Annotated in this window: 60 protein-coding genes and 4 tRNA genes (2 of these 64 cut by a window edge); 55 read left to right on the top strand and 9 right to left on the bottom strand. The window is 42.2% G+C overall.

Translation table 11 applies throughout. The annotated features are described in order from the left end of the window. From AS141_RS20030 to AS141_RS20005, 6 genes are all read right to left on the bottom strand, one after another. Positions 1–1001: the start of a VCBS repeat-containing protein gene (locus AS141_RS20030; protein ID WP_057939561.1), read on the bottom strand. It extends 2260 nt beyond the left edge of the window; the window shows 1001 of its 3261 coding nt (coding positions 1–1001); the start codon lies at positions 999–1001; its stop codon lies off the left edge, out of view. Position 1002: 1 nt separating this feature from the next. Further along, positions 1003–4314, bottom strand: coding sequence for a VCBS repeat-containing protein (locus AS141_RS20025; RefSeq protein ID WP_057939479.1), 3312 nt, complete (start codon positions 4312–4314; stop codon positions 1003–1005). Beyond that, the gene (locus tag AS141_RS20020) at positions 4311–4916 is read right to left on the bottom strand and encodes a hypothetical protein (RefSeq protein ID WP_232424971.1); all 606 of its coding nucleotides are present in this window, start codon (positions 4914–4916) and stop codon (positions 4311–4313) included. The genes AS141_RS20025 and AS141_RS20020 overlap by 4 nt, the downstream gene beginning before the upstream one ends. A gap of 216 nt (positions 4917–5132) precedes the next feature. Beyond that, positions 5133–8417, bottom strand: coding sequence for a VCBS repeat-containing protein (locus AS141_RS20015; RefSeq protein WP_057939478.1), 3285 nt, complete (start codon positions 8415–8417; stop codon positions 5133–5135). Between the two features lie 69 nt (positions 8418–8486). Continuing rightward, entirely contained in the window at positions 8487–9974 is a 1488-nt protein-coding gene (locus tag AS141_RS20010) for a RagB/SusD family nutrient uptake outer membrane protein (RefSeq protein WP_057939477.1), read from the bottom strand. A 16-nt stretch (positions 9975–9990) separates the two neighbouring features. Continuing rightward, a complete protein-coding gene (locus AS141_RS20005) occupies positions 9991–12981 on the bottom strand; it encodes a SusC/RagA family TonB-linked outer membrane protein (RefSeq protein ID WP_057939476.1) in 2991 nt (996 codons plus the stop codon). A 621-nt stretch (positions 12982–13602) separates the two neighbouring features. On the opposite strand from AS141_RS20005, the gene AS141_RS20000 reads away from it, so the two are divergent. Beyond that, a complete protein-coding gene (locus AS141_RS20000) occupies positions 13603–16260 on the top strand; it encodes a DUF5686 and carboxypeptidase regulatory-like domain-containing protein (RefSeq protein ID WP_057939475.1) in 2658 nt (885 codons plus the stop codon). A gap of 48 nt (positions 16261–16308) precedes the next feature. Here AS141_RS20000 and frr read toward each other — a convergent pair whose 3' ends face one another. The 3 genes from frr to AS141_RS19985 form a co-directional block, all read right to left on the bottom strand. Beyond that, a complete protein-coding gene (frr, locus tag AS141_RS19995; RefSeq protein WP_057939474.1) occupies positions 16309–16869 on the bottom strand; it encodes a ribosome recycling factor in 561 nt (186 codons plus the stop codon). 11 nt (positions 16870–16880) lie between these two features. Further along, positions 16881–17591: a UMP kinase gene (pyrH, locus tag AS141_RS19990; RefSeq protein ID WP_057939473.1), complete on the bottom strand. Its 711-nt coding sequence runs from the start codon at positions 17589–17591 to the stop codon at positions 16881–16883. Between the two features lie 277 nt (positions 17592–17868). Next, entirely contained in the window at positions 17869–18363 is a 495-nt protein-coding gene (locus AS141_RS19985) for an acetyl-CoA carboxylase biotin carboxyl carrier protein subunit (RefSeq protein ID WP_057939472.1), read from the bottom strand. A 135-nt stretch (positions 18364–18498) separates the two neighbouring features. Between AS141_RS19985 and AS141_RS19980 the strand changes: the two genes are divergently transcribed. From AS141_RS19980 to cysM, 54 genes are all read left to right on the top strand, one after another. Continuing rightward, positions 18499–21072, top strand: coding sequence for a M1 family aminopeptidase (locus AS141_RS19980; protein WP_087149449.1), 2574 nt, complete (start codon positions 18499–18501; stop codon positions 21070–21072). A gap of 149 nt (positions 21073–21221) precedes the next feature. Further along, positions 21222–21304, top strand: a tRNA-Tyr gene (locus tag AS141_RS19975). A 159-nt stretch (positions 21305–21463) separates the two neighbouring features. Further along, positions 21464–21536, top strand: a tRNA-Gly gene (locus AS141_RS19970). A 45-nt stretch (positions 21537–21581) separates the two neighbouring features. Then, positions 21582–21653, top strand: a tRNA-Thr gene (locus AS141_RS19965). Between the two features lie 63 nt (positions 21654–21716). Continuing rightward, complete coding sequence (gene tuf, locus AS141_RS19960) at positions 21717–22904, top strand: elongation factor Tu (RefSeq protein ID WP_057939470.1); 1188 nt, start codon at positions 21717–21719, stop codon at positions 22902–22904. Between the two features lie 118 nt (positions 22905–23022). Continuing rightward, positions 23023–23096 (top strand) — tRNA-Trp (locus AS141_RS19955). 16 nt (positions 23097–23112) lie between these two features. Continuing rightward, positions 23113–23301, top strand: a complete 189-nt coding sequence (secE, locus tag AS141_RS19950; protein WP_008203051.1) for a preprotein translocase subunit SecE — start codon at positions 23113–23115, stop codon at positions 23299–23301. 18 nt (positions 23302–23319) lie between these two features. Further along, complete coding sequence (nusG, locus tag AS141_RS19945; protein WP_057939469.1) at positions 23320–23877, top strand: transcription termination/antitermination protein NusG; 558 nt, start codon at positions 23320–23322, stop codon at positions 23875–23877. Positions 23878–23880: 3 nt separating this feature from the next. After that, on the top strand, positions 23881–24324 hold the full coding sequence (rplK, locus tag AS141_RS19940) for a 50S ribosomal protein L11 (protein WP_057939468.1): 444 nt from the start codon (positions 23881–23883) through the stop codon (positions 24322–24324). Positions 24325–24334: 10 nt separating this feature from the next. Then, positions 24335–25033 carry a 50S ribosomal protein L1 gene (gene rplA / locus AS141_RS19935; RefSeq protein WP_057939467.1) on the top strand — a complete coding sequence of 233 codons (699 nt, stop codon included), beginning with the start codon at positions 24335–24337 and terminating at the stop codon, positions 25031–25033. Positions 25034–25035: 2 nt separating this feature from the next. Beyond that, a complete protein-coding gene (gene rplJ, locus AS141_RS19930) occupies positions 25036–25578 on the top strand; it encodes a 50S ribosomal protein L10 (RefSeq protein WP_057939466.1) in 543 nt (180 codons plus the stop codon). 42 nt (positions 25579–25620) lie between these two features. After that, positions 25621–26001: a 50S ribosomal protein L7/L12 gene (gene rplL / locus AS141_RS19925; RefSeq protein WP_057939465.1), complete on the top strand. Its 381-nt coding sequence runs from the start codon at positions 25621–25623 to the stop codon at positions 25999–26001. Between the two features lie 156 nt (positions 26002–26157). Next, positions 26158–30033: a DNA-directed RNA polymerase subunit beta gene (gene rpoB, locus AS141_RS19920; protein ID WP_057939464.1), complete on the top strand. Its 3876-nt coding sequence runs from the start codon at positions 26158–26160 to the stop codon at positions 30031–30033. 48 nt (positions 30034–30081) lie between these two features. After that, positions 30082–34395 carry a DNA-directed RNA polymerase subunit beta' gene (gene rpoC / locus AS141_RS19915; RefSeq protein WP_057939463.1) on the top strand — a complete coding sequence of 1438 codons (4314 nt, stop codon included), beginning with the start codon at positions 30082–30084 and terminating at the stop codon, positions 34393–34395. A 63-nt stretch (positions 34396–34458) separates the two neighbouring features. Further along, positions 34459–34776, top strand: coding sequence for a DUF3467 domain-containing protein (locus tag AS141_RS19910; protein ID WP_057939462.1), 318 nt, complete (start codon positions 34459–34461; stop codon positions 34774–34776). 98 nt (positions 34777–34874) lie between these two features. After that, positions 34875–35273 carry a 30S ribosomal protein S12 gene (gene rpsL / locus AS141_RS19905; protein WP_057939461.1) on the top strand — a complete coding sequence of 133 codons (399 nt, stop codon included), beginning with the start codon at positions 34875–34877 and terminating at the stop codon, positions 35271–35273. Between the two features lie 22 nt (positions 35274–35295). Continuing rightward, a complete protein-coding gene (gene rpsG, locus AS141_RS19900) occupies positions 35296–35763 on the top strand; it encodes a 30S ribosomal protein S7 (RefSeq protein WP_057939460.1) in 468 nt (155 codons plus the stop codon). Between the two features lie 5 nt (positions 35764–35768). After that, positions 35769–37892, top strand: coding sequence for an elongation factor G (gene fusA / locus AS141_RS19895; RefSeq protein ID WP_057939459.1), 2124 nt, complete (start codon positions 35769–35771; stop codon positions 37890–37892). A 12-nt stretch (positions 37893–37904) separates the two neighbouring features. Then, the gene (gene rpsJ / locus AS141_RS19890) at positions 37905–38210 is read left to right on the top strand and encodes a 30S ribosomal protein S10 (protein ID WP_008203035.1); all 306 of its coding nucleotides are present in this window, start codon (positions 37905–37907) and stop codon (positions 38208–38210) included. 238 nt (positions 38211–38448) lie between these two features. Further along, positions 38449–39081, top strand: a complete 633-nt coding sequence (rplC, locus tag AS141_RS19885; protein WP_057939559.1) for a 50S ribosomal protein L3 — start codon at positions 38449–38451, stop codon at positions 39079–39081. Positions 39082–39084: 3 nt separating this feature from the next. Then, positions 39085–39714, top strand: a complete 630-nt coding sequence (rplD, locus tag AS141_RS19880) for a 50S ribosomal protein L4 (protein ID WP_057939458.1) — start codon at positions 39085–39087, stop codon at positions 39712–39714. Between the two features lie 4 nt (positions 39715–39718). Next, a complete protein-coding gene (rplW, locus tag AS141_RS19875) occupies positions 39719–40006 on the top strand; it encodes a 50S ribosomal protein L23 (protein ID WP_057939457.1) in 288 nt (95 codons plus the stop codon). Positions 40007–40019: 13 nt separating this feature from the next. Next, positions 40020–40844 carry a 50S ribosomal protein L2 gene (gene rplB, locus AS141_RS19870; protein WP_057939456.1) on the top strand — a complete coding sequence of 275 codons (825 nt, stop codon included), beginning with the start codon at positions 40020–40022 and terminating at the stop codon, positions 40842–40844. A 2-nt stretch (positions 40845–40846) separates the two neighbouring features. Beyond that, positions 40847–41125 (top strand): 30S ribosomal protein S19, encoded by a 279-nt coding sequence (gene rpsS, locus AS141_RS19865; RefSeq protein WP_057939455.1) that lies wholly within the window; start codon positions 40847–40849, stop codon positions 41123–41125. Between the two features lie 2 nt (positions 41126–41127). Further along, positions 41128–41520: a 50S ribosomal protein L22 gene (gene rplV, locus AS141_RS19860; protein WP_057939454.1), complete on the top strand. Its 393-nt coding sequence runs from the start codon at positions 41128–41130 to the stop codon at positions 41518–41520. A 9-nt stretch (positions 41521–41529) separates the two neighbouring features. After that, positions 41530–42261, top strand: coding sequence for a 30S ribosomal protein S3 (gene rpsC, locus AS141_RS19855; RefSeq protein WP_057939453.1), 732 nt, complete (start codon positions 41530–41532; stop codon positions 42259–42261). A gap of 23 nt (positions 42262–42284) precedes the next feature. After that, complete coding sequence (rplP, locus tag AS141_RS19850) at positions 42285–42704, top strand: 50S ribosomal protein L16 (protein ID WP_057939452.1); 420 nt, start codon at positions 42285–42287, stop codon at positions 42702–42704. Between the two features lie 8 nt (positions 42705–42712). Then, complete coding sequence (rpmC, locus tag AS141_RS19845; RefSeq protein WP_057939451.1) at positions 42713–42895, top strand: 50S ribosomal protein L29; 183 nt, start codon at positions 42713–42715, stop codon at positions 42893–42895. 18 nt (positions 42896–42913) lie between these two features. Further along, on the top strand, positions 42914–43177 hold the full coding sequence (gene rpsQ / locus AS141_RS19840) for a 30S ribosomal protein S17 (protein ID WP_057939450.1): 264 nt from the start codon (positions 42914–42916) through the stop codon (positions 43175–43177). A gap of 2 nt (positions 43178–43179) precedes the next feature. After that, the gene (rplN, locus tag AS141_RS19835; RefSeq protein ID WP_057939449.1) at positions 43180–43548 is read left to right on the top strand and encodes a 50S ribosomal protein L14; all 369 of its coding nucleotides are present in this window, start codon (positions 43180–43182) and stop codon (positions 43546–43548) included. Positions 43549–43550: 2 nt separating this feature from the next. Further along, the gene (gene rplX / locus AS141_RS19830; RefSeq protein ID WP_057939448.1) at positions 43551–43895 is read left to right on the top strand and encodes a 50S ribosomal protein L24; all 345 of its coding nucleotides are present in this window, start codon (positions 43551–43553) and stop codon (positions 43893–43895) included. Then, the gene (gene rplE / locus AS141_RS19825; protein ID WP_057939447.1) at positions 43888–44448 is read left to right on the top strand and encodes a 50S ribosomal protein L5; all 561 of its coding nucleotides are present in this window, start codon (positions 43888–43890) and stop codon (positions 44446–44448) included. The genes rplX and rplE overlap by 8 nt, the downstream gene beginning before the upstream one ends. A gap of 2 nt (positions 44449–44450) precedes the next feature. Beyond that, positions 44451–44720, top strand: a complete 270-nt coding sequence (rpsN, locus tag AS141_RS19820) for a 30S ribosomal protein S14 (RefSeq protein ID WP_057939446.1) — start codon at positions 44451–44453, stop codon at positions 44718–44720. An 82-nt stretch (positions 44721–44802) separates the two neighbouring features. After that, on the top strand, positions 44803–45198 hold the full coding sequence (gene rpsH, locus AS141_RS19815) for a 30S ribosomal protein S8 (protein WP_057939445.1): 396 nt from the start codon (positions 44803–44805) through the stop codon (positions 45196–45198). A 9-nt stretch (positions 45199–45207) separates the two neighbouring features. Then, the gene (rplF, locus tag AS141_RS19810; RefSeq protein WP_057939444.1) at positions 45208–45765 is read left to right on the top strand and encodes a 50S ribosomal protein L6; all 558 of its coding nucleotides are present in this window, start codon (positions 45208–45210) and stop codon (positions 45763–45765) included. 6 nt (positions 45766–45771) lie between these two features. Next, the gene (rplR, locus tag AS141_RS19805; RefSeq protein ID WP_057939443.1) at positions 45772–46122 is read left to right on the top strand and encodes a 50S ribosomal protein L18; all 351 of its coding nucleotides are present in this window, start codon (positions 45772–45774) and stop codon (positions 46120–46122) included. A gap of 6 nt (positions 46123–46128) precedes the next feature. Further along, positions 46129–46647, top strand: a complete 519-nt coding sequence (gene rpsE, locus AS141_RS19800) for a 30S ribosomal protein S5 (RefSeq protein WP_057939442.1) — start codon at positions 46129–46131, stop codon at positions 46645–46647. 5 nt (positions 46648–46652) lie between these two features. Then, a complete protein-coding gene (rpmD, locus tag AS141_RS19795) occupies positions 46653–46832 on the top strand; it encodes a 50S ribosomal protein L30 (protein WP_057939441.1) in 180 nt (59 codons plus the stop codon). 2 nt (positions 46833–46834) lie between these two features. Beyond that, complete coding sequence (gene rplO, locus AS141_RS19790) at positions 46835–47281, top strand: 50S ribosomal protein L15 (protein WP_057939440.1); 447 nt, start codon at positions 46835–46837, stop codon at positions 47279–47281. A gap of 4 nt (positions 47282–47285) precedes the next feature. Beyond that, complete coding sequence (secY, locus tag AS141_RS19785; protein ID WP_057939439.1) at positions 47286–48605, top strand: preprotein translocase subunit SecY; 1320 nt, start codon at positions 47286–47288, stop codon at positions 48603–48605. A gap of 1 nt (position 48606) precedes the next feature. Continuing rightward, on the top strand, positions 48607–49380 hold the full coding sequence (gene map / locus AS141_RS19780; protein WP_057939438.1) for a type I methionyl aminopeptidase: 774 nt from the start codon (positions 48607–48609) through the stop codon (positions 49378–49380). Position 49381: 1 nt separating this feature from the next. Continuing rightward, a complete protein-coding gene (gene infA / locus AS141_RS19775) occupies positions 49382–49600 on the top strand; it encodes a translation initiation factor IF-1 (RefSeq protein WP_057939437.1) in 219 nt (72 codons plus the stop codon). 7 nt (positions 49601–49607) lie between these two features. Continuing rightward, positions 49608–49724: a 50S ribosomal protein L36 gene (rpmJ, locus tag AS141_RS26095; RefSeq protein WP_082632371.1), complete on the top strand. Its 117-nt coding sequence runs from the start codon at positions 49608–49610 to the stop codon at positions 49722–49724. A gap of 3 nt (positions 49725–49727) precedes the next feature. Continuing rightward, entirely contained in the window at positions 49728–50105 is a 378-nt protein-coding gene (rpsM, locus tag AS141_RS19770) for a 30S ribosomal protein S13 (protein WP_057939436.1), read from the top strand. 15 nt (positions 50106–50120) lie between these two features. Continuing rightward, positions 50121–50519 (top strand): 30S ribosomal protein S11, encoded by a 399-nt coding sequence (gene rpsK / locus AS141_RS19765; protein ID WP_057939435.1) that lies wholly within the window; start codon positions 50121–50123, stop codon positions 50517–50519. A gap of 18 nt (positions 50520–50537) precedes the next feature. Next, positions 50538–51143, top strand: coding sequence for a 30S ribosomal protein S4 (gene rpsD, locus AS141_RS19760; protein WP_057939434.1), 606 nt, complete (start codon positions 50538–50540; stop codon positions 51141–51143). Between the two features lie 39 nt (positions 51144–51182). Further along, positions 51183–52172 carry a DNA-directed RNA polymerase subunit alpha gene (locus AS141_RS19755; protein ID WP_057939433.1) on the top strand — a complete coding sequence of 330 codons (990 nt, stop codon included), beginning with the start codon at positions 51183–51185 and terminating at the stop codon, positions 52170–52172. A 6-nt stretch (positions 52173–52178) separates the two neighbouring features. Continuing rightward, positions 52179–52754 (top strand): 50S ribosomal protein L17, encoded by a 576-nt coding sequence (rplQ, locus tag AS141_RS19750; RefSeq protein ID WP_057939432.1) that lies wholly within the window; start codon positions 52179–52181, stop codon positions 52752–52754. A 119-nt stretch (positions 52755–52873) separates the two neighbouring features. Beyond that, on the top strand, positions 52874–53971 hold the full coding sequence (gene carA, locus AS141_RS19745) for a glutamine-hydrolyzing carbamoyl-phosphate synthase small subunit (protein ID WP_057939431.1): 1098 nt from the start codon (positions 52874–52876) through the stop codon (positions 53969–53971). A gap of 23 nt (positions 53972–53994) precedes the next feature. Beyond that, positions 53995–55275 carry a phosphopyruvate hydratase gene (gene eno, locus AS141_RS19740; RefSeq protein WP_057939430.1) on the top strand — a complete coding sequence of 427 codons (1281 nt, stop codon included), beginning with the start codon at positions 53995–53997 and terminating at the stop codon, positions 55273–55275. A 101-nt stretch (positions 55276–55376) separates the two neighbouring features. Then, complete coding sequence (locus tag AS141_RS19735; protein ID WP_057939429.1) at positions 55377–55661, top strand: FtsB family cell division protein; 285 nt, start codon at positions 55377–55379, stop codon at positions 55659–55661. Further along, positions 55642–56193 carry a hypothetical protein gene (locus AS141_RS19730; RefSeq protein WP_057939428.1) on the top strand — a complete coding sequence of 184 codons (552 nt, stop codon included), beginning with the start codon at positions 55642–55644 and terminating at the stop codon, positions 56191–56193. Before AS141_RS19735 ends, AS141_RS19730 begins: the two co-directional genes overlap by 20 nt. A gap of 20 nt (positions 56194–56213) precedes the next feature. After that, positions 56214–57059: a serine O-acetyltransferase gene (locus tag AS141_RS19725; RefSeq protein WP_057939427.1), complete on the top strand. Its 846-nt coding sequence runs from the start codon at positions 56214–56216 to the stop codon at positions 57057–57059. Continuing rightward, positions 57046–57671, top strand: partial view of a cysteine synthase CysM gene (cysM, locus tag AS141_RS19720; RefSeq protein WP_057939558.1) — the 5' portion only. The gene runs 250 nt beyond the window's last position; the window shows 626 of its 876 coding nt (coding positions 1–626); its start codon is at positions 57046–57048; the stop codon falls past the right edge of the window. The genes AS141_RS19725 and cysM overlap by 14 nt, the downstream gene beginning before the upstream one ends.

Below are 57671 nucleotides of genomic sequence, written 5' to 3'. Positions count from 1 at the left end.
TCCGCCTTGTCCTCACCAACGGATTTCATCCATATCTCAGGCGCAAGAGGAAGCATGTCTGTCGTGATTATTTCCGGTAATCCATCGCCGGTGATGTCCGCTAGGTCATTTCCCATGCTGTATCGACTTGTACTGGCGATTGATTTTTCCAGCGATTCACTGAAAGTCCCGTCCTGTTGGTTGAGGTAGAGGTAATCGTTCTCGGTGAAGTCATTGGAAATGTAAATGTCCGGCCAGCCATCTGCATTGATGTCTGCTACTGCTATTCCAAGTCCGAAACCCAAAATACTTGAGTAAATACCTGATTCCTCGGTCACATCCTCAAAGCCAATATTTCCTTCCGAAAGCAGATTTTTAAACAATTTATCGCCCAAAGCATCCGGATTTTGTCGTTGGTCGGCAGAGGTAAATACTTCGGGCGATTTTACGGAATGATTCAATAGATATAGGTCCAAGTCGCCATCCCTATCGTAATCGAGAAAAGCTGCTTGGGTGCTAAATCCTACGAAATCAACGCCATATTCTTCTGCCTGATCAATAAATTCATTGTTTCCCTGATTGATGAAAAGCCGGTTCTTCCCTGATAAACCCTTATAGTTCCCGATCTGAGAGATATAAATATCGAGCATTCCATCTCCGTTTATGTCAGCCATCGTCACACCGGTAGACCAGCTTCCGTCTGTAGCTACGCCTGCGGATTCTGTGATGTCTTCAAACTGGAAGTTGCCCTTGTTGAGGTAAAGGCGGTTGGTCGTTTGGTTAGCTGCGAAATATAGATCAACCAGCCCATCGTTATTTATATCTCCCGCTGCTACTCCTCCACCATTATAAAAGTATAGGTATTCAAGGATATTGAGGGAATCTGAAGAGCTAAGGCTGTTTTCGAAATCAATACCAGTGGATTCTGAAGGCATCAATTCAAAGAGTTTATTCTCTTCTTTGGTATCGCAGGATAAAAGAAGCGCAAGCCCAAGTGAAATTGCAGCAGAGAATTTTTTCATTTCAATAGTTCCAGATTTCTGCTGATGCACTGTTTTTAACTACCAAAAGCTTACCCTCACCAAGCTCTGCAAATGCCCTGATGTCTCCTTCTAGCTGAAGTCCGTTTTCAGCATTTGGCCAATAGCGGAAAGTACCGTCTCCTTTTCCAAGTAGTACATCGCCATAACTGGCGTCATATTTACCTACCTCAGGTTTGGCATTGAATAGATTCCCCCCTAAGATAAGGTCCATTTTACCGTCTTTATCGAGGTCAGTAACCTGGATTGCAAAAACATAAGAACGTTGAGCCATCCGCGGAAATGGCTTCCATGAAAATTTGCCATTGCCTTCATTCATCAGCACACCTGATTCTAGGCTGTTGAGTTCACTTATTATTGACTTTTCAAGTATCTCCTGAGAAAAAATGTCGGCCAGTTTCTCGTTATTATAGTTGCTGTAGCGCATGTACTTTTTCTTCACGGAAGGAATTTGTCTTTCCAATTCGTGTTTTAAAGTATAGGGAATCTGAGCTTCTCCTTCTTGTCGGGTGAAAATATGTTCAATGGACCCGTTCTGGTCAAAGTCGTTTAAGTACATTTTCACGGGCGTAGTTTTCGAGGCCTTAAATCGTGAGTTCAAACCATTGTTCCCTAAAATCAAATCGGGAAATCCATTGCCATCTAAATCTGCCACTTCAAGTACCCTGTACCAACCTTTTAAATTGTCTAATTCCGGCATTTCGATTTTTTGAAGTTTGCTTCCTGTATTTCTAAAGAAAACCGGGGCAGTCCATTCACCTGCCAGCACAAGGTCCTGCATTCCATCGCCGTCCCAGTCGACTACTTTGGCATCTGTAATCATCCCTATTTCTTTCATCTCGGGGGCGAAAGTAGAAGTTTGGTCTGTGAAGTTGCCTTTGCCATCATTGATCCAAATGCTGCTGCTCGCCGGAGCGCCATACACAAAAGGGACCAGTCTTCCTCCGATGAACAAATCCGGTGCTCCGTCCTCGTTGAGGTCAAGAACTTGGGCAACCGAGCTGCTGCCCCGTTTTGCATTGAACCCTGCTTGGGAACTTTTGGTGAAATTGCCCTTGGCGTCGTTGAGATATAGTCTGTCTGCCAGCTCCGGCGTGTTAAGTCCCGATTCATTTCCCCCGGACAATACAAGTAAATCAATAAAGCCATCCAGATTGCCATCAAGGAAAACGGCATCAACATCCTCAGAAATAGCATCCACAGAAAATGCGGTTTGATCAGATAAAGTGAATTTCCCAGTGCTTGACCCGAGGTACAACTTTCCCGAAAATCCTTTGGCTCCCCCAAAATACAAATCATCAAATCCGTCGCCGTTTACATCAGCTTTTGCAAAAGCAGGACCTTCTGTGGAATACATGTGAAAAGTCAGCCTGTCGCGGTCGAAGTCTACTGCGGGATTTTCTTCATGCGAAAAATCGATGGAAGTGTTTATTTCCTTCCTGAAAAATTTAGTAGGGCTTTTCCCGAAAAAGTCTTCGCTCTCGGCCAACCGGTTAGAGTCCTCCCATTTCAGGGTAAGTAAATTGTCCGCCTGAATATTTTTGGCAACGGAAATACGGCCGTCCGGCCAGAGAACTTCAACTTTATCTACCGTCTTGGCTTCCCCAAGGCCAATTGTCAGTTTAGGGTCTACAGAGGATTCAAATCCTCTATTCGGCATTTGTTCAGTGTAGATGAGATGGTCTCCGATTAGTAGTTTCACTTGTGCTCCAATAGCCTGGGTGTTTTTGCCCTTTCCCACGAGTTTAATCTGCAGCGAATGATAGTCAGGGTTGGACTTTCGTCCGGTGTTCTTAAATACAGAAGCCTGTTTGTTCACATTGTTGACGACCAAATCCAGCGTGCCATCATTGTCCAAATCACCGTAAGCAGCCCCGTTGGAATGTATTGGCTCACCAAATCCCCAAGCGGAAGAAGCGTTTTCAAAAGTTAAATCCCCCAAATTCCTAAACGCGTAGTTCGGGACAGGATTGATAGGTATAGGGTCAATCAATGCCTTATAATCCACACCATCCTCAGAGATTATTTTGATTTTTGTCTCTTCATTATCTATGAAATTCAGGTAGTCCAAATCGGTGATATCCTGATAGATTCCATTGGCGACGAACAGGTCACGCCTGCCGTCATTGTCCATATCAAAAATCAAGGCGCCCCAGCTCCAATCTGTAGCCTCTACATTTGCCATCCTGCCCATTTCACTGAATGTTCCATCTCCATTATTGATATGGAGCATGTTTCTGGAGAATTGATAATGGTAGCCGTGATTTTTGTTGAATTTGAATTTATCCCAATTTTCAAATGTCGTTACCTGCTTGAGCCTTGCCTGTGGCTCAGGAAGCATATCGGTCACAAAAATATCAAGCAAACCGTCCCCATTGATATCTGCTATATCTGCCCCCATGGATGCAGCCGAAATAGAGCGCATTGATTTTTCCAATGATTCAGTGAAAGTGCCGTCTTGATTATTGATGTATAGATAGTCTTTTTCGAAAAAATCATTGGAGATAAAGATGTCCGGCCATGTATCCTGATTGACATCTCCGATGGTGATTCCTAGTCCAAAGCCTATAATTGACCCATAAATGCCTGCTTCTTCACTGACATCGACGAATTTCCCATCGTCATTTCTAAACAATTTGTCGCCACCCACTGGGTCACGATTAGGACGCTCATTTTGCATCTTATTAAAGCTGCCAATAGCTTGGTAACTGTTATTTAGAAGATAGACATCAAGATCTCCATCCTTATCGTAATCGAAGAAAACTGCATGGGTGGAAAACCCTTTATCTGCAAGCCCATATTCTTCAGCTTGCTCGGTAAAAGTGCCGTCACCCTGATTGATATAAAGTTCATTTTGCTTATTGTCACCGGCAATATCCCCGGAATTACAGACGTAGATATCCAGAAATCCATCGCCATTGATGTCTGCCATAGCGACTCCTGTGCTCCACGCCTGGGTACCTGCCAGGCCAGCGGATTCTGTAATGTCTTCAAACTTAAATTCTCCTTTATTCAGGTATAATTTGTTGTCCCCCAGATTTGCAGTAAGAAAGATGTCCAGTAATCCGTCGTTATTTATGTCACCTAAAGCTACCCCCCCTCCATTATAATAGTTTCTGTAGGTGAAGATGTTGAATTCCTCATCGTAAGTAAGATCGTTACTGAAATCCACTCCGGTATAGTCAGCGCGTAGTGATTCAAATAGGGTTGGTACCTCTTTTTTCTTTTTCTCTGTACAAGCCAAAAGAAGAGAAAATAGGATTAGGCAAATTATACTTTTCAATAGTGATCTCATTCCATCTTTTTTTGAACCGGCAGATCTACAATTTCAGCTCTGACCCGCGACAAGTGTTTTTTAAATACCCGTATTCTCCTATTTCCATCCATTTTCACAAAAGCAACCTGGGTCCGATCTTCATTGGACACTTCAATGAATCCTTCTCCGTACCATTCTTCTAGCAGTACTATTGTATCTTCTAAAAGTTTATCTGCGGATAATTCTTCATTCCAAGGCGCCCATCCTTCATAAGAAAATTCCATAGGCATAAGGTATATGTTATCTTCAAAGAAGTCAGGATAAAATTGCATTTTGGCAGCATTACCCGAAGGCATGTCAAGGCTGTAGACTACTGAAAGTTCCGATGCACCATTGACCAAAACGCCCTGTTTATTTAGTTCCCAACATGTTTCAAAGAATTTTTTTTTGCTCATTTTGAGTTCCAGACCCAAAAACAATCCATTCTCTACTTTTCCTGAGGCAAGCTCAGTTTCTTCTAGTTTTTGGTACTCGGTTTTACAGGATAAGAGGAGAAAAAGAACCGTCAAATTAAGGGCTTGTTTAATTATCGTTCTACCTGTGCCTTTTTTACGGAATCTTAAAAATCTTTGGTATAGCATTGTTCTTAAATTCAATTAGATTGTTATTGTAGTTTAGTTGTAATTCTATACTCCAGAATTTAATATCAGACTTTTCACCTATAGGATCTATGAATTTCTGCTTGGTGAACGCCTTTGTGATACCTGGCAAGCTCAGGGGTGTCGAAAATCCCTTCATTCAGCTATACAGTATTCTATTTATCCATTGCCTGGAGTTGTCAATTTGTATTTGTCCGACTAAGGAATTGCTAAAATCATAGGAGCCTCATTGTTTCTGAAAACCAGTAAATGTGGTTTGTCCTTAATTGCTATTTGCAGCATGCTGCGAATTTCCCCATTTACTTTCAAACCACTTTCCTGCGGCTTTGCTATTTCCCAGCTGCCATTTTTATTTTGTTGCATCACCCATCCGTAGCTTCCCAATTGGCTTCCCAATTCTGGTTTTATCTTACTTTGGTTTCCCCCTACAATAAGGAGGTTCCTGCTATCTTTCGTAGTGCTTTTTACAATTGAGTAGATTGATGAAGATTGGACTTCCTGTGGAAGCAATGCTTCTTTGAACGTACCATCGCCTTGATTTACCCAAAGAGTTGAGGCGAGCTTGTCCACGGTTAAAGTTATGGATTTCGAGAGAATGGTAGTTGGAAGAAGTTCTTCCAGGCTTTTGTTTTTGTAGGAGTCATACGTTGAAAGTTGCTTTCTCAAACCCGGTAGCTGCTTAAGAAGGGAATTTCTCATAACCCAGGGAATGGATCTCCCATCTTGCTTTGAGACTAAAATATGCTCAATTGCCCCATTTTGATCAAAATCATTGATGACTAATTGAAGCTGGTTTGATGGAGAGCTGTGAAGTCTTGTGTTAAGACCGGTATTTCCGGCAAAGATATCCGGCAATCCATCACCAGTGAGGTCATCTACCAACAGCGTGTTCCATAACCCTCTCGTATTTTCTAAACCAGCTTGGGAAGTTATTTCAATGAAATCTCCGTTTATAAAACTAAAAATCCGCACAGGCATCCATTCACCGGACAGTACCAGTTCCATGGTGCCATCTTGATCCAAATCCACCCACTTTCCATCTGTCAGCATCCCTAGTGAATTCAGTGATTCCGAATAGGAGGAAGTGGTATTAGTGAAGTTTCCATTGCCGTCATTATGCCAGATTTCCAGACCAGTAGGTATCCCATAGGCGAAAGGCACAGAACGATAGCCTACGATCAAATCTTCATCCTTGTCTCCATCCAAGTCAGTGGACACAATAAATGAAGTGGGCTTTGGAGAGAATACTACATTGGATTTGGAGTAATTTCCCTTTCCATCATTGAGGTAAAGCCGGTCCCGGAAATAAGGGGAGTGGTCAGAAAACTCAATTCCACCTGCCCCTACTATAAGGTCAGGGTGCCCATCTCCGTTGGCATCAAAGAAATGACCTAGAATGTCTTCGGCAAGGGAATCATTTTCAAAAAGCATTGTATTTACCGGGACAAATTGGCCTGAAGTCGATTGGGTAAACAAACCGGAGGCCTGTCCTTTGGCTCCGGGGATAAAGATATCTTCCAATTCATCATTATTGATATCTGCTTTGGCTGCCTTCGGGCCTTCATTGGATATCATCCAGAAACGAAGCCTGTCTCTATCAAAATCAATAAAATTACTTTCAATGTGCTTAAATGGGATCTCGCTTTTGGTTTCGGTGAAAAGCGTCTTACTTAAAAGATCCTCTTCATTAGGTTTCCCGCTGTCGTCAGCTGTTGGGACCAGGAGCTGGTTTACGGTAATGTCTTTCAGTAGACTTCGCTGCCTCCCTGGCCAGAGAATCTGAATTGAATCTATTCGGCTTGCCTGGCCCAATCCAAAATGAAGTCTAGGATCCACGGAAGACATATATCCTTTAACAGGCTGATATTCCTGGTAATAAGAATTTTTCCCCACGAAACATGTCACTTGGGCACCGAAATTTTGGCCTAAATCTACTTGAAGATAATTGCCTAAACCAAGTTCATTGGTATTGTTCCTATAAATAAATGCCTCATCATTTAGATTATTAATGACAAGATCTAAGTCTCCGTCATTGTCCAGATCAGCATATGCCGATCCTGTACTGAATGTCAGCGATGAAAGACCAGCTGAATCTGCGATGCTTGAAAACTGCCAGTTTCCATGGTTTTTAAACAAATAATTTCTTTGAGGACTGGAAGGGAATTGATCTATCATATTGATCAATAATGTGGAGTCACGTTTATTGGAGGCTATTTTATCCTGGTTGTGCGAATAATAATCCACAAAGTCAAAATCCGTCAAATCTTTCACAATTCCATTTGCCACGAAAATATCTTTGAATCCATCATTGTCCGCATCGAAGATCAAAGCTCCCCAACTCCAATCAGTAGCTTCTACCCCAACTTGTCTTGCAACTTCTATAAACGCCGGCAGTCCAGTAACAGGATCTTTTCCAAGATTTCTTTGAAGCGTATTTCTAGTGAATTGACTGTGATAGCCCGCGTTTATATTTGCCTGGTATTTATCCCAGTCTTCAAGTGGTGTATTGGTTTTTATTCTTTCCAAAGTAGCAGGAAGCATTTCTGTCACAAAGATGTCGGGAAGAAGGTCGTTATCCAGATCTGCGATATCAGCCCCCATGGAACCTAAACTCGTCTCAGGGATAAGCGCTGGAAGCATCTCAGTAAAAGTACCATCTTGATTATTGAGATACAGATAATCCCGTTCGAAGAAATCGTTAGACACATATAAATCAGGCCATGAATCCTGATTGAGATCTGCGACCGTTACTCCAAGTCCGTAGCCTATGCTGCTTCCGTAGATATTTGCCCCTTCACTGATATCGGTAAATCTTCCGCCGTCATTCCTGAAAAGCTTATTGCCTCCATCAGGATCGCGGGTTTCCCGCTGCCCGATCCTGAGATCATAGATGCCTACTGACCTAGGGGAATTGCTGAGCAGGTACATATCTAAGTCCCCATCTTTATCAAAATCAAAAAATACGGCGTGTTGTGACAAGCCTATTTCATCAAGTCCGTAAGATTTGGCTTGTTCGGAAAAAGTCAGATCACCGTTGTTTATGAATAATTCATTGTGTCTTTTTTCTGCTCCCAGCGGGCCCGATTTACAAACATAAATATCAGGGAGAGTATCCCCGTTCACATCGGCGATACTTACGCCTGTGGACCAGATACCTAAGCTTTCCAGGCCGGCTGAGCTGGTAATGTCCTTGAATTTCAGGCCTCCAAGATTGAGGTATAGTTTGTTGGAAGTCTGGTTACCTGCAAAGAAAATGTCGATCAAACCATCCTGATTTATATCTGCGAGTGCAACTCCGGCTCCATTAAAGAAATTTCTAAAAGTATAAGGGTTAACATGTTCGGTATAGGCTAGGTCATTTCGAAATTCTATTCCTGTATGATCACTTTCCAAAAGCTCAAAAAGCATTTTATCCTTGATTTTTTCTTGCGTGCAAGACGCCAATGCAAGGAGTATCAATGAAAGGATTAGTCTGGAAGCCATGTGATATTATGAAAAAAGGAAAGGTACTGTTAACAGCACCCTTCCTTTCCAAAATAATTCAAAATTTAATTAATAGCCAGGGTTTTGAACCAGGTTAGGGTTAGTGCTAATTTGTATCTGAGGGATAGGGAAAATATTTCTATAAGGCTCAGAGGCCGCTTTTTCCCACCATGGCTGATTGAATTTTCCGAAGCGGATCTGATCTGTTCTTCTAGTAGCTTCAGCAAACATTTCCCGGCCTCTTTCATCGTAGATATCTTCCAGCGTCATATTGGTAAATGGTTCTACTTCTGCTCTCGCACGGATTTGATTCACGATGTCTGTTGCCTCGGCCACTTTGCCTTGTCTGAATTTTGCCTCTGCACTTACCAGCATGATATCCGCATATCGGAAAAGCGGGTAATCGTTGCTAAGGTTACTGTTTGATCCGGGAGCAAATTCGAATTTGCCGATTCTGGCCCCATCTTGTCTCAAAGCTTTTGGGGTTAGTTCCCGGATGGTTGGTGAGAATGTAAGTGGGGCCCCATCAGGATCCTCTGGCTCAAATGAAGCATCATTCAACCTGGCTCCAGAGGAGGAAAACTGAGGGCCAACTATGAAGTTGTCTTTTCTCACATCCTCATCTTCGTACGTATTGTAAAACTCTTCCAGTGAAGCATAGCCATTCCATGGCTGCTCTTGCAAATCATAAGTTTGCTGGTTCAATGCATGTAGGGTCATCATAGAAAGATTGAATCCTGTAGCATTATTCGCATCATAAGGAAGGGTCAGAATGTTTTCTGAAGATCCTCCATTTATGGTTGCAAAATTGGCAAAGTAGTTAGGGGAAAGTGAATACACGCCGCTCGCAATGATCTCGTCCGCTACTTCTTCTGCATCTGCCCATCTCGGGGTGCCGGTGTAAACTTCGGCATTTAAGTAAAGCTTAGCCAATATCGCTTTAGCGGAATAGTAATTCAAGACGGTTTTTTTATCCTCTTTGGTTAACAGGTCAATGTTGTCTAAAATTGAATTTTCAATAAAATCGAAGACTTCTTGTCTTGAACTGTTAGTTGGATTTGACCCGAGATCATCTTCGGTTGAAATAGGGACATTTCCATAGACATCTATAAGCCATGAATACACCAATGCTCTTAGGATTGATAATTCTGCTTTCAATTCAGGAAAATTAGGATACTGTACTATAAGATTATTGATCTCTCCAATAGCTGTATAGCAATAATCCCAGGTCCCGCTAATCGAAGGCTCGGATGGCTCCCAGGTATGGCGGTGAAGTCTCACCCAGGCATTACCATCCTGCCAGTCAGGGCCCCTAGTAGGCACTACCACTTCATCGGAAGAAACTTCATGCAATGACCAGATTCCGCCACTTGCACCCCAGCTACCTATGATTCTTGAATAAGCAGAGGCTTTTAATACTGGGATCAAATTTGGGTCCGTACTGTTATTGATCTGCTCTTGGGTGACTCCGTCAAGCACTTCTTGATCCAGTTCCCAACAGGCGCCCATAAGCACAATTAAGCTCAAAAGGCAGATGTTTTTTATATAGTTTGACATAGCTATGTATTTTTAACTATTTGAAATTAAGTGATAGCCCTAAAGTGAATGACCTGATCTGAAAATAGGTATTCATCCGTTCGATTCCAGGTGATAGTGCTGTGGTGAAACCATTCGTGTTATTGGCATCAGTCAGTCTGGCCTCAGGATCCACACCGGTATATCCTGTGATCGTAAATAGGTTCTGAGCGGCAAAGTAGAGTCGTAATGAACTGATGTTTTTAGAATTAGTCTTGAAATTGTGACCCAGTTCTAAATTGTCCAATCTCACGAATGACGCGTCTTCTACATAGGAGCTGTTATAAGTAGGTGCAGCTGTTACTAATGGATTGGTAGGGGTTTTATCAGTAATTACTGAGTTATAGGCGTTTGATCCGCCGTCAGCATTTTCATAGAATCCTCTATAGGAGTTGTATAATGTGTGCCCCCAAACACCTCTAAGGAAGAAACTGAAATCCCACTGATTGTAGGAGAATCTGTTGGCAAAACCAAATTCTCCTTTTGGAAGCCCGTTTCCAACTTTTTCAAATTCATCCGGGTTTGTTGTTGAGAGTATGTAATCGCCGTCTTCGGTGTATCCTTCTAATATTGGCCCATAAGTATCTCCCAGAGTTTGACCTACCCTATTGTAGATAATTGGATTGCTATTCTGTCCCGGAGAACCTGGGGTGGCGTAGCGAAGCTCATCGAAGCCCAGGTCTCCAGAAGAGAAGCTCTCAATGGTCGTTTTGTCATAAATTGTGAAATTTACATTTGGAGTCCAATTCACGCGTCCAAGATTAATGGAGTTTACACCTACAGCAAATTCAAATCCGGCAGCCCGAAGATCTGCCAAATTCACCCAGGTGGAAGCGACAGTATTGAATCTGCCCGGGTCAAACTGGTTTGGAGTACCAGGTGATACAGGAACATTGAAAAGCAAATCAGATATATTGCGGATGTAATAATCTACACTACCCGCCACTTTGTCATTCCAAATGCCGAAATCAATACCGAAGTTTAACTCCTGTTTACTTTCCCACTTCAGATCACGATTTGGATTAGAACTCTGAACAAGGCTTACATAGAGATCATTGGTTGTTTGAGGGTCTCCGTCAAGATCAACTCTGTTTCCATTCGTGAACGCACCAATTGCAAGGGTGGGAGATGGGGGTAAGTTTCCTGTTACCCCAAAGGATACCCTTGGTTTAAACTGACTGATTACTCCCATATCAAATAATTGATTGAAGTCCGAACCTAAACTAAAAGCTGGGAAAACCCCCGTTTGGTTATTTGCCCCAAAACCTGAATAGGTTTCTGCTCTCACTGAAGCTGAGAAGAAGAAGGTGTTTCTGTAATTGAAGTTAGCTCTACCGAACAAAGAGTTTAACTGATCTTCGTTAGCGTAAGAAGACATTTCTGTGTTGTTTCCTACACGGATAGAGCCCCCTCCCAGGTTGTCCCACCCCGTATCAAAGAGATATTGTCTGGACCTGGCATTGAAGCCCTGGTTTTTGGTGGATTGCATTCCCACCCCTCCGAGGAGTGTCATATTCAGGTTGTTATTAAAATCGTGCTCGTAGCGTAGCGTTGATTCAAATATTTGGCGGAGCCTGTCATTTGTAATTCGCTGTGCAGATCCTCCTGCGCCAAATCCTACCGCAAAATCCTGTTTTGCCCAAAAGTTACCATTAAGTTCATTCCGGGTATCCTGAGAATATTGCGCAGAAAGCGTAAGCCTATCCAGGATATCATATTCTACTAAAGCTGAGAAAAGTGAGGACTTAATCTCACTGACGAACTTTTGCTGATTGACTAGGGCAATAGGATTAAAATAATCAGTGATTGAGCGCTGGAAATAGCCTCCATACTTGGCAGCATCTTCAGAATCCTCAAATATAGGAGCAGTAGGGTTGTAAATGGTGGCATATCTGAATGCGTCATTATTGACCCTTTCTTGGTCCTCGTTTGTGACAGAAAGGTTGATGTTGAAGCGTAATCTATTGTCCAAGGCTCCCTGACGTAAGTTAAGTCTTGCGTTAAGTCGTTTATTTTCAACTCCATTGATTACCCCCTTGTTGTCTCGGTAATTGACCGAAGCAAGGTAGTTGGTGTTATTGAATCCACCTGAAATACTGGCGCTGTTGGAAGAAGAGAAAGAGTTGCTGAGCATTTCTCCTCTCCAGTCCGTACGGCTTCCAAAATCCGTTCCCCCTCTTTCGATAAATTCTTCCACAGAAAGTGTGGGGATAAGATTGGTAGCTTGATTTATAGTTCCATAGGAATTGATGTTAACATTAGTAGTTCCTTCCCGGTTATTCGGCCTGTTTGTGGTGACCAATATAACCCCAGAAGAGCCCCTTGCTCCATAGATAGCCGCTGCGGAACCGTCTTTCAGCACGTCGATAGATTGAATATCATTGGGATCCACATTTTCTAATGATGCTCCGATCACTCCATCCAGTACCACCAGCGGGGAGGAGTTTGCTCCAAAAGTCGATAAGCCTCTAAGTCTGACTTCAAAACCACCATTTGGATTTCCCCCTGGTTTGGTGATGGACAGACCGGCTACTTTTCCTTGTAGAAGCTGTGCAGGATTGGCAATATTACCCCGGTTGAATTCCTCTGGCTTCACCCCAACCACTGCAGAGGTAATTTCTTTCTTATCCTGTGATCCATAGCCAATCACCACGGCTTCTTCCAGGCTCTGAATATCCTCTTCAAGATTTATAGTCAGGTTAGTCTGATTGCCTACTTCCACTTCCTTAGGAATATAGCCCACAAAGGAAACCACGAGTATATTATCCCCTGGTTGCAGTTCGATAGTAAAGGTGCCGTCAATGTCGGTAGGTACTCCCCGGGTGGTGCCCTTTATCAGGACGGTAGCTCCTGGGATGGGTTCTCCGAAAGCTGGATCCATCACCGTCCCGGTAACAGTCCTATTTTGGGCGTTAGCTACAAGAGCAGCGCAGAAGATTAGCGCCAGGGTCAGGAGAAACGCTTTTGGCTTTTGTAAATAGTTTATCATAAGGTTTATTGGTTGATAAGATTGAAATAGGTCTGGATAGCATATTATTTCGGGATCTAAAGTCTGCTAATAATTTAAATTTTGCAATTATTAACATTTTTTCGAAGTAAAGGATGAAGAAAATAGTTTAACAGAATAATGTAAATTTTAGGAATTGTATAATAAAAGCGATAGTTGTCTGTCATAATGTTAATGGAAATCGATTTCTGTTTTCGAAATATCATGGAACAGAGTTTTTTTTAAAAATTGGAAAAAATAATCCTCCCGTTCAAAATGGATTTTTACCAGTTAAAAACATTTTTAAAAATTTCAATAAAGAGCGGTCTGAAAATGAAAAACTCATGATAAGTTTTTGTCCCCTATTAGGCTACTTCTCCAGCAGCTGCCATGACTAAAGAACAAGCCTCCCAACTTGTGCTGTGTATAATGCGATCCTCTGACAAGGCCCCACCATGGCCAAGTCACAAGGGTGACATATCTGCGGGTAGGCAAAGCATAAACGAGCAGGCGCCAGACACCCGGCATCCAACATCGGATTCTGTTGCTAAATCATCTTAAAACCACGGACAGATAAAGTCCGTTTTTGAAAAGCTGTTTATCTTGAGATACAAACCAACTTTTATGAAAAAACAAGTACACTTAATTCTTTTCTTAAGCATTTCTTTTACATCATTATTGTTTGTCAATCATACAAGCGCCCAAGGTATAAGGGGAAAAGTGAAATCTGCTTCAGGAGAGCCATTGGCTTTTGCCTCAGTCTATATCCGAAATCTGGGTGATGGCGTGCCTACCAATGAGGAAGGCAATTATGAGTACAAACTTCCGAAGGGTGTTTATGATGTGTTGGTTCAATACCTAGGCTACAAATCCCAGCTTGAGACGATTATAGTAGCAGATGAATGGATCGTTAAAGACTTCGTGCTGGAACAGCAGGACTATACCTTGGCTGAGGTGGAAGTGAGGGCTGGGGCAGAAGATCCTGCGCTGACCATCATGCGTAAAGCCATAGCAAAAGCAAAATATCACAGGCTTCAGATCCAGAAGTACAGTATGACTGTATACCTGAAAGGAACAGGAAAACTAACGGATGCGCCCTTTTTTCTAAGGAAAACCATAGAAAAAGAAGGTCTAAAGCTAAATGAGGCTTATACCTCTGAGTCGGTGTCGAGAATCACCTTCACCCAACCGAATAAAGTGGAAGAAAAAGTGATCTCAATCCGGACAAATGGAGATAATCAATCCACTTCTCCGGCACCTTATATTCAGACCACTTTTTATCAGGAGAAAATCAATGGGATCATCTCGCCTCTCTCCAGGTCTGCTTTCCAGTATTATAAATTCCGGTATGAAGGAAGTTTTCTCGATCAGAATGTGGTAGTTAATAAAATCAGAGTGACACCAAGATCCCGAGGTGAGCAGGTGTTCGAGGGGTTTATCTATATTATAGAGGATCTGTGGGCTATTCATAGTCTGAACCTGCAGACTTCATTGCTTGGATTTCAGATTCAGGCCAAGCAGCAGTACGCGCCTGTCGCTGAAAATGTCTGGATGCCACTGACGCATACCTATGATTTTGGAGGAAAGATGTTGGGATTTGAAGGGAATTTTAAGTACCTGGCCTCTACGCGTGAGTATGAAATAGAACTGAATCCTGACCTTGAAATTGTACCTGAAATTATTGACGAGAAGGTTCAGGAGATACCTGAGAATGCAGTGGAATTTAATAAGTCGGTCTCTGCCTTGGAACAGCTCGCTACGGAAGAACCCAAGACACGCAAGGAATACCGCAAGCTGCTGAATGAATATGAGAAGGAGTCCATAAAGGAGCTGGAAGAACCGGATGTGGTGCAGGAAAGCTATTATGAGGTGGATTCGATGGCTAAAAAATACGATCAGGCTTACTGGGATAGTATTCGTCCCGTGCCGTTGACTGAGAGTGAGATTCAGGGGTATCAGCGTGACGATAGCTTGGCCACAGTGGAAGCTGCGAAGCTGAGTGATGTAGACTCCATAGCCAAAAAAGCAAGGAGGAAATATAAACCGCTTGACTTCATGAACGGTGCTTCCTACAGCTTGGGCAATGGAGCTTCCCTGGGTTTTAAACAAAATTGGACCAAGATATCCTTTAATACGGTGGAGGGTTTCAAGCTTGGAATGGGACTCTTTTATAGAAAACAATCAGAGACGAAACTTGCAGATAGTGTGAGCGTGCATCGTAAAAGCTTTAATGTTGAACCTGAGTTGCGCTATGGATTTTCGAGTGACAGATTCTATGGGAAAGTCGACTTCCGCTGGTCAAGCACTTTGCCAATCTCAGGTACCACCTTTGGGATAAAAGGAGGTCGATATATTGACCAATTCAATGGCGGAGAGCCTATTAATGAGCAGGTAAATGCCCTGTATTCCCTGTTTTTCCGGCAAAATTACATGAAGCTTTATGAGCAGGATTTTGCCCAGGCCTATTGGGCACATCGGGTAAACGGTGGGGTTACCTATCGCGTAAATCTGACTTACGCCCAGCGTGCAGAATTATTCAATACTAATAATTACAGCTTCTATAATAAGCCAGAACGGGAATATTCCCCGAACCAGCCTGAGAATGTGGAGACAAATCCGGCATCATTTAGCGACCATAATATTCTAAAATTGAATGCTGGACTGGAATGGCGCCCAGGAATAAAATATGGGATTAGGAATGGAAGGAAGTATCCGATTTCTGATCGTTCTCCGCTGCTAAAGTTGAGTTATAACAAGGCTTTTGGGGGGATTTCCGCAGACGGTACAGCTGCTGATTTTGACCAGTTGGAGATGGGAATTCAGCACACCTACACCTTTGGAGTCAGCGGAAAGTTGGATTTCAATCTTACCGCAGGGGCATTTTTGTCAAATGATCAAGTGTATTTTCCGGATTTCCAGCATTTCGGAGGGAATAGAACTATTTTCTCAAACTTTGGACCAGCGTCCAATTATCGCTTTATGGATTATTATATGTACAGTACAAACACCAAGTACTTTTCAGGGATAGTACATTACCAGTTTAGGAAGTTTATTTTCACACAATTGCCTATGCTCAGATTCTCCGGGGTAAGAGAGAATATTTTCTTGAATTATTTGAAGACAGACAATTCTCCGCACTATTGGGAAGTCGGGTATTCCTTAGACAATCTGTTTAGAATTTTCAGGGTAGAAATGGGGGCTGGTTTTGAAAATTCTGATTACTTGCGCGGGGGGGTACGTTTTGGGGTTGCCACCTTTATCAATTTGAATTTTGATAACTAATCAAAAAATAAAATTAAAAACCCGGTTTCAGGCCGGGTTTTTATAGTATCAGACTTTCATGATGTCTATTTCTTTTTTTGCGAGCAGCTCATCTATTTTAGCTGAAAACTGGTCAGTGAGTTTTTGTACCACATCTTCGGCTCTTTTTATTTCATCTTCTGCAGCACCTTCTTTTTGAAGCTTTTTGAGCTCGTCATTGATGTCCTTGCGTACCGTTCTTAGCGAGATTTTTCCTCCCTCACACTCATGTTTTGCTTGCTTTACCAGAGAAATACGTCTCTCTTCAGTAAGAGCTGGAATAGTAAGAATGATTACTTCTCCATTGTTTTGAGGGGCTAGACCAAGGTCTGAATTGATGATCGCCTTTTCTATCTCAGAGATCATCGAGCGTTCAAAAGGCTTGATGGAGAGCGTGCGCGCATCGGGGGTATTTACGGAAGAGACTTGGTTCAGTGGGGTATTGGCACCGTAATACTGAACCATGATACCATCCAGTAGATTTGGCATAGCCTTGCCTGCGCGGATTTTCAAAAGTTCGGCAGAAGTATGATCCACTGCTTTCTGCATCAATTCCTTTGCTTCGTCTAAGTATAGTTCGATTTCTTCCATGATTTTTTAGCTTAAAGAGAAGTGATCAAAGTACCGATTTCTTCGCCTTGTACCAATTTGCTAAGATTCCCCGCCACATTCATGTCAAATACAATGATGGGAAGGTTGTTTTCCTGACAAAGGGTAAAAGCCGTCATATCCATGACGTTGAGGTTCTTTTCATACACTTCGTGAAACGAAATAGTTTTATATTTTGTGGCTGTTGAATCTTTTTCCGGATCAGCTGTATAGACGCCATCCACTCTTGTTCCCTTCAATACGATGTCTGCTTCCACCTCTATAGCTCTTAAGCTTGCGGTAGAGTCGGTGGTGAAATAAGGATTGCCAATGCCTGCCCCGAAAATCACAATACGTCCCTTTTCCAGGTGACGGATTGCTCTTCTGCGGATAAAAGGTTCGCACACACTTTCGATCTTGATACCAGACATTAAGCGTGTATACATTCCACCTTGCTCAAGTGCACTTTGCAGGGCCATCGCATTGATCAGTGTAGCCAGCATCCCCATGTAGTCCCCCTGTACTCTGTCTATTCCTGATTGCTCTGCCTGGACCCCTCTGAAAATATTGCCGCCACCGATCACAATTGCAATTTCCACACCCATGTCCTGTACTTTTTTGATCTCCTGGGTATATTGCTGAAGTCTTACCGGATCAATGCCATAACTCTTGTCACCCATTAACGCTTCTCCACTGAGTTTGAGCAGTATTCTCTTGTATTTCATATGGTTATAATTTGTCTTTTAAAGGACACATGGAATCTTTCAAGTCAGCTAGTAATTCTGCTGTGTGACGCTTTCGTCATGCTCGATTTCATATGTTTGGTCTAGTTTTTCAGAGGTTGATTATCGCTTGAACACGATTATTAGAGGCATTGCTTTTTCTATTGAAAGTTTAACTAGCACGATCAAAACTGACTGAAAAAGAACCGAGGAAAGCCCGGTTAGCACAAAATAATCCGACAAATATAATTTCTTCAACTCATTATGCTAGGGTTAAAAGCTAAAATTGAATCAAGACTTGGTTTTTTTCCACACTTTCATTGAGAGATACTTTCACGGCTTTCACTACACCATCTCCAGGTGATTTAAGGATGTTTTCCATTTTCATGGCCTCCAAAATCAGTAGCACTTCCCCTTTTTTGACTTCGTCCCCGGCTTTTACTTTTAAGTCTAGTATCAGTCCGGGCATAGGGGCTTTTATCTCTTTTAAAGCCAGAGAAGCCGTATTATTCATCCCCATTTGTTCCAAAAGCAGATCAAACCTATCCTTGAGCTGGAGGCTGGATGTTTTATTTCCGAGCTTGATTTGAATAGTTTTGGTGAGTTCGTCGAGTGAAATCAATTCTGCTTCTATAGACTTATTTTCATAAATAAGATGAATTTTTCGATCAGAGATCCATTGCAGATCCCAGTTGATCGTTTGGTTATTTACGTGGATAGCTTCTTCTGTTTTTTCTACTGAATAGCTCTTGTTCTGGATAGTTACTGTAAACATTCCTGTTAATTTGAAGTCGAATATACAATTTCCAATAAAATCAACTCTTTTTCATTCGTTTTAAATATGAATCAATTGACTGTAAGAAAGCCATACTTCCGGCTATATTCTATAGTATATCAGCTTATTTTTTTTATGATTTTAGCAGTAGCATGCAAGTCAGCACGTCCGATAGTCCAGGAAGAATCTGGCGGCCCGATTGAAGAGATTCAGGTATCCGAGGTGCCCTTACAGTCGGTGGATAGCATGATTGTGAACATTCCCGTTCCTCAGAAGAAACCATCATTTGAGGCTTATAAACCTTCGGCAAAAAAAGATTTTGACATCTTGCATACAGACCTGGACTTGTCTTTTGACTATCAGCGGCAAGCGGTATTTGGCGAGGCCGAATTAACTATCAAGCCTTTTTTTTATCCAACTGGAGAGCTTGTTCTTGATGCTCAGGATTTTGAACTGGACGAAATTTTTTTTATTCAAGAAGGAAAACGTGAATCCATAACCTATGACTACGATAAGAGGAAAATCTATATTCACCTGCCAAGAGCGCTGACAAAATCAGATACTTTCCAGATAGCCTTGGATTATACCGCTTTTCCTGAGCGAAATCCCGGAGCTGGAAGCGAGGCTATTACCGATACCAAAGGGCTTTATTTCATTGATCCGCTGGACACGATACCTGATAAACCCAGGATGATCTGGACTCAGGGGGAGACTGCCCATAATTCCAAGTGGTTCCCAACGATTGATTCACCAAATAACAAATTCACCCAGCTGATTAAACTGACTGTTTCTGATACGTTGGTGTCTGTAGGAAATGGAGAATTGATCAGACAGGAGGATCTGGGGAATGGAATGAGGAAAGATTACTGGGAAATGAAATTTCCTCATTCAGCGTATTTGGCTGCTTTCGCCATTGGGGATTTTGGGAAAGTGGAAGCTTTTTGGGAGAATGTTCCTTTAGGTTACTTTGTTGAAAAAGGTTACGAAAAAGGAGCTGAAAAAGTGTTTAAGAATACGCCGGAGATGATTGGTTTCTTCTCGGATTTGTTGGGAGTAAAATATCCTTGGCCTAAGTATGACCAGGTAGTTGTCAGGGATTTTGTGTCGGGGGCAATGGAAAACACAACGATTTCCATTTTCATGGAGGAATTACGCCTTACTGAACGGGAAGCAATTGATTCAGAGTGGGATTACATCATTGCCCATGAGCTTTTCCATCAGTGGTTTGGAGACTACGTGACCATAGAGTCTTGGGCGAATCTTACCTTGAATGAAGGGTTTGCAAATTACAGCGAGTTTCTGTGGAATGAGCACAAGAATGGAGCGGACGAAGCTAAGCTGAAACTCATTTCAGAAATGGAAAACTATTTTTTGGAAGCAGAGACGAAGCAGGTTGAGCTGATCCGCTTTACCTATGAAGATCCGGAAGATATGTTTGATTCTCATAGCTACTCCAAAGGGGGGGCAATAGTACACATGCTTCGTGAATACCTGGGACAGGAAGCATTTTATGCTGGTCTAAAGGTTTACCTAGAGGAGCATGCATTTGAAAATGTTGAAGTGAATGATCTCCGGATGGCATTTGAAAAGGTCAGTGGAGAGGATTTAAATTGGTTCTTTAATCAATGGTTTTTGGATAAGGGCCATCCGGAACTTCATTTCGAGGTAGATTATTCAAATCCAAAAAATGTACAAATATCCGTTACCCAGCTACAGGATTTGAATACTTCGCCACTTTATAAGCTTCCACTTGATGTAAGCTGGTACGAAGGGAACGTGCATAAAAGTAAGAGATTTATGATCACCAACGCTTTTCAGAAGATTGGCTTGGAGAATGAAGTGCCTGTTGAGCAGCTATTCTTGGACGAGCAGAAAAATCTGCTTGCCAAGAAGTCCATTGAGTTAAGCCCAGCTTATATGCGTCAACAATTCAGGAACTCTAAATTTGGGATAGCAAGATATGAGGCATTGGATAGCCTGGCAGTCTGGGAGGCCCTGGCTGAACTGGAATCAATCCTTCCTGAGGCGCTGGAGGATGATTTTTGGTCGGTAAGAGAATCAGCGTTGTCAATTCTCCAAGGTAACCCGGAATGGCTAGACGACACTCCGGAATTAGCCCGGAAAGTTGTATACCTGGCTGAGAATGATCCACGAAATTCTGTTAGGGCAGGGGCAATTGACGTGTTGGCAGCCTTTTCCCCTGATGATTATTATTCTACTTTTCTGGAATTAGCCAAGGATTCGTCTTATCTGGTCGCAGGATCTGCCTTGATGGGTTTGGTAAGCATGGAATCACAGGAGCCCGATTCCTTATTGATGGAGAGCTATGCGAGTGAAAATAACTTCCGTATAGTGGTTCCGGTTGCAGATTATTATATCACAAACGCCGTTGCCGGCAAAGGTGATTGGTTTCTGAACCAGGCCAATACTATTTCAGGGGAGGGGCTGTATTATTATCTGGGGTACCTTAGCGAATATTTCACCCGCTTGCCTGAAGAGGGCAAAGAGGAGGCAATCGATTATTTATTGGGGAAAATGAAAAATGATACGAGGAGTTATGTGCGATTGGGTGCTTTTCAGGGGTTACTGGGATTTTCTGATGATCAGGAGATTTTGAAGAAAATAAATGAGGTAGCAGCCCAAGAGACGGATAGTGAACTGACAATGTACTATCAATATTTTATGGAAGCACTAAAAGATGAAAATTAAGGCATTGATTTATAATTGTTTGGAAATAAAAACAACAAAATCCCATCAAATTTGAAATGCATGTTTTGAATCTTTAATAAAAGCCTATAATTTTGCCATCCGTTACGATAGAAAAGCCTGAGACGAAGGCTGGAAATGTAGCACAAATCGGGGGAATACCAAAGCGGCCAACTGGGACGGACTGTAAATCCGTTGACTTAAGTCTTCACAGGTTCGAATCCTGTTTCCCCCACACCATTGCCAGAATGCAAAATTTTTTTCTAATTTTGCTGGGCGAAAAATAATCTGGATAAGACCAGGTTACTATGGAAGTAGCTCTCCAAGGTATTACCGCAAGGCGGTATACGTAGAGGTAGAGCGGCAGAGATGGTTTCATCTCGAAAGATTACAAGCGGGAGTAGCTCAGTTGGTAGAGCGGCAGCCTTCCAAGCTGCAGGTCGCGGGTTCGAGCCTCGTCTCCCGCTCTTTGTTTTCCCTAAGGATTTCCTTAGGGAAGCATAAGAGTCTAAGCCGACGTAGCTCAGGGGTAGAGTACTTCCTTGGTAAGGAAGGGGTCAGGGGTTCAAATCCCCTCGTTGGCTCATTTCGGCTTACATTAGAAAAAATTAAATATATCTTTAAACTTAAACTGAGGATTTTCACGCATGGCAAAAGCACAATTCGACCGTTCCAAGCCGCACGTTAATATCGGTACGATTGGTCACGTAGATCATGGAAAGACCACTTTGACTGCTGCCATCACTACCGTACTGGCTAGTAAGGGTCTATCTGAATTAAGAGACTTTTCTTCTATCGATAACGCACCGGAAGAAAAAGAAAGAGGTATCACCATTAACACCTCTCACGTAGAATATCAAACTGAAAAAAGACACTATGCTCACGTAGATTGTCCAGGTCACGCTGACTACGTAAAAAACATGGTAACGGGTGCTGCCCAAATGGACGGCGCTATTCTAGTAGTAGCAGCTACTGATGGACCTATGCCTCAGACTAGAGAGCATATCCTTTTGGCTCGCCAGGTAGGTGTACCTCAGCTAGTAGTATTTATGAATAAAGTAGATATGGTGGATGATCCTGAGCTTCTTGAGCTTGTGGAAATGGAAATCAGAGAACTACTTTCTTTCTACGAATTCGACGGTGACAATATTCCGGTAATCGCTGGTTCTGCACTTGGTGCATTAAACGGTGAAGAAAAATGGGTTAACACTGTAATGGAATTGATGGACGCTGTTGATTCTTATATCCCTCTTCCTGAAAGAGCAATTGATAAAGATTTCTTGATGCCTGTTGAAGATGTATTCTCGATCACTGGTCGTGGTACTGTGGCTACTGGTAGAATCGAAAGAGGTGTTGTAAACTCAGGTGAAGCGGTTGACATTATCGGTATGGGTGCTGAAGGCCTTAAGTCTACAGTAACTGGTGTTGAGATGTTCCGTAAGATCCTTGACAGAGGTGAAGCAGGTGATAACGTAGGTCTATTGCTAAGAGGTATTGAAAAATCACAAATCAAACGTGGTATGATTATCTGTAAGCCAGGATCTGTGAAACCTCACTCTCACTTCAACGCAGAAGTTTACGTTCTTTCAAAAGAAGAAGGTGGACGTCACACACCATTCTTCAACAAATACCGTCCTCAGTTCTACCTTAGAACTACAGACGTAACCGGCGAGATCAAACTTCCGGAAAACGTTGAGATGGTAATGCCAGGTGATAACGTGACTATCGAAGTAACTTTGCTTAACGCAGTTGCTCTTGAGAAAGGTCTTCGTTTTGCGATCCGTGAGGGTGGTAGAACAGTAGGAGCTGGTCAGGTTACTGAAATTCTTGACTAATCATCAATCATAGATTGACTAATTATACAATGCGATCTCAAATTATTTTGGGATCGCATTTGTTTCTTTAGTAATCAATACCTAATTTTGCGTTCCCATTAGCGGGACGTTCATTTACACGGGCATAGTTCAACGGCAGAATAGCGGTCTCCAAAACCGTTGATGGGAGTTCGAATCTCTCTGCCCGTGCCAGTAAGTTAAGTACACTATGAATCTAAAAAACTTTGTCCTGGAGTCATATGATGAAATGAAGAATAAGGTCACATGGCCGAAGTATTCATTTCTTCAAAATAGTGCAGTATTGGTGTTGGTCGCCTCTCTGATCTTTGCCTTATTTATAGGTGTTGTAGATCTTGGATTCGAGAACATCATGACATGGTTTTATGATTTATTCTAATTGAATTGACATTACAGAATGGCTGAACATAAATGGTACGTACTCAGAGTAGTAGCGGGACAGGAGAAAAAAACTAAAACCTATCTGGATAATGAGATTACCAGACAGGATATTGGCGATTTTATTCCTGAAGTCTTAATACCCTCCGAGAAAGTATATGAGATGCGCAACGGTAAAAAACGTGTTAGAGAGAGAAACTTCTTTCCTGGTTACGTTTTAGTCAACGCGGATCTCTCCAATGGTGAAGCCAATCACGTAATTACAAGTATTCCGGGAGTAATCGGTTTCTTAGGATCTAACTCAGGCGGGGCTTCCAAAACCCCTGAGCCACTTCGTCAGTCAGAAATCAACCGTATCTTAGGTAAGGTTGAAGAGATTGATGAGTTCGCAGAGAAACTTGATACACCATTTATAGTCGGAGAGACTGTCAAAGTAATGGACGGTCCTTTCAGTGGATTTACCGGAACAATAGAGGAGATATTTGAGGAGAAGAAAAAGCTTAATGTTATGGTTAAGATCTTCGGCCGAAATACTCCTGTCGAATTAAACTTTATACAAGTAGAAAAACAAGACTAAGCAATGGCTAAGGAAATCACTGGTTATTTAAAACTACAAGTGAAAGGTGGCCAGGCAAACCCGTCGCCTCCAGTAGGTCCAGCTCTTGGTTCCAAGGGTCTGAACATAATGGAGTTTTGTAAGCAGTACAATGCACGAACCCAGGATAAAATGGGTCAGGTGCTTCCTGTATTGATTACGATCTACTCAGACAAGTCTTTTGACTTCGTAGTAAAAACTCCTCCAGCGGCAAATATGTTGCTAGAGGCTGCGAAAGTGAAAAGCGGATCTGCTGAGCCAAACCGTAAGAAGGTAGGATCAGTGACCTGGGATCAGGTTAAGGAGATAGCGGAGGTTAAAATGCCTGACCTTAATGCTTTCAAAGTTGAGTCTGCTATGAAAATGGTGGCCGGTACAGCGCGAAGCATGGGAATCACAGTATCTGGTAAAGCCCCTTGGGAAGTATAAATAAAAAACAATGGCTAAGTTAACAAAAAAGCAAAAAGAAGCTCTTTCTAAGTACGACCCAAGCCAAGTGTACTCCCTGGAGGCAGCTTCTACTATCGTGAAGGATATTACTATGACGAAGTTTGACGCTTCTGTAGATCTTGACATCCGTCTGGGTGTAGATCCACGTAAAGCTGATCAAATGGTAAGAGGCGTTGTTGCGCTTCCTCATGGTACAGGCAAAGACATCAAAGTATTGGTCCTTTGTACTCCTGACAAAGTAGCAGAAGCAACCGAAGCAGGTGCAGATTACGCAGGCTTGGACGACTATATAGCTAAAATCGAAGGCGGATGGACTGACATTGATGTCATCATCACTATGCCTAACGTAATGGCGAAAGTAGGTAGATTGGGTAGAGTATTAGGACCAAGAGGTCTTATGCCAAATCCTAAATCAGGAACTGTTACTCTGGATGTAGCTAAGGCAGTAAGAGAAGTAAAAGCGGGTAAAATCGATTTCAAAGTTGATAAATTTGGAATTATTCACGCAGGTATCGGTAAGGCATCCTTCACTGCAGCGCAGATCGAAGAGAATGTGAAAGAACTTATCCTTACTATTTCTAAACTGAAGCCTTCTTCATCTAAGGGGACATATTTCAAGAGTATTCATTTATCCAGTACAATGTCTCCTGGGATTGCAGTGGACAAGGGTAGCATTCAAGGAATTTAATCATGACTAGAGACGAAAAGAAAGTAATAATCGACGGTCTTACTGAGAAATTTAAAGAAAACCCTTTCTTCTATATCACCGATGCTTCAGGTTTTTCTGTAGCCCAGGTGAACGCATTCAGAAGAGCTTGTTTTGAAAAAGGAGTAGAGTACCAAGTGTACAAAAACACCTTGATCAGCAAAGCACTGGAAAATTTAGATGCCGACTACACTGAGTTGTCAGATAAAGCATTGAAAGGATTCTCGGGAATTATTTTCTCAAAAGAGACAAGTAATCTTCCAGCAAATGTATTGCTGGATTTTAGGAAAAAATTAGGTAAAAAAGCAACAAAGCCAGCATTCAAAGGGGCTTCTATCGATGCAGATATTTTCATTGGTGAAGAAAATCTAGAAATGCTTTCTAAGTTGAAATCAAAGCAGGAGTTGCTAGGCGATCTAATCAGCTTGCTACAATCTCCAGCAATGAACCTTCTATCAGCATTGCAAAGTGGCCAGAACAATATTACTGGTGTGCTTAAAACACTTGCTGAAAGAGAAGAAAAATAAGTTAAAAAAAATTATTCAAACAAATATTAAATTTCAAATACAATGGCAGATCTTACGCAACTTGCAGATCAGTTGGTAAACTTGACTGTAAAAGAAGTTAAAGAATTGACAGATATCCTTAAGGATCAGTATGGCATCGAGCCAGCTGCTGCAGGTGCAGTGGTTGTAGCAGGTGGTGCTGGTGCTGGAGAAGCTGCAGCCGAAGAAGAGAAGTCTACTTTTGACGTTATCTTGAAAGCCGCTGGTGGATCAAAACTGGCAGTTGTGAAACTTGTAAAAGAATTGACTGGTCTTGGTCTTAAAGAAGCAAAAGAACTAGTTGACGGAGCTCCTAAAGCATTGAAAGAGGGCGTAGCTAAAGACGAAGCTGAAGGCTTGAAGAAGTCTTTGGAAGAAGCTGGTGCTGAAGTAGAGATCAAATAATTTGCTGAACCGCAACTGCTAGGTTGGGGTTCACACCTAAGACCTGACTATTATAGTCAGGTCTTTTCCTGTTTATGCACAGGTTTAAAATTGCATTATTCTAATCGGAAATAGAACTATTCCGAGACTAATATTTCACCATAAACATACACTACCTTGGCTATCAAGAATCAAACCGAAAGGAAAAGTTTCTCCTCCATTAAGGTGGTCAAAAGCTATCCGGATTTTCTCGATATTCAGTTGCAGTCTTTCAAAGACTTTTTCCAACTGGATACGCCAGCAGAAAAGCGCCGGGCAGACGGTTTATTTAAAGTATTCGCAGAAAACTTCCCAATCAGTGATTCAAGAGAGAATTTCACTCTTGAGTTTATTGATTATGCAGTAGACCCACCGAAATATTCTGTGAGCGAGTGCATTGACCGCGGCTTGACCTACTCTGTACCGTTGAAAGCAAAGTTGAGATTACTTTGCCACGATGAGGATAATGAAGATTTCGAAACGATTGAGCAAGAAGTATTCTTAGGTAATCTTCCGTATATGACCGAGAAAGGGTCATTTGTAATTAATGGTGCAGAAAGGGTTATCGTTTCACAGCTTCACCGCTCTCCGGGAGTGTTCTTTGCCCAAAGCAAGCACACAAACGGTACGAAACTTTACTCTGCCAGAATTATACCTTTCAAAGGATCATGGATTGAATTTGCTACTGATATCAACAATGTCATGTATGCATACATCGATCGTAAGAAGAAATTTCCGGTCACTACCTTGCTAAGGTCTATAGGCTATGGCTCCGATAAAGATATTCTCGATTTGTTCGGTCTATCAGAGGAAGTCAATGCTACGAAGTCAGCAATGAAGAAAGTGGCTGGGCGTAAGCTTGCTGCAAGGGTTCTAAGAACTTGGGTAGAAGATTTCGTAGATGAAGATACAGGTGAAGTAGTTTCCATCGATAGAAATGAAGTATTGCTAGAGCGTGATACTGTACTTACAGACGAAGATATCGAAATGATCTTGGATTCAGGCTCAAAGAGCATCATTCTCCATAGAGAAGATGTGAATGTGGCTGATTACTCTATCATCTATAATACATTACAAAAAGATAGCTCTAACTCTGAAAAAGAGGCTGTGGAGGTTATCTACCGCCAGTTGAGAAATACTGAAGCTCCTGATGAGTCTACAGCTCGTGAGGTAATTCATAGCTTATTCTTCTCTGACAAACGTTATGACCTAGGTGAAGTTGGTCGTTATAGAATCAACAAAAAACTGGGTCTTGACATCGATTCTGAGAAAATCGTCCTTACCAAGGAAGATATTATCAACATCGTAAAATACCTGATCGGACTGATCAACTCTAAAGCTGTTGTCGATGATATTGATCACTTGAGCAATAGACGGGTAAGAACCGTAGGCGAGCAGCTATACAGCCAATTCGGTGTAGGTTTGGCCAGAATGGCCAGAACGATCCGCGAAAGAATGAACGTTCGTGACAATGAAGACTTCAAACCGGTCGATTTGATCAACGCACGTACACTCTCTTCGGTGATCAACTCCTTCTTTGGAACAAACCAACTTTCTCAGTTCATGGATCAAACCAATCCATTGGCAGAGTTGACCCATAAGAGAAGACTTTCAGCATTGGGTCCAGGTGGTCTTTCCAGAGAAAGAGCAGGTTTTGAGGTTCGTGATGTTCACTACACGCACTATGGTCGTCTGTGTACTATCGAAACTCCTGAAGGACCCAATATTGGTTTGATTTCTTCTCTTTGTGTCCATGCTAAGGTGAACTCAATGGGCTTCCTTGAAACTCCGTACCGTAAGGTAAAAGAGGGCAAGGTAAGCATGAAAGCGGAGGATATTTTATTCCTTACCGCTGAAGAAGAAGACAATCATAACATTGCACAGGCAAATGCTCCTTTGGATGAGGCTGGCAAGTTTGTCAATGAAAAAGTAAAAGCAAGATTCGAAGGTGACTTCCCCGTGTTGGAGCCTTCTGAAATCAGTTACATGGACGTTGCCCCAAACCAGATTGTATCTGTTGCTGCATCTTTGATTCCATTCTTGGAGCATGATGATGCCAACCGTGCATTGATGGGATCAAACATGCAACGTCAGGCAGTTCCTTTGTTGAAAGCAGAAGCTCCTATTGTGGGTACTGGCCTTGAAGCAAAAGCTGCTGTAGATTCTAGATCACTCATCATTGCCGAAGCAAACGGTGTAGTAGATTATGTGGATGCGAAGAAAATCACCATCAAGTACGATCTGACTGATGATGAGCTTTTGGTTAATTTCACAGATGAATACAAGACTTACGATCTGATCAAGTTCAGAAGAACTAACCAAGATACCACGATCAACCTTACTCCTTTGGTTCTGAAAGGACAGAAAGTGAAAAAAGGCCAGGTGTTGGTTGAAGGCTATTCTACTAATAACGGTGAGCTAGCTTTGGGTAAAAACCTTAAAGTGGCGTACATGCCTTGGCAAGGATACAACTTCGAGGATGCGATCGTGATCTCCGAGCGCGTGGTGAGAGAGGATATCTTTACTTCCATCCACGTAGAAGAATTCCAGTTGGAAGTTCGTGATACGAAAAGAGGTGAAGAAGAATTGACCTCTGAAATCCCGAATGTCTCTGAAGAGGCTGTTAAGAATCTTGATGAGCATGGCATCATCGCGATTGGAGCTGAGGTAAAAGAAGGGGATATCATCATCGGTAAGATCACTCCTAAAGGTGAAACTGATCCGACTCCCGAAGAGAAATTGCTTCGGGCAATCTTCGGTGATAAAGCAGGGGATGTGAAAGATGCTTCCCTGAAAGCTTCTCCTTCATTGAATGGTGTTGTAATCGAGACGAAGCTGTTTGCAAGACCTAAGAAGGACAAGGACGTAAGAGCCAAGTCCAAAGCTGAGGTTGAAAAACTTAAGGGAAGATATTCTAAGGATCTTTTGGGCATCAGAGCACGAATGATCAACAAGATGGTGACTATCCTTGATGGCAAAACCTCTCAAGGCGTGAAGCATAAGTTTGGTGATGAGATTATCACTAAAGGTCAGAAATTCAATGCTAAGAACATTGAAAACAATCTTTTCCCTGCTAAGAACCCTTACAGAGATGAGAGTAATTACAATGTTCCTGAAGAGGCAAACCTTATTTCTGATATTGTTCTTGACGATTGGACAAATGATCCTCATACCAATGAGTTAATTGTTCATTTAGTGAAAAACTATACAAACTCACGAAATGAGATCTCTGGTACTTTCAAGAGAGAAAGATTTACTCTTGAGGTAGGGGATGAGCTTCCTGCAGGTATCGTTCAACTAGCCAAAGTGTACATCGCGAAGAAGCGAAAGCTTAAAGTAGGTGATAAGATGGCTGGTCGCCACGGTAACAAAGGTATCGTAGCAAGGATCGTAAGAGACGAAGATATGCCATTCCTGGAGGATGGAACCCCAATGGATATTGTATTGAATCCACTGGGTGTGCCTTCTCGTATGAACATCGGACAGATCTTCGAAACTGTATTGGCTTGGGCCGGTCAGAAGCTGGATAAGAAATATGCTACCCCAATCTTTGACGGTGCTTCGATGGAAGAAGTGTCTCACGAATTGGAGTTGGCAGGCTTACCGGCCTATGGACGTACTTACTTGTATGATGGTCTTTCGGGTGTGAAATTCGATCAGCCAATTACAGTAGGTATCGCATACATGCTGAAACTTGGTCACTTGGTAGATGATAAAATGCACGCCCGTTCCATCGGACCATACTCATTGATCACGCAACAACCATTGGGTGGTAAAGCCCAGTTTGGTGGTCAGCGTTTTGGAGAGATGGAAGTTTGGGCACTGGAAGCATTCGGTGCATCACACGTACTTCAGGAGATCCTGACAGTGAAGTCTGATGACGTAATCGGTAGAGCAAAAGCTTATGAAGCGATTGTGAAGGGTGAAAACCTTCCTAAGCCTAATATTCCTGAATCATTCAATGTATTGGTTCATGAATTGAGAGGCCTGGCTCTTGAAATTACCCTGGATTAATAAAGCGAATGGGCTCGCAAGAGCCCTTTACATATCTTTCAAAAAACTATGGCGTTCAGAAAAAATAAAAAACTTAACAATGATTTTTCCAGAGTCACCATCAGTTTGGCTTCCCCAGAATCTATTCTGGATAGCTCAAACGGTGAGGTGACCCAGCCAGAGACCATCAACTATAGAACTTACAAGCCTGAAATGGGCGGTTTGTTCTGTGAGCGAATCTTTGGTCCGGTCAAAGATTGGGAATGTCATTGTGGCAAGTATAAGCGCATCAGGTATAAAGGTATTATCTGTGACCGCTGCGGTGTAGAGGTTACAGAGAAGAAAGTAAGAAGAGAGCGAATGGGGCACATCGAACTGGTAGTACCGGTTGCGCACATTTGGTATTTCAAATCTCTTCCCAACAAAATCGGTTACCTTCTTGGTCTTCCTACTAAGAAGCTTGACCAGATTGTATATTACGAGCGTTACGCGGTAGTTCAGCCAGGTATCAAAGCAGAAGAGGGAGTTCAGTATCTGGATTTCTTGACTGAAGATGAATACTTGGACATCATGGACAAGCTTCCTAAGGAAAATCACATGCTTGACGATGAGGATCCCAATAAATTCATCGCCAAAATGGGTGCTGAAGCGTTGGAGATGTTATTGGCAAGAATTGATCTGGATGACCTTTCTTACTCCCTTCGCCACCAGGCAGCTACTGATACTTCTCAGCAGAGAAAAGCAGAAGCGCTGAAAAGACTGAAAGTAGTAGAAGCGTTCCGTGATGCAAGAACCAGAATCGAAAACCGCCCAGAGTGGATGGTCGTTCGTATGGTTCCTGTTATTCCACCTGAATTGCGTCCTTTAGTTCCTTTGGATGGCGGTCGTTTTGCGACTTCTGATCTGAATGACCTTTATAGAAGAGTAATTATCAGAAATAACCGTCTGAAGCGATTGATTGATATCAAAGCTCCTGAAGTTATTCTGAGAAACGAAAAGAGAATGCTGCAGGAAGCTGTAGATTCCCTGTTCGATAACTCCAGAAAAGTAAATGCGGTAAGATCCGATGGAAACCGTGCGTTGAAATCCCTTTCTGATATGTTGAAAGGTAAACAAGGCCGGTTCCGTCAAAACTTGCTCGGTAAGCGTGTGGATTACTCCGGTCGTTCTGTGATCGTGGTTGGTCCAGAGTTGAAGCTTCACGAGTGTGGTCTTCCTAAAAATATGGCGGCTGAGCTTTTCAAACCTTTTGTCATCAGAAAACTGATCGAAAGAGGAATTGTGAAGACGGTGAAATCTGCTAAGAAAATTGTGGACCGTAAAGATCCTGTGGTTTGGGATATCTTGGAGAACGTATTGAAAGGGCACCCTGTGCTCCTTAACCGTGCTCCTACACTTCACAGACTAGGTATCCAGGCATTCCAGCCAAAATTGATTGAAGGAAAAGCCATCCAGCTTCACCCCTTGGTATGTACTGCATTCAATGCCGATTTTGACGGTGATCAGATGGCAGTTCACGTACCTCTTGGACATGAGGCGATTTTGGAGGCTTCTACCTTAATGCTTTCCTCGCACAATATTCTTAACCCGGCTAACGGAGCTCCGATTACTGTACCTTCCCAGGATATGGTGTTGGGTCTGTACTACGTGACCAAGGGCAAGAAATCTACTGCCGAAGAGCATGTTGCCGGTGAAGGAATGACATTCTACAGCACTGAAGAAGTGATTATTGCATTGAATGAAGAGAAAATCTCCAAGCATGCAAATATCAAATGCAAGGTGCAGGTAAGAACCGAAGATGGAGGATACAAGGATGAGATCATTGAGACCGTAGCCGGCCGCTTGATTTTCAACCAATTTGTACCAAAAGAAGTAGGTTATGTAAATGAGCTTTTGACCAAGAAAAAACTGCAGCAGATTATCGCTAAGGTGGTTAAGGTATGTGGAATGGCACGTACAGCTCAATTCTTGGATGACATCAAGCATCTAGGGTTCCAGATGGCCTACAAAGGCGGCCTTTCCATGGGATTGAATGATGTAATCATCCCAGAAGAAAAAGAACCGATGATCAATAAGGCCAAGGAAGAGGTGGACCAGGTATGGAACAACTACTTGATGGGGCTGATCACCGACAACGAACGATACAATCAGGTAATTGATATCTGGACCCGTACCAACTCCCATTTGACTAATAATCTGATGAAGCAGATGGAAGAGGATAAACAAGGATTTAATGCGATCTATATGATGATGCACTCAGGAGCCCGAGGTTCCAGAGAACAGATTCGTCAGTTGGGTGGTATGAGAGGTTTGATGGCCAAGCCACAGAAAAACCTTCAGGGTTCTGTAGGGGAGATCATCGAAAACCCAATCCTTTCTAACTTCAAAGAAGGTCTGGATGTATTGGAGTACTTTATCTCCACGCACGGTGCACGTAAAGGTCTTGCCGATACTGCATTGAAAACAGCTGATGCCGGTTACTTGACAAGACGTCTTGTAGATGTGGCTCAGGATATGATTGTCACTGAAGATGACTGTGGTAGTTTGAGAGGACTTCTTGTGCAGCCATTGAGAGATAATGACGAGATAGTTGAACCTCTTTCTGAAAGAGTTTTGGGGCGTGTTTCTGTCCACGATATTTTCCATCCTCTTACGGATGAATTGATCGTAGAATCAGGTTCTCAGATTAATGACGAAGTGGCAAGACTTATTGATGAATCTGGAATCGATGAAGTTGAGATCAGATCTGTACTGACCTGTGAAACCCGTAGAGGAGTTTGTGGCAAATGTTATGGAAGAAACCTTACCACCGGTCATATGGTACAGGAAGGTGAATCTGTAGGTGTTATTGCGGCACAGTCTATCGGTGAGCCAGGTACCCAGCTTACGCTAAGAACATTCCACGTAGGTGGTACTGCATCAAACATGGCTGTTGAAGCCAGTGTGATCGCTAAGTTTGACGGTGTGGTGGAATTCGATGATGAATTAAGATTGATCGAGACTACCAATAAAGATGGCGAGCATATCACCGTTGTAATGGGCAGATCTGGAGAGATTAAAGTCAATGACCCTAAAACGGGCAAGACTTTAGTGTCTAACCACGCTCCTTATGGTGCTATTGTGAATGTGAAAGACGGTGAGAAAATTACCAAGGGCCAGACCCTATGTAAGTGGGATCCATACAACGCAGTTATCCTTTCTGAGTTCGACGGTAAGATTGAATTTGAAGCAATTGTGGAAGGTGTTACCTATAAGGAAGTGTCCGATGATCAGACAGGTTTCCGTGAGAAAGTAATCATCGATACAAAAGATAGAACCAAGAACCCTGCTATCATTGTAAACTATGGGGAAGAGACTAAGTCGTACAACATTCCGGTAGGAGCCCACTTGGCGATTGACGCAGGTGATAAAGTGAGGTCCGGTCAAATCTTGGTGAAAATCCCAAGATCTGTCGGTAAGACAAGGGATATTACCGGTGGTCTTCCTAGAGTTACCGAACTATTTGAGGCAAGAAACCCATCCAATCCGGCGGTAGTTTCTGAGATCGATGGTGTCGTGACTTATGGTGGTATCAAGAGAGGTAACAGAGAAATTATCATCGAATCCAAAGATGGTGTGATCAAGAAATACATGGTATCTCTTTCTAAGCATATTCTGGTTCAGGAGAATGACTTTATCAGAGCCGGCGAGCCGCTTTCTGATGGCGCGATTACTCCAAATGATATCCTTTCTATCAAAGGCCCAACTGCAGTTCAAGAGTATTTGGTGAATGAGATCCAGGAAGTTTACCGACTTCAGGGTGTGAAAATCAATGACAAGCACATCGAGGTGATTGTAAGCCAGATGATGCAGAAAGTTGAAATCCTTGATGCTGGTGATACCGGATTCCTACAAAACCAAGTAGTGGACAAATGGGCTTTCAGAGAAGAGAATGATAATATTCTTGACCGCAAAGTGGTCATGGATGCAGGTGATTCTTCTACATTGAAGCCCGGAATGATTATCTCTGCGAGAAGATTGAGAGATGAGAATTCCAGCCTGAAACGTAAGGACCTTAAGTTGGTACAGGTACGTGATGCAGAGACTGCGGTTTCTAAACCTACGCTACAGGGTATCACTGCCGCATCTTTGGGTACCGAATCATTTATCTCTGCCGCTTCCTTCCAGGAGACTACCAAAGTTCTTTCTGAAGCAGCTATCAGAGGTAAGCGTGATGAGCTGAAAGGTCTGAAAGAGAACGTAATCGTAGGTCACTTGATTCCTGCCGGTACCGGTCAGCGAAGGTTACAGCCGATCATCGTGGGTTCTCAGGAAGAGTATGATAAGCTTTCGGAAAACATGGAGCGCACATCTAGCAAAAGATCTAGTGAAGCAATCCTGTAATATTCTAATAAATTAATTTAAAAGGCCTGTTTCACGACAGGCCTTTTTTTAATCTAGGTAACCATGCAAGACGACAACAAAAAAGTAGATCAACAGATCAATGTAGAGCTTTCTGAAGAAGTGGCAGAGGGTGTTTATTCTAATTTGGCGATGATCGCACATTCCAATTCGGAATTTGTGATCGACTTTATCCGCTTAATGCCGGGCGTGCCCAAAGCTAAAGTGAAGTCTAGGATTATTGTCACTCCGGATCATGCCAAGCGGTTGCTTGCTGCACTGAAAGACAATATAGAGAAATACGAGGCTGCTTTTGGTAAGATCAATCAATCGGGTGGAGCACCTCAGTTTCCGATTAGTTTCGGAACGCCTGGAGAGGCGTAATAAAAATATAACTGCTTAGCTTTGTTACTCTTATTAGTTTGTTTACCTTTGCAGTCCAAAATTTAACAGTTTACGGGAAAACTAAATTTTATCAGTTAATGCCTACTATTCAACAGTTAGTACGAAAAGGTAGAACTACACTGGAGACCAAATCAAAATCAAGAGCTTTGGATGCATGTCCACAGCGAAGAGGAGTTTGTACCAGAGTATACACTACAACCCCTAAGAAGCCAAACTCTGCAATGAGAAAAGTGGCCAGGGTGAGATTGACAAACGGAAAAGAAGTGAATGCTTACATTCCTGGAGAAGGTCACAATCTACAAGAGCACTCGATCGTCTTGATCAGAGGTGGTCGTGTGAAAGATCTACCGGGTGTGAGATATCACATCATCCGTGGTGCACTAGATACCGCAGGAGTAAAAGACCGTAAGCAAGGTCGCTCTAAGTATGGTGCTAAAAGACCGAAGGCTGGAAAAGGCGCTCCGGCGAAGAAATAATACTTTATAACAGTTAGAAAAAATGAGAAAAGCGAAACCAAAGAAGAGATATATTCTTCCTGATCCAAAGTTCAATGATACCCTAGTGACTAGGTTTGTGAACAATCTAATGGTAGATGGGAAGAAGAGTATTGCTTACAGAATTTTCTACGACGCAGTAGAAAAGGTAGAATCCAAGGTAGGTGAGAATGGTCTTGAAGTTTGGAAAAAAGCGCTAAACAATATTTCTCCATCCGTAGAGGTGAAGAGTCGTAGAGTTGGTGGTGCTACATTCCAGGTTCCAATGGAAGTCCGACCTGACAGAAAGATTGCCCTGGGAATGAAATGGATGATCAGCTATGCCAGAAAAAGAGGAGAGAAAACAATGATGGACAGACTAGCTGGCGAAATTATCGCTGCTTCCAAAGGCGAAGGCGCCGGTGTGAAGAAGAAAGATGATACGCACAGAATGGCAGAGGCCAACAAAGCATTCTCTCACTTTAGATTTTAATCAATATGGCTAAAAGAGATTTAACACTTACCAGAAATATTGGTATTGCCGCGCACATTGATGCAGGTAAAACAACTACGACAGAACGGATACTTTTTTATTCTGGCGTATCTCACAAAATAGGTGAGGTTCACGACGGAGCAGCCACCATGGACTGGATGGCTCAGGAGCAGGAAAGAGGTATTACCATTACTTCAGCTGCAACTACCGTTTTTTGGAATTACAGAGACAAAAAATACCAGATCAACATCATCGATACTCCCGGTCACGTTGATTTTACTGTAGAGGTAAACAGATCACTTCGTGTTCTCGATGGCTTGGTATTTTTGTTCAGTGCTGTAGATGGCGTGGAGCCACAATCTGAGACAAACTGGAGACTTGCGGATAACTATAAAGTTGCCCGTATAGGTTTCGTAAATAAAATGGACCGTGCCGGCGCAAACTTCCTTGAAGTGTGCAAGCAGGTGAAGGAAATGCTAGGGAGCTATGCTGTTCCTTTGCAGCTTCCTATCGGTGCTGAAGATAAGTTCCGTGGAGTTGTTGACCTGATCAACAACAGAGCTATCGTATGGAATGAGGATGACTTTGGAATGACTTTCGAAGAAGTTCCGATCCCTGAGGATATGTTGGATGAAGTAGCAGAATACAGAGAGCACTTGCTTGAAGCTGTTGCGGACTACGATGAATCTTTAATGGAGAAATTCTTCGAAGATTCAAACTCTATCACGGAGCAGGAAATCCTTACCGCTTTGAGAAAAGCTGTAATTGATATGAAGATTGTACCTATGGTATGCGGATCTTCATTCAAAAACAAGGGTGTCCAGACTATGCTTGATCTGGTAATGGAATTGCTTCCTTCTCCAATGGACAAGGACGATATCATTGCTCACGACATAGACGATGAGGAAGTAGATGTAAGAATCTCTCCCGACGAAACGGAGCCGTTTGCAGGTCTTGCTTTCAAAATCGCAACTGACCCGTTCGTAGGCCGTCTTTGTTTCGTAAGAGCCTATTCTGGGGTATTGAATTCCGGTTCGTACGTATTCAATAGCCGCTCTGGTAACAAAGAACGTATCTCAAGAGTATTCCAAATGCATGCCAACAAGCAAAACCAGATTGAAAGCTTAAGAGCGGGTGATATTGGTGCAGTGGTGGGCTTTAAGGATATCAAGACAGGAGATACACTTTGCGACGAAAAGCGTAAAGTCATATTGGAGTCAATGGTGTTCCCTGAGCCGGTAATCGGTTATGCTATTGAGCCTAAGACTCAAGCTGACGTAGACAAGCTGGGTATGGCTATCGCCAAACTAGTGGAAGAAGATCCTACACTTCAGGTAAATACTGATCATGAGACCGGTCAGACTATCCTAAGAGGTATGGGTGAGCTTCACCTGGATATCATCATTGATCGTCTGAAGAGGGAATTCAAGGTTGAAATCAACCAAGGCGCTCCTCAGGTGGCTTATAAGGAAGCTTTATTTGGATCTGTTGAACATAAAGAAGTTTACAAGAAACAAACAGGTGGTAAGGGTAAATTTGCGGATATCTCCTTTGAGCTTAGCCCTAGGGACCCAGATCCTGAAACTGGAGAAATCAAACCAGGCCTTGACTTTGTAAACGCGATTGTAGGTGGTGTAATTCCTAAGGAATTCATTCCTTCTATACAGAAAGGTTTTGCGGAGTCTATGAAAAATGGTCCATTGGCTGGATATCCTATTGAGTCAATGAAAGTAAGATTGTTCCACGGTTCATTCCACGACGTCGATTCAGATGCCCTTTCTTTCGAATTGGCAGCTAGACTTGGTTTCAAAGATGCTGCTAAAAAATGTAAGCCTCAATTGCTGGAGCCTATCATGGCAGTGGACGTAGTTTCACCTGACGAGTATACAGGTCCTATCACCGGTGATCTGAACAGAAGAAGAGGTTTGATGAAAGGGATGGATACCAAAGGTACTTCTTCTGTAATCAAAGCTTCAGTGCCATTGTCTGAGTTGTTTGGTTACATTACTGACCTTAGAACGATCACCTCTGGTAGAGCTACAGCTTCATTGACATTCTCTCACTATGAAACAGTGCCTAACAACATTGCCGAAGGTGTGATTGCTACAGTAAAAGGTCAGAAGGACTAAATAATATTTGCGATGAATCAGAAAATCAGAATAAAACTAAAATCATACGATCACAGCCTGGTGGATAAGTCATCAGAGAAGATCGTGAAGGCAGTGAAAGCCACTGGCGCAGTAGTAGTAGGACCGATTCCCTTGCCTACCAAGAAGGAGAAATTCACAGTATTGAAGTCTCCACACGTAAGTAAGAAAGCCAGAGATCAGTACCAGCTTTGTACATATAAAAGATTGGTTGATATCTATTCTAACTCCTCTAAAACTGTGGATGCTTTGATGAAAATCGAGCTTCCAAGTGGAGTAGATGTAGAGATCAAAGTTTGATCTTCTTGGATTAATATAAAAAAAACCTGCTTTTCGAAGCAGGTTTTTTTTGCTCAACTATACGCTGTGGGTGATTTGGTGGCTATAAATGCCTGAGTCACAATAGAAATATTTGGTAATACATTTAAAATTTAGGATTCCGGATTTGTTGCAGAATTTAATTTCAGTAACTTTGCAGTCCTTTAAAAGGAGCCCCGGCAGATAAATGCTTGTGGGTTATTATATTATCTTAATAAAGATGTCTGGTATAATAGGTAGAAAAGTAGGAATGACTAGCATTTTCAGTGCCGATGGACGTAATGTCGCATGCACGCTAATAGAAGCTGGTCCTTGCGTAGTGACGCAAGTAAAAAACGTCGAGACAGACGGGTACAACGCAGTGCAGTTGGCTTATGGTGAGCGTAAAGAGAAAAATACGCCAAAACCATTGATCGGTCATTTTAAAAAGGCCGGTACAACACCAAAGCACAAAGTTGTTGAGTTCAGAGATTTCCGGGTCGAGTTTGAAGGCCAGGTAGATCTAGGGGCTACTGTGAAGGCTGGTGAAGTGTTTATCGAGGGTGACTTCGTAGATGCAATCGGAACTTCAAAAGGTAAAGGATTCCAGGGTGTGGTAAAACGTCATGGTTTTGCTGGCGTGGGTGGACAAACTCACGGTCAGCACAACAGAGGTAGACACCCAGGTTCAATTGGTGCATGTTCTTGGCCATCCAGAGTATTCAAAGGAATGAGAATGGCTGGTAGAACTGGCGGAGACAGAGTGAAGGTGATCAACCTTAAAGTGTTGAAGATCTATGCTGACAAAAACCTGTTATTGGTTTCTGGCTCTGTACCTGGTCCTAAAAATTCTTTCGTTATTCTAGAGAAGTAAGCCATGGAATTAGCAGTAATTAATCAAAAAGGAGAAGACACAGGTAGAAAAATCAGCTTGTCTGATGAGATCTTCGCAATCGAACCTAACGATCATGCGATCTACCTTGATGTAAAGCAGTACTTGGCTAATCAAAGACAGGGTACGCACAAGTCTAAAGAAAGAAATGAGATAGCTGGTTCTACTCGTAAGATCAAAAAGCAAAAGGGCACTGGTAGTGCGCGTGCGGGATCTATCAAGTCGCCACTATTCCGAGGAGGAGGAAGAGTGTTTGGCCCACAGCCAAGAGACTATTCTTTCAAATTGAATAAAAAGGTAAAACAACTAGCCAGGAAATCTGCACTTACATACAAAGTAAAAGATAACAGCTTGTCAGTATTGGAAAGCATTTCATTTGACTCTCCAAAGACAAAAAGCTACATGGCCTTGCTTGACGGATTGTCTCTAGGAGATAAGAAAACGTTATTGGTACTTCCTGAGGAAAACGCCAACGTATTCCTTTCCAGCAGAAACCTGCCAAAGGCAAAAGTTGTGACTGTAAATGATGTAAATACTTACCAGGTACTGAACGCTGATCACCTAGTGATCTGTGAAGGTTCTATCAGTAAGTTGGAAACCATTTTATCGAAATAAGACAATGGATATTCTAAAGCAGCCTTTAATTACAGAAAAGATTTCTGCCATGAACGAAAGAGGCGTTTATGGGTTCATCGTGGAGAAAACCGCGAAGAAACCGGAAATCAAAAACGCTGTAGAAAAAAAGTTTGGTGTAAAGGTGGTTTCTATCAGAACCATCAGATATGCGGCAAAGCATAAATCAAGATATACCAAAGCTAAAGTGGTTTCAGGCTTTACCAACGCTTTCAAGAAAGCAATCGTGCAGGTAGCCGATGGTGAAGTGATTGATTTTTACGGAGAAATTTAATTGAATCTATATCATGGCAATTAAAAAGTTGAAGCCTGTAACTCCAGGGACAAGATTCAGAGTAGCTCCGGCATTTGACGAGATCACAACGTCAAAACCGGAAAAATCTCTTCTTGCTCCTATCAAGAAGTCAGGTGGACGAAATAATGAAGGCAAAATGACTGTCCGCAATATCGGTGGAGGTCATAAGAGAAGACTACGTATCGTAGACTTCAAAAGAAATAAATTTGGTGTACCAGCGGTAGTGAAAGCTATCGAATACGATCCAAACAGAACGGCACGTCTCGCCCTACTATATTATGCAGATGGTGCTAAGGCCTACATTATCGCCCCGGAAGGTTTGTCAGTAGGACAGACAGTGATTTCCGGTGAGCAAGTTGCTCCAGAAGTGGGCAACGCGATGCCAGTGGTGAACATCCCTATGGGTACAATTGTACACTGTGTGGAATTGAAGCCAGGAAAAGGTGCCGCAATGGTAAGAAGTGCTGGAGGTTATGCACAGATCGTAGCCCGTGACGGGAAATACGTGACTATAAAACTTCCATCTGGTGAGATGAGACTTGTACTGAACACATGTATGGCTACTGTAGGAACTGTTTCCAACGGTGATCACATGAACGTAGTACTGGGTAAGGCCGGTCGTAAGAGATGGCTCGGATCAAGACCACGTGTAAGAGGTGTTGCTATGAACCCGGTAGATCACCCGATGGGTGGTGGTGAAGGTCGTTCTTCCGGAGGACATCCAAGATCTAGAAAAGGTCTATTGTCCAAAGGGAAGAAAACAAGATCTCCTAAGAAGTATTCAAACAAGTTCATCGTAAGCAAAAGATCTAAATAATTATGGCACGTTCATTAAAAAAAGGTCCTTATATCGAGCACCATCTTGTGAAGAAAGTGGATGCTCAGAACGAATCAGGGAAGAAATCGGTAATCAAGACTTGGTCAAGAAAATCAATGATTTCTCCGGATTTCGTAGGACATACCTTCGCTGTGCATAATGGAAATAAATTCATTCCGGTATTTGTAACAGACAACATGGTAGGTCATAAGCTAGGTGAATTTGCTCCTACCAGAAATTTCAGAGGCCACATTGCCAAAAAAGATAAAGGAAAGAGATAATCATGGAAGCATTAGCAAAATTAAATAATGTACCTACATCTCCGCGTAAGATGCGCCTTGTGGCTGACCTTGTCAGAGGCAAGAGAGTAGGATTGGCACTTAGCATATTGAAATTCACTCCTAACCATGGAGCGATTCGACTTGAGAAGTTGCTGCTTTCCGCTGTAGCCAACTGGCAGGCGAAAAATCCTGATGCCAAGCTGGAAGAAGCCGACCTATTCATCAAAACCATCATGGTAGATGAAGGAAGATCTCTTAAGAGATTGAGACCGGCTCCTCAAGGCAGAGGCCACAGAATCCGCAAGAGATCAAATCATGTAACCCTGGTAGTTGATTCATTCAACGACGAGGAAGTTACCGCTGATGTAGTAGAAACAAACGAAAAGGCAAATTAAGAACAGACTATGGGACAAAAGATCAACCCAATAGGATTTAGACTTGGTGTAGTCAAAGGCTGGGATTCCAACTGGTATGGTGGGAAAGACTTCGCTGAAAAACTACATGAAGATCAGAAAATCCGTAAGTACGTCCTTGCCAGAATTCCTAAGGGGGGTATTTCTAAAGTGATTATTGAGCGTACGCTTAAGAGAATCACTCTTACGATCCATACTGCCCGTCCAGGTGTTGTAATTGGTAAAGGTGGAGCCGAAGTAGATAAACTGAAAGAAGAATTAAAGAATATCACTAACAAGGATATTCAGATTAATATCTTCGAGATCAAGCGTCCTGAGTTAGATGCGAAATTGGTAGGTGAATCGATCGCTCAGCAGCTTCAAGCAAGAATTTCTTTTAGAAGAGCTATGAAGCAAGCTATCGCAGCATCCATGAGAGTGGGAGCGGAAGGAATTAAAGTTAAACTTTCTGGACGTCTGGGCGGAGCCGAAATGGCACGTTCTGAAATGTACAAAGAAGGAAGAATTCCTCTTCACACATTGAGAGCAGATATTGATTACGCACTTTCAGAAGCCCTTACGGTTTATGGATTGATCGGGATCAAAGTTTGGATTTTCAAAGGTGAAGTGTACGGTAAAAGAGATCTTTCTCCTAATCAGGGTGCTGCTAATGAGCCTAAAGGTGCTCGCAATGCCGGCCCTAAGAGAAATGATGGTCCAAGACGAAGAAAAAGAAATAACTAATTTTCACCCATAAGTGAGAACTCATGTTACAGCCAAAAAGAACTAAATATAGGAAAATGCAAAAGGGCCGTGTCAAAGGCATTGCACAAAGAGGGCATACGCTTTCTTTTGGCAACTTTGGCATCAAGTCCCTTGAGCCAGGATGGATTACATCCCGTCAGATCGAGGCAGCTCGTATCGCAATGACCAGAGCAATGAAAAGAGAAGGACAGGTTTGGATCAGAATTTTTCCTGATAAGCCTATCACGAAAAAGCCAGCTGAGGTTCGTATGGGTAAAGGTAAAGGTGCTCCTGAGTATTGGGTGGCCGTTATTAAGCCAGGAACAATCCTTTTCGAAGCTACAGGCGTGAGCCTGGAGACAGCACAGGAGGCGTTGAGACTTGCACAGCAGAAGCTACCTGTAAGTACCAGATTTGTTGTTCGTAGAGATTACGCTGAATAAGAAGCACTATGAAAAATACAGAAATCAATTCACTTTCATCCAGTGAAATCGCCGAGCGACTTGTCGCTGAGCAGGAGAATCTAACCAAACTCAGGTTTGCGCACTCGATTTCTCCTATAGAGAATCCTAACAGAATCCGCGAGACCAAGCGCTTTATCGCAAGATTAAAGACTGCATTGGCTGCCAAATAACTAGCTAACTAAAAGAATATGGCTACGATAGAGAGAAATCTTCGAAAAGAAAGAGTTGGTAAAGTGGTAAGTAACAAAATGGACAAGTCCATCACTGTAGCTGTAGAACGTCGCGTAAAGCACGCTATCTACGGTAAGTTTGTTGCCAAAACTACCAAATTTATGGCTCATGACGAGAACAACGAGTGTAACCCAGGTGACCTCGTGAAAATAAGCGAAACTCGTCCGCTGAGTAAGAACAAGCGTTGGAGAGTAGTTGAAATTATTGAAAGGGCTAAGTAATTATGATCCAGCAAGAATCTAGACTAAGCGTAGCGGACAACTCAGGTGCCAAAGAGGTATTAGTGATCCGCGTATTGGGAGGGACAAAAAAGCGATACGCTTCCATCGGCGATAAAGTCGTTGTGACAGTGAAATCGGCCCTGTCTTCCAGTAACATGAAAAAAGGTACCGTATCAAGAGCGGTAATCGTGCGTACCCGTAAGGAAATAAGAAGAAAAGACGGTTCTTATATACGGTTCGAGGACAACGCAGCTGTGTTATTGAACAACAACGATGAGCCAAGAGGCACTCGTATCTTCGGTCCAGTGGCCAGAGAGTTGAGAGAGAAGCAGTTTATGAAAATCGTTTCATTGGCTCCTGAAGTATTGTAATCATGGAAAGAAAAATGAACAAGCAAACAAAGCTTCATATCAAAACCGGTGATACTGTAAAGGTGATCGCAGGTGATGACAAAGGCAAAACAGGAAAAGTACTTTCCGTAGATAAGCTAAAAAGCAGAGCAATTGTTGAGGGTCTTAATATGATCACTAAGCACGTGAAGCCTACAGCAGCTAAGCCTCAGGGAGGCATCGAAAAGAAAGAAGCTTCTATCCATATCAGTAATCTGAAACTTGTAGATCCTAAGACCGGTGAAGCCACCAGGACAGGTCGCAAAGAAGGTGAAAATGGTAAATTAGTAAGATACTCTAAGAAAACCGGGGAGGTGATCAATGGCTAATCCAAGAATCAAGCAAAAGTATGTGGACGAAATCGTCCCTGCTTTGAAAGAGAAATTTCAGTATTCTTCAGTAATGCAGGTGCCTAAGTTGGAGAAAATCGTTCTTAACAAAGGTATAGGTGCTGCTGTAGCAGATAAAAAATTGGTAGACCAAGGTGTAGAAGAACTGTCTTTGATCACCGGTCAGAGAGCTGTTTCGACTATTGCAAAGACTTCTGTATCCAACTTTAAGTTGAGAGAGGGGATGCCTATCGGGGCTAAAGTTACGTTGAGAGGTCGTACTATGTATGAATTCCTTGATCGTTTGATCACCATCGCACTTCCACGTGTGAGAGATTTCAAAGGTATTTCTGATAAGGGATTTGACGGAAGAGGCAATTATACACTAGGTGTACAAGAGCAAATCATCTTCCCTGAGATCAGTATAGAGAAAGTCAACAGAATCTCCGGAATGGATATCACTTTCGTGACTTCTGCCAAAACAGATGAAGAAAGTTTAGAATTGTTTAAGGCTTTCGGAATGCCTTTCGTTAAAAAAACTAAAGAAGAATAGTTATGGCAAAAGAGTCAATCAAAGCTCGTGAGAGAAAAAGAGAGCGTCTGGTAGCCAAGTATGCTGATAGAAGAGCCGCGCTGAAAGCAGCCGGTGATTATGAAGCTCTTGATAAATTGCCTAAGAACGCATCTCCGGTAAGACTTCACAACAGGTGTAAACTTACCGGTCGCCCTAAAGGCTACATGAGAAAGTTCGGTATCAACAGGGTAACCTTCAGAGAAATGGCCTCAGCAGGCAAGATCCCTGGAGTGACTAAGTCCAGCTGGTAAAATAACGACAGTAGTTTTTATTCTAAAAATCAATTCGTAACTTTGCACGCCCAAAATGGGTGTAGCTAGACTATAAAATACAATGACTGATCCAATAGCTGATTATCTGACTAGGTTGAGAAATGCCATCAAGGCTTCTCACCGAATCGTAGAAATCCCTGCTTCTAACATCAAGAAAGAGATTACAAAAGTATTGCACGATAAAGGATACATTCAGAATTACAAGTTTGAAGAAAACGGTCCTCAGGGATCCATCAAAATTGCGCTGAAATTCAATCCTGTCACAAAGCAAAACGCTATTGTAAGCTTGAAGAGAGTTAGTACACCGGGTTTAAGAAAATATGTGAAACATACGGAGCTTCCAAGAGTAATCAATGGCCTTGGTATAGCAATCGTGTCCACCTCCAAAGGTGTGATGACAGACAAAGAGGCCCGCACTGAGGGTGTTGGTGGTGAAGTTCTTTGCTACGTATACTAATTTACTATCATGTCTAGAATAGGTAAAAAACCAATAAATCTACCCAGCGGTGTTACTGTAGACGTCACAGCTCATGGAACTGTGACTGTTAAAGGTCCAAAGGGTACACTGGTACAGGATGTAAATCCTGATATCACAGTGAAAGTAGAAGACAGCGAGATCGTGGTTACCAGACCTACGGATTCCAAAAGACACAAGTCGATTCACGGTCTTTACAGGTCACTTATCAACAACATGGTGATAGGTGTTTCAGAGGGTTACAAGAAGGATTTGGAGCTTGTGGGTGTAGGTTACAAGGCGTCTAACCAAGGTCAGATTCTTGAATTGAATCTTGGTTACTCCCACAACATCTTTATGATGCTTCCTGAAGAGGTGGCGATTAAGACTGAGACTGCAAAAGGTAAGAATCCAATCATTACCTTGGAATCGATAGATAAAGAATTGATTGGACAAGTTGCTGCAAAAATCAGATCACTTCGTAAGGTTGAACCTTACAAAGGAAAAGGTGTGCGCTTCGTGGGTGAACAAGTTAGACGTAAGGCTGGTAAAACTGCCGCTAAAAAATAATAGGTTATGGCATTTAATAAGAATTCCAGAAGACTTAGAATCAAGCAGGGTATCAGGAGAAAGATTTCCGGTACTGATTCCAGACCTCGTTTGTCAGTTTTCAAAAGCAATACTGGCATATACGCTCAGCTTATCGATGACCTTAAGGGTCAGACTTTGGCTCAGGCTTCTTCCAAAGAATTGGGAGCAAAGGCTAACACTAATGTATCAGTATCCAAGGAAGTAGGTAAAAAACTTGCTGAAAGAGCTGTTGCAAACGGAGTAGATTCCGTAGTATTTGACAGAAATGGCTACTTGTATCATGGGAATGTGAAAGCTTTGGCAGAGGGTGCCAGAGAAGGAGGCCTTAAATTTTAATAAGCTATGTCTCAACTAAGAAGAAAGCCTATCAGGGCTACAGATACAGATCTAAAGGAAAAAGTAGTAGCTATCAACCGAGTAGCCAAAGTGGTAAAAGGTGGTAGAAGATTCTCTTTTTCAGCAATTGTTGTAGTAGGAGATGGCCAAGGTGTGGTTGGTTACGGATTGGGTAAAGCCAACGAGGTGACTGACGCTATCACTAAAGGTATCGAAGACGCAAAAAAGAATTTGGTGAAAGTACCGATTTTGAAGGGAACTATTCCTCACGAGCAAATCGGTAAATACGGAGGAGGATTCGTATTGATCAAACCGGCAGCAGCAGGTACAGGCGTTATCGCAGGTGGTGCTATGCGTGCAGTTTTGGAGAGTGCAGGCGTTACAGACGTATTGGCAAAATCCAAAGGATCATCTAATCCTCATAACGTGGTTAAAGCTACTATCGAAGCTTTGGTTCAGCTAAGAGATGCTATCGCTGTGTCACAGCAGAGGGGCGTTAAAATGTCTAAAGTATTCAACGGATAATCAACATGGCTAAGATCAAAATCACGCAAACGAAAAGTACCATCGATAGACCGAAAGATCAAAAAGCAACTATTACTGCGCTAGGTCTAGGTCGTATCAGCAAGTCGGTGACCGTAGAGAATACGCCACAGATTGCAGGTATGGTAAATAAAGTTAATCACCTTGTAAAAGTGGAGGAAGCTTAATTATGAAACTGCATACATTAACACCAGCTGAAGGATCTACCAAAAATCGTAAGAGAATCGGTAGAGGTACTGGTTCAGGTAGAGGTGGAACTTCTACTAGAGGTCACAAAGGGGCTAAATCAAGATCAGGTTATAAGTCTAAGTTAGGTTTTGAAGGTGGTCAGATGCCACTTCAGAGAAGAGTTCCTAAATTTGGATTCAAAAGCTTGAACAGAGTTGAGTTCAAACCAGTAAATTTGGATACATTGCAAAGCCTTGCTGAGCAATACAGTCTTGAAGCAATAAACATGGAAGCTATAGTTTCTCATGGCATTGCTTCTAAGAATGACAAAATCAAAATCCTCGGTGGAGGTGAATTGAAAGCCAAATTAGACGTAACTGCCCACAAATTTTCGGCAACTGCAGTAGCAGCTATCGAAAAAGCGGGCGGAACGGTAAACACAATTTAATTTAATGAAAAAGTTTATTTCGACAGTTAAGAACATTTTCTCGATCGAAGACCTTAGAGTAAGGATCCTGAATACGATTGGTTTTCTGATCATTTTCAGATTAGGTTCTTTTGTAGTTCTTCCGGGAGTGGATCCATCAAAATTGGGTGGTGCTCCTGAAGGAATCTTCGGCTTGATAGATACCTTCCTGGGTGGGGCATTTAGTAATGCGTCTATCTTCGGTCTAGGCATTATGCCTTATATATCTGCTTCTATTGTGTTGCAGTTATTGACTGTCGGAGTACCATATTTTCAGAAAATGCAAAAAGAGGGTGAATCTGGAAGAAAACGAATCAACCAGATCACTCGGGTTTTGACTATACTGATCACAATAGCGCAGGGTATCGGCTACGTGTCCGCTACTATTATGCCTACTGGAGCAGTGATGGTCAGCTCTACTTTATTTATGTTTAGTTCTTTGGTTCTACTTTCTGCAGGTACAATGTTCTGTATGTGGTTGGGAGAGAAAATCACCGAAAAGGGCATTGGTAATGGTATCTCTATGCTGATTATGATTGGTATCATATCTAGATTTCCAGGTGCGATTATTGCCGAAGGTCTGGAGAAGGGTACCTCAGGTATGTTGCTTCTTATCATTGAGGCTGCTGTGTTGTTCTTTGTTGTAGTTGGGGTGATTGCTTTGACTGAAGCGACAAGGAGAATTCCGGTTCAGTATGCTAAACAAGTAGTAGGGGGCAAAGTTTATGGTGGACAAAGGCAGTATATACCTATTAAGGTGAATGCTTCAGGTGTAATGCCGATTATCTTTGCTCAGTCATTAATGTTTGTTCCTGCGCTAATTGCTCAGATCTGGGCTCAGGATAATGAGATCGCTAATTATATAGGAACAACATTCAGTAATCCTATTTCATGGCAGTACAATGTGTTATTTGCTGTGTTGATTATCTTGTTTACGTTCTTCTATACCGCTATTACAGTGAATCCGGAGCAAATCGCAGAAGATATGAAGAGGAATGGCGGTTTTGTTCCTGGTATTAAGCCAGGGGCTCCAACCTCAGAGTTCATTGATGGGATTATCTCTAAGATTACACTTCCAGGTTCCATTCTTCTCTCAGTGGTTGCTATTCTTCCAGCTATAGCGGTTATCTCCGGAGTTGGGCAAGAGTTCTCTTATTTCTATGGCGGAACCTCACTCCTTATTATGGTAGGTGTGATCATGGACACGTTAAGACAAATTGAAAGTTACTTGTTGATGAGACACTACGAGGGGATGATGAAGAGTGGTAATGTGAAGAATAACCCTTCCAATTACCAAGTTGCCTAAGATGATCAATTACAAGACTTCGCAGGAAGTTAAGTTAATAAAAGAAAGTGCCGATATACTAGCTAAAGCCCATGGGGAAGTAGCCAAGTATGTCAAGGAAGGGGTAAAGACCTCTTTTCTAGATAAAATTGCTGAGGAGTTTATCAGGGATCATAATGGAGTTCCTTCATTTAAGGGCTACAATGGTTTTCCTGCTGCACTATGTATTTCTGTAAATGAAGTAGTTGTACATGGTTTTCCCAGTGAATATGAATTGAAAGATGGCGATATAATCTCAGTAGATTGTGGAGTCTTTCACCAAGGTTTTCATAGCGATTCCGCTTATACGTACCCTATTGGTGAGGTTTCTCCAGCTGTAAAAGCATTATTAAAAGCCACCAAAGATTCACTTTACATTGGAATAGAGAAGGCAATTTTTGGGAATAGAATTGGTGATGTGGGTAATGCCATCCAGAAGTTTGTCGAAGCCAAAGGCTACACGGTAGTCAGAGAGCTTGTCGGACATGGATTGGGAAGAAATCTACATGAGGCACCGGAAGTTCCCAATTATGGAAAGAAAGGAAGCGGTCCCTTACTGAAAGACGGAATGGTGATCGCTATTGAGCCTATGATTAACCTTGGAACACGGAATATTGTCCAGGAGCGGGATGGATGGACTATTCGCACAGCGGATAGAAAACCTTCAGCACATTATGAGCACACAGTAGCGATATTTGAAGATAGAACAGAGGTGTTAACCTCTCATAAATACATAGAAGAGAATTTTAAATTCTAATATGGCCAAGCAAACATCAATAGAGCAAGACGGTACCATCAAGGAAGCATTGTCTAATGCGATGTTCAAAGTGGAACTAGAGAATGGGCATCAGCTGATCGCCCATATATCTGGTAAGATGAGGATGAATTACATAAAGATCCTTCCTGGTGATCGAGTAAAACTGGAACTGTCTCCCTATGATTTAAGTAAAGGCAGAATTGTATATCGATATAAATAAGACTGAGATGAAAGTAAAAACATCTATCAAAAAAAGAAGCGCTGACTGCAAGCTAATCCGTAGAAAAGGGGTTTTGTATGTCATCAATAAGAAGAATCCTAAGTTTAAACAAAGACAAGGTTAAATTATGGCTAGAATTGCAGGTGTAGACATACCAGACAATAAGCGTGGCGTGATCGGACTTACCTATATCTTCGGAATAGGAAACTCTGCTGCCAAAGCTATCCTGACCAAGGCCGGTATCTCTTTCGATAAAAAAGCAGGTGAGTGGGACGACGATGAGTCCACTGCTATCCGTAATATTATCGCTGAAGAGTTCAGAACCGAAGGTGTATTAAAGTCAGAGATCCAATTGAACATCAAGCGACTACAAGATATCGGTTGCTACAGAGGTTTGAGACACAGAAAAGGACTTCCAGTTCGTGGTCAGCATACCAAGAACAACGCCAGAACAAGGAAGGGTAAGAGAAAAACAGTTGCTAACAAAAAGAAGGCAACTAAATAAAACCTGATTTAGATTATGGCTCAGAAAAGAAACGATAAAGCAAAGGGTAAAAAAAGAGTAGTTAAGGTAGAAGCTGTAGGTCAAGCTCACATCAGAGCATCCTTCAACAACATCATTATCTCTCTTACCAACAATGCAGGTCAAGTTATATCTTGGGCTTCTGCCGGTAAAATGGGTTTCAGAGGTTCAAAGAAAAATACTCCTTACGCAGCACAGATGGCCGCACAGAACTGCGGGCAGGTAGCATACGACTTAGGTTTGAGAAAAATCGAAGTATTTGTAAAAGGTCCAGGCTCTGGTCGTGAATCAGCGATCAGAACATTGCAAAATGTAGGATTGGATGTGACTACGATCATCGATGTGACTCCAATGCCGCACAACGGTTGTCGTCCTCCTAAGCGTAGAAGAGTTTAATCATAAAATTGTAATACAATGGCTAGATATACAGGTCCTAAATCAAAGATTGCCAGAAAATTTGGCGAAGCTATTGAAGGACATAGCAAAGCACTTGCAAAGAAAAACTACCCTCCTGGCATGCACGGCAGAGGTAGAAGAAAGAAGCAATCTGAATACGCAATCCAGCTTGCTGAGAAGCAAAAAGCAAAATACATCTACGGAGTATTGGAAAGACAATTCGCTAAGATGTTTGATATTGCTTCCAGAAAATCCGGAATCACCGGTGAAAACCTTCTTCAGCTTCTAGAAGCAAGATTGGATAATACGGTATATAGATTGGGAATTTCCCCTACCAGAAGAGGAGCCAGACAACTGGTCTCTCACAAGCATGTGCTTGTAAACGGTGAGGTGGTTAACATTCCTTCGTTTACACTTAAGCCAGGTGATGTCGTTTCTGTAAGAGAAAGATCTAAGTCTTTAGAAGCAATCACTAGTAGCTTAGCAGGTAGAGGTGCTAATAAATATTCCTGGTTAGAGTGGGATGGCACTTCATTGACCGGCAAATTCGTCAGTGTTCCAGGCAGAGATGATATTCCTGAGAATATTAAGGAGCAACTCATTGTCGAACTTTACTCTAAGTAATATTTTACTATTTTCAGCTTTTAAAAAAGAACGAGATATATGTCCATACTAGCATTTCAAATGCCCGAAAAAGTGGTGATGGAAAAAGCCGATGACTTTCATGGCTTATTCACATTCAAACCGCTCGAAAAAGGCTATGGAGTTACAATCGGTAACGCCCTGAGAAGAATTTTGCTTTCTTCCTTGGAAGGTTATGCCATCACTGCCATCAAAATACCTGGTGTGGTGCATGAGTTTTCGACCATCGAAGGTGTAGTTGAAGACGTTACAGATATTATTTTGAACCTAAAGCAAGTGAGATTCAAGAAAGTGCATGAGGCATTTGACGGAAAGATCACTGTTGAAATCAAGAACCAGTCTGTATTCACTGCAGGAGACATTGCCAAGTTCACTTCTTCTTTCGAAATCCTGAACCCGGAGTTGGTGATCTGTCATATCGACGAGACCAAAAACTTTGAGATCGAATTGACGATGGAAAAGGGAAGAGGGTACCTACCAGCTGAAGAATCCAAACCAAAAGAACAGATATTCGGAACTATCGCAATCGATGCAGTTTTCACTCCTATTAAGAATGTGAAATACAGCGTTGAAAATACGCGTGTGGAACAGAAAACTGACTTCGAAAAATTGATCATGGAAGTTTCTACTGATGGCTCTATCCACCCGGAGAAAGCACTTCAGGAATCTGCCAAAATCCTTATCCAGCACTTTATGTTGTTCTCTGACCAGACTATGGTTTTGGATTCAACTGGAGTAGCAGAGCCGGAGCCAATTGACGAAGAATTCTTGCATATGAGGAAATTGTTGAAGACTAATTTGGGAGATCTCGATCTTTCTGTTAGGGCATTCAACTGCCTTAAAGCTGCGGATGTGAAGACTTTGGGTGACCTTGCCAAACTTGAAATTTCTGACATGATGAAATTCAGAAACTTCGGTAAGAAATCCCTAGCTGAGCTAGAGCAACTTATCCAGGAAAAAAACCTGACCTTCGGGATGGATATTTCTAAGTATAAACTTGATGAAGAATAACTAATAATGAGACACGGTAAGAAATTTAACCACCTTGGAAGGAAGGCCGCTCATAGAAAAGCAATGCTTTCTAATATGGCAACTTCGCTGATTCTTCACAAGCGTATCTCAACAACGCTTGCCAAGGCAAAAGAATTGAAGAAGTACTTGGAGCCACTAGTGACTAGAGCTAAAGAAGATACTACGCACAATAGAAGGATGGCTTTCGCTTATTTGAAAAATAAGGAAGCTATCATCGAACTATTTGGTGAAGTAATTTCCAAAGTAGCTACCCGTCCAGGTGGATATACCAGAATTATCAAAACTGGATTCAGATTAGGTGATAATGCTGAAATGTGTATCATCGAGTTGGTAGACTTTAACGAATTGATGTTGAAGGACGCTCAGCCTGCTAAGAAAACTACGAGAAGATCTCGCAGAGGTGGTGCTGGTAAAGCCACTAGTGCTGAAGATACTGCTGGAGCAGCTCCGGTTAAAAAAGAATCTGCAACTAAAGAAGAAGCTCCTGCAAAGGATGTGGAAGAGCCTAAGGCTCCTGAAGCTTCAGCTGATTCTACGGAAGAAGAAACTGATAACAAATAAGTTGATCAGTGGCTTCACAATATTGAAAGGATTGGACATTTGTTCAGTCCTTTTTTTATACCCTTTTCATTTATCTTCCTTCCCAATAAATATTTACCTTTGGGCAATTATTAAGCAAAATGATCAAACAAAAAGCAACTTTACTCTTGGCAGATGGAACTGTATTTCACGGTTCACTAATTGGTAACCCTGGTACAAACGGTGGCGAAATTTGCTTCAACACCGGAATGACCGGATATCAGGAAATCTACACGGACCCTTCCTATACCGGTCAAATTATAGTGACTACTACTTCTCATATCGGTAATTATGGCGTGATAGATGCAGAGGTGGAATCTGATCATCCGACTATCGGTGGTATAGTAGTTAATACTTTTTCAGAAGTATTCTCTCGTCTGGATGCCTCCGGTTCTCTGCAGGATTATCTTGTGAAAAATAAAATTACCGGGATTGCTGATATTGATACCAGAAAACTTGTAAGACATCTTCGCTCCAAAGGAGCTATGAATGCGATTATTAGTTCTGAATTTGAAAATGATCTGGATGGCTTACAAGCTGAATTGGAAAAAGTACCGGATATGGATGGCCTTGAGCTTTCCTCGACTGTATGTACCCAAGAGCCCTATTTTGTCGGAGATGAGAACTCTTCCATCAAAGTAGCCTGTATGGATTTTGGGATTAAAAAGAATATTCTTCGGAACCTCGCGGATAGAGGTGTATACTGTAAAGTTTTCCCTGCTAAAGCAACATTGGAAGAAATGGAACAATGGGCTCCAAACGCATATTTCCTTTCCAATGGACCGGGTGATCCTGCGGTAATGGAATATGCTGTGAAAACGACCAAGGATATCCTTGGTACGGGTAAGCCTCTATTTGGGATTTGTCTTGGGCATCAGCTTTTAGCCGAAGCATGCGGTATTTCTACCTATAAGATGCATCATGGACACAGAGGTTTGAATCATCCAATCAAAAATCTATTGACTGGAAAAAGTGAAATAACCTCTCAAAATCATGGATTTAATATTACCCGTGAGGACACTGAACAAAATTCTGAGGTTGAAATCACTCATGTCCACCTGAACGATAATACCGTTGCGGGGATCCGTCTTAAGAATAAACCTGCTTTTTCGGTTCAATATCATCCTGAATCATCTCCAGGCCCCCATGATTCCCGCTACCTATTTGACGATTTTATTTCTTTAATCAATAAAAATTAATACCCCTTAAACCTTTTGAAACTATGACGTTGATTCAATCAATTCATGCAAGACAAATCCTCGATTCCAGAGGAAATCCTACAATTGAAGTAGATGTTTACACAGAGAATGGAGCTTTTGGCCGTGCCGCTGTACCAAGTGGTGCATCTACAGGTATAAATGAAGCAGTAGAGCTTCGTGACGGAGACAAGGGTGCGTACATGGGCAAAGGCGTAATGAAAGCAGTAGCCAATGTGAATGATGTCATTGCTTCTGAATTGGTAGGTTTCGATGTGTTTGAGCAAAATATGATTGATCAGATCATGATTGATCTTGACGGAACTCCTAACAAAGGAAATCTAGGCGCAAACGCTATACTTGGTGTTTCTTTGGCAGTAGCGAAAGCGGCAGCAATGGAATCAAACCAACCACTTTACCGATACATCGGTGGAGTAAATGCCAATACACTTCCTGTTCCTATGATGAACATCATCAACGGAGGTTCTCATTCTGATGCCCCTATCGCATTCCAGGAATTTATGATCCGTCCCGTAGGTGCCCCTTCTTTCTCAGAAGCAATGAGGATGGGGACTGAGATATTCCATAACCTTAAGAAAATCCTTCATGACAAAGGTCTTAGTACTGCAGTAGGTGACGAGGGTGGATTTGCGCCAAATTTCTCCGGCGGAACTGAAGAAGCTCTTGGAAGTATCTTGGATGCTATTGAAAAGGCCGGATACAAAGCCGGTGATGATGTGACTATCGCATTAGATTGTGCTGCGTCTGAGTTCTTCAAAGATGGCGTTTATAATTACAAAAAGTTCGAAGGGGATACTGGTGTTGCAAGAAGTAGAGAGGAGCAAGTAGCTTACCTTGCTGAACTTACTGAGAAATACCCAATTGATTCTATAGAAGACGGTTGTGCCGAAGAAGATTGGGAAGGCTGGGCAATGCTGACTGCAAAAATCGGTGATAAAGTACAACTGGTAGGTGATGATCTTTTCGTTACGAACGTTAAATTTCTTAAGAGAGGTATCGAAGAGAAATCTGCTAATTCTATCCTGATCAAAGTAAACCAAATTGGCACATTGACAGAAACGATTAATGCAGTTAATCTTGCTCACAAGGCGGGATTCACAGCAGTGATGTCACACAGATCCGGGGAAACTGAAGATTCTACTATCGCTGATCTCGCTGTGGCCTTGAATTGTGGACAGATCAAAACCGGATCCGCATCTAGATCTGACCGTATGGCTAAATACAATCAGTTGCTTAGAATCGAAGAACAATTGGGAGAATCTGCTGTATTTAACGGCAAATTCTAACAAAAGCTACCAATAAGTTAAAACAATTAACAGCTCGCCTCGGCGGGCTGTCTTTTTTTTGCATCATTTTTGTACCTTGATGGCCGATTACATCAGGACATATGAGCTATTTAAAGTACACTAAGAATTTCTACTTCCTCGGGCTTATCTTTTTCCTTGCCTGGATGATTTTTATTGATTCAAATAATGTGGTTAACCAAGTTAAGTTGAGCAATAAGCTTGGACAGCTTGAAGATCAAAAGGAATTTTATTTGGAGCGCAGAGAGAAAATTAAGGCCGAACGCGAGGAATTGATGAGCAACCCTGAACTCTTAGAGAAGTTTGCCCGTGAAAAGTACTTAATGAAGAAAAACACCGAAGACCTCTATGTCATTGTTAAAAAGTAAATACCTGCTCTTATTTTTTCTTGGAATTGTATTGTTTCAGACTTCGTCCTTTGCCCAGCGGGAGATTTATCCTGAAGATTCTATTCCATTCAAGGACCGTTTGTACTATGGTGGGAATTTTGGGATGCAGTTTGGTACGGTGACACTCATTGATTTTTCACCATTAGTAGGGGTAATGATCACACCTAAATTTTCTTCGGGCGTAGGAATTACGTACCAATATTTTAATGATAAGAGGTATATCGGGGGGGAGACGTCTTCTTACGGGGGGCGTCTATTTAGTAGGTACAATATATTTCCCAATATTTTTGCCCACGCAGAATATGAGACTATCAACTTTGATAATTACAACCTGCTAACAGATAGGTTTGAACGGATCTGGTCAAATGCTTTATTTCTAGGAGGTGGGTATTTTGCTCCGTTCGGTTCTAGAGGTGGAGCCAACTTCACATTTCTATATAATGTATTGCATGACAATCTTCGTTCACCGTACGGTGAACCATACGTGATCCGTGTGGGTTTTGTGCTATAAATACATCTAACACACTTTTCATGGAGTCTTTCGTCTCGAAATTATACAAAGCACATCAGGATTGCTCAGAATGTCCTTCACCTAAAGTTATTCAGCAGTTTTTTGAAGACTTGCTTGGATTACTTTTTCCTGAATATACAGTTGAAAAAATAAATGATAAATCACAGATCGAAACTTCTTTGGTTCATCTGAAAGAAAATCTATCTTCTATTTTGGAACGCAATCCCCATCTGCATAGCGGGATAGGATCAAAGTTGGCAGACGCATTTTTTCTTAATCTTGAACAGGTCTTTGACTGGATTCATCAGGATGTAGATGCGATGTTTGCCGGGGATCCTGCTGCAAAATCCAGGACAGAAATCTTGAGAAGCTATCCTGGTTTTTACGCTATCTCAGCCTATAGAATAGCGAATTCTTTGCATAGACTTGGTGTCAAGTTGATCCCTAGAATGATTACGGAATTTGCTCATAGCCGTACTGGAATAGATATACATCCAGGAGCTACTATTGGCCAGTATTTTTGCATTGATCACGGGACCGGGGTGGTGATCGGAGAGACAACTATCATAGGGAAGCATGTGAAAATCTATCAGGGAGTAACTCTTGGAGCCTTGAGCGTGGACAAAGCTGATGCTGATATCAAGAGGCACCCGACGATCGAAGATGACGTGGTAATCTACTCAGGAGCCACAATTTTGGGCGGGAATACAGTTATTGGAAAAGGAAGTGTAATTGGAGGGAATGTGTGGCTTACCAAAAGTGTGACGGCAAGAAGTAAAGTCTATTACCAGACTCAAATGTATCATTCAGATTCTGCCGTGACAGATATGTACATTTTCAAAAATGATCAAGATGAAGCTATTTGAACTGATAGGAAATACTCCCTTAATACAGCTGGATCATATTCCCATAAATCCGAAGGTTAAGATTTTCTGTAAACTGGAAGGTCAGAACCCAGGCGGAAGTGTGAAAGACAGAGCCGCTTATAATATGCTTAAAAGTGCCATGGATCGCGGCGAAATCCAATCTGGGGATAAGCTGGTAGAAGCGACGAGCGGTAATACCGGAATTGCCTTGGCTATGGTTGCCAAGGTTCTTGGTTTGGAGATGACTTTGATCATGCCGGATAATTCCACCAAAGAACGGGTAATCTCAATGGAAGCATACGGAGCAGAAGTGATTTTAACTCCTGCGAACAAAACAATTGAATATTCCCGAACGCTAGCAGAGCAGATGAGCAAAGAAGGTTACTTCATGTTAGATCAGTTTGGGAATCCGGATAATTACCTGGCCCACTATAAAACTACTGGTCCGGAAATATGGGAAGATACTGATGGAAAGATCACCCATTTTGTATCCGCGATGGGAACCACCGGGACAATTATGGGGGTTTCTAACTATTTGAAAGAAAGAAACCCTGACATTCAAATCGTAGGAACCCAACCTACTGATGGATCCAGTATCCCGGGAATCAGAAG

Origin of the sequence: Algoriphagus resistens (assembly GCF_001442615.1) — a bacterium.
In the GTDB taxonomy this organism is placed as follows: domain Bacteria; phylum Bacteroidota; class Bacteroidia; order Cytophagales; family Cyclobacteriaceae; genus Algoriphagus; species Algoriphagus resistens.
The sequence above is the reverse complement of the archived record's forward strand: the minus strand, read 5'-3'. Positions and strand labels throughout refer to the sequence as shown.

Excerpts from the sequence above, each read along its gene's own strand:
- AS141_RS20025 (WP_057939479.1), bottom strand. The coding sequence starts at position 4,314 with ATGAGATCACTATTGAAAAGTATAATTTGCCTAATCCTATTTTCTCTT.
- AS141_RS20020 (WP_232424971.1), bottom strand. The coding sequence starts at position 4,916 with ATGCTATACCAAAGATTTTTAAGATTCCGTAAAAAAGGCACAGGTAGA.
- AS141_RS20015 (WP_057939478.1), bottom strand. The coding sequence starts at position 8,417 with ATGGCTTCCAGACTAATCCTTTCATTGATACTCCTTGCATTGGCGTCT.
- AS141_RS20010 (WP_057939477.1), bottom strand. The coding sequence starts at position 9,974 with ATGTCAAACTATATAAAAAACATCTGCCTTTTGAGCTTAATTGTGCTT.
- AS141_RS20005 (WP_057939476.1), bottom strand. The coding sequence starts at position 12,981 with ATGATAAACTATTTACAAAAGCCAAAAGCGTTTCTCCTGACCCTGGCG.
- AS141_RS20000 (WP_057939475.1), top strand. The coding sequence starts at position 13,603 with ATGAAAAAACAAGTACACTTAATTCTTTTCTTAAGCATTTCTTTTACA.
- frr (WP_057939474.1), bottom strand. The coding sequence starts at position 16,869 with ATGGAAGAAATCGAACTATACTTAGACGAAGCAAAGGAATTGATGCAG.
- pyrH (WP_057939473.1), bottom strand. The coding sequence starts at position 17,591 with ATGAAATACAAGAGAATACTGCTCAAACTCAGTGGAGAAGCGTTAATG.
- AS141_RS19985 (WP_057939472.1), bottom strand. The coding sequence starts at position 18,363 with ATGTTTACAGTAACTATCCAGAACAAGAGCTATTCAGTAGAAAAAACA.
- AS141_RS19980 (WP_087149449.1), top strand. The coding sequence starts at position 18,499 with ATGATTTTAGCAGTAGCATGCAAGTCAGCACGTCCGATAGTCCAGGAA.
- tuf (WP_057939470.1), top strand. The coding sequence starts at position 21,717 with ATGGCAAAAGCACAATTCGACCGTTCCAAGCCGCACGTTAATATCGGT.
- secE (WP_008203051.1), top strand. The coding sequence starts at position 23,113 with ATGAATCTAAAAAACTTTGTCCTGGAGTCATATGATGAAATGAAGAAT.
- nusG (WP_057939469.1), top strand. The coding sequence starts at position 23,320 with ATGGCTGAACATAAATGGTACGTACTCAGAGTAGTAGCGGGACAGGAG.
- rplK (WP_057939468.1), top strand. The coding sequence starts at position 23,881 with ATGGCTAAGGAAATCACTGGTTATTTAAAACTACAAGTGAAAGGTGGC.
- rplA (WP_057939467.1), top strand. The coding sequence starts at position 24,335 with ATGGCTAAGTTAACAAAAAAGCAAAAAGAAGCTCTTTCTAAGTACGAC.
- rplJ (WP_057939466.1), top strand. The coding sequence starts at position 25,036 with ATGACTAGAGACGAAAAGAAAGTAATAATCGACGGTCTTACTGAGAAA.
- rplL (WP_057939465.1), top strand. The coding sequence starts at position 25,621 with ATGGCAGATCTTACGCAACTTGCAGATCAGTTGGTAAACTTGACTGTA.
- rpoC (WP_057939463.1), top strand. The coding sequence starts at position 30,082 with ATGGCGTTCAGAAAAAATAAAAAACTTAACAATGATTTTTCCAGAGTC.
- AS141_RS19910 (WP_057939462.1), top strand. The coding sequence starts at position 34,459 with ATGCAAGACGACAACAAAAAAGTAGATCAACAGATCAATGTAGAGCTT.
- rpsL (WP_057939461.1), top strand. The coding sequence starts at position 34,875 with ATGCCTACTATTCAACAGTTAGTACGAAAAGGTAGAACTACACTGGAG.
- rpsG (WP_057939460.1), top strand. The coding sequence starts at position 35,296 with ATGAGAAAAGCGAAACCAAAGAAGAGATATATTCTTCCTGATCCAAAG.
- fusA (WP_057939459.1), top strand. The coding sequence starts at position 35,769 with ATGGCTAAAAGAGATTTAACACTTACCAGAAATATTGGTATTGCCGCG.
- rpsJ (WP_008203035.1), top strand. The coding sequence starts at position 37,905 with ATGAATCAGAAAATCAGAATAAAACTAAAATCATACGATCACAGCCTG.
- rplC (WP_057939559.1), top strand. The coding sequence starts at position 38,449 with ATGTCTGGTATAATAGGTAGAAAAGTAGGAATGACTAGCATTTTCAGT.
- rplD (WP_057939458.1), top strand. The coding sequence starts at position 39,085 with ATGGAATTAGCAGTAATTAATCAAAAAGGAGAAGACACAGGTAGAAAA.
- rplW (WP_057939457.1), top strand. The coding sequence starts at position 39,719 with ATGGATATTCTAAAGCAGCCTTTAATTACAGAAAAGATTTCTGCCATG.
- rplB (WP_057939456.1), top strand. The coding sequence starts at position 40,020 with ATGGCAATTAAAAAGTTGAAGCCTGTAACTCCAGGGACAAGATTCAGA.
- rpsS (WP_057939455.1), top strand. The coding sequence starts at position 40,847 with ATGGCACGTTCATTAAAAAAAGGTCCTTATATCGAGCACCATCTTGTG.
- rplV (WP_057939454.1), top strand. The coding sequence starts at position 41,128 with ATGGAAGCATTAGCAAAATTAAATAATGTACCTACATCTCCGCGTAAG.
- rpsC (WP_057939453.1), top strand. The coding sequence starts at position 41,530 with ATGGGACAAAAGATCAACCCAATAGGATTTAGACTTGGTGTAGTCAAA.
- rplP (WP_057939452.1), top strand. The coding sequence starts at position 42,285 with ATGTTACAGCCAAAAAGAACTAAATATAGGAAAATGCAAAAGGGCCGT.
- rpmC (WP_057939451.1), top strand. The coding sequence starts at position 42,713 with ATGAAAAATACAGAAATCAATTCACTTTCATCCAGTGAAATCGCCGAG.
- rpsQ (WP_057939450.1), top strand. The coding sequence starts at position 42,914 with ATGGCTACGATAGAGAGAAATCTTCGAAAAGAAAGAGTTGGTAAAGTG.
- rplN (WP_057939449.1), top strand. The coding sequence starts at position 43,180 with ATGATCCAGCAAGAATCTAGACTAAGCGTAGCGGACAACTCAGGTGCC.
- rplX (WP_057939448.1), top strand. The coding sequence starts at position 43,551 with ATGGAAAGAAAAATGAACAAGCAAACAAAGCTTCATATCAAAACCGGT.
- rplE (WP_057939447.1), top strand. The coding sequence starts at position 43,888 with ATGGCTAATCCAAGAATCAAGCAAAAGTATGTGGACGAAATCGTCCCT.
- rpsN (WP_057939446.1), top strand. The coding sequence starts at position 44,451 with ATGGCAAAAGAGTCAATCAAAGCTCGTGAGAGAAAAAGAGAGCGTCTG.
- rpsH (WP_057939445.1), top strand. The coding sequence starts at position 44,803 with ATGACTGATCCAATAGCTGATTATCTGACTAGGTTGAGAAATGCCATC.
- rplF (WP_057939444.1), top strand. The coding sequence starts at position 45,208 with ATGTCTAGAATAGGTAAAAAACCAATAAATCTACCCAGCGGTGTTACT.
- rplR (WP_057939443.1), top strand. The coding sequence starts at position 45,772 with ATGGCATTTAATAAGAATTCCAGAAGACTTAGAATCAAGCAGGGTATC.
- rpsE (WP_057939442.1), top strand. The coding sequence starts at position 46,129 with ATGTCTCAACTAAGAAGAAAGCCTATCAGGGCTACAGATACAGATCTA.
- rpmD (WP_057939441.1), top strand. The coding sequence starts at position 46,653 with ATGGCTAAGATCAAAATCACGCAAACGAAAAGTACCATCGATAGACCG.
- rplO (WP_057939440.1), top strand. The coding sequence starts at position 46,835 with ATGAAACTGCATACATTAACACCAGCTGAAGGATCTACCAAAAATCGT.
- secY (WP_057939439.1), top strand. The coding sequence starts at position 47,286 with ATGAAAAAGTTTATTTCGACAGTTAAGAACATTTTCTCGATCGAAGAC.
- map (WP_057939438.1), top strand. The coding sequence starts at position 48,607 with ATGATCAATTACAAGACTTCGCAGGAAGTTAAGTTAATAAAAGAAAGT.
- infA (WP_057939437.1), top strand. The coding sequence starts at position 49,382 with ATGGCCAAGCAAACATCAATAGAGCAAGACGGTACCATCAAGGAAGCA.
- rpmJ (WP_082632371.1), top strand. The coding sequence starts at position 49,608 with ATGAAAGTAAAAACATCTATCAAAAAAAGAAGCGCTGACTGCAAGCTA.
- rpsM (WP_057939436.1), top strand. The coding sequence starts at position 49,728 with ATGGCTAGAATTGCAGGTGTAGACATACCAGACAATAAGCGTGGCGTG.
- rpsK (WP_057939435.1), top strand. The coding sequence starts at position 50,121 with ATGGCTCAGAAAAGAAACGATAAAGCAAAGGGTAAAAAAAGAGTAGTT.
- rpsD (WP_057939434.1), top strand. The coding sequence starts at position 50,538 with ATGGCTAGATATACAGGTCCTAAATCAAAGATTGCCAGAAAATTTGGC.
- AS141_RS19755 (WP_057939433.1), top strand. The coding sequence starts at position 51,183 with ATGTCCATACTAGCATTTCAAATGCCCGAAAAAGTGGTGATGGAAAAA.
- rplQ (WP_057939432.1), top strand. The coding sequence starts at position 52,179 with ATGAGACACGGTAAGAAATTTAACCACCTTGGAAGGAAGGCCGCTCAT.
- carA (WP_057939431.1), top strand. The coding sequence starts at position 52,874 with ATGATCAAACAAAAAGCAACTTTACTCTTGGCAGATGGAACTGTATTT.
- eno (WP_057939430.1), top strand. The coding sequence starts at position 53,995 with ATGACGTTGATTCAATCAATTCATGCAAGACAAATCCTCGATTCCAGA.
- AS141_RS19735 (WP_057939429.1), top strand. The coding sequence starts at position 55,377 with ATGAGCTATTTAAAGTACACTAAGAATTTCTACTTCCTCGGGCTTATC.
- AS141_RS19730 (WP_057939428.1), top strand. The coding sequence starts at position 55,642 with ATGTCATTGTTAAAAAGTAAATACCTGCTCTTATTTTTTCTTGGAATT.
- AS141_RS19725 (WP_057939427.1), top strand. The coding sequence starts at position 56,214 with ATGGAGTCTTTCGTCTCGAAATTATACAAAGCACATCAGGATTGCTCA.